General features: G+C 72.9%; 51 protein-coding genes (2 of these 51 cut by a window edge). 24 read left to right on the plus strand and 27 right to left on the minus strand.

Features of this window, described 5'->3' with window-relative positions:
• Window positions 1–15, plus strand: the 3' end of a protein-coding gene (locus SM611_RS22725; RefSeq protein WP_371951899.1) for a TetR/AcrR family transcriptional regulator. It extends 543 nt beyond the left edge of the window; 15 of the gene's 558 nt are visible here — the last part of the coding sequence; its start codon lies beyond the left edge, outside the window; the stop codon is at window positions 13–15.
• A 14-nt stretch (window positions 16–29) separates the two neighbouring features.
• Here SM611_RS22725 and qcrB read toward each other — a convergent pair whose 3' ends face one another.
• The 5 genes from qcrB to SM611_RS22750 form a co-directional block, all read right to left on the minus strand.
• Window positions 30–1,649, minus strand: a complete 1,620-nt coding sequence (qcrB, locus tag SM611_RS22730) for a cytochrome bc1 complex cytochrome b subunit (RefSeq protein ID WP_371951900.1) — start codon at window positions 1,647–1,649, stop codon at window positions 30–32.
• 218 nt (window positions 1,650–1,867) lie between these two features.
• A complete protein-coding gene (locus tag SM611_RS22735) occupies window positions 1,868–2,497 on the minus strand; it encodes a hypothetical protein (protein ID WP_371951901.1) in 630 nt (209 codons plus the stop codon).
• Window positions 2,498–2,694: 197 nt separating this feature from the next.
• A complete protein-coding gene (locus SM611_RS22740; protein ID WP_371951902.1) occupies window positions 2,695–4,575 on the minus strand; it encodes a carbohydrate-binding module family 20 domain-containing protein in 1,881 nt (626 codons plus the stop codon).
• 148 nt (window positions 4,576–4,723) lie between these two features.
• Complete coding sequence (gene nrfD / locus SM611_RS22745; protein ID WP_371951903.1) at window positions 4,724–5,824, minus strand: NrfD/PsrC family molybdoenzyme membrane anchor subunit; 1,101 nt, start codon at window positions 5,822–5,824, stop codon at window positions 4,724–4,726.
• Window positions 5,821–6,735, minus strand: coding sequence for a 4Fe-4S dicluster domain-containing protein (locus SM611_RS22750; RefSeq protein WP_371951904.1), 915 nt, complete (start codon window positions 6,733–6,735; stop codon window positions 5,821–5,823). The genes nrfD and SM611_RS22750 overlap by 4 nt, the downstream gene beginning before the upstream one ends.
• Before the next feature lie 107 nt (window positions 6,736–6,842).
• Here SM611_RS22750 and SM611_RS22755 point away from each other — a divergent pair, with 107 nt between their 5' ends.
• Window positions 6,843–7,241 (plus strand): PaaI family thioesterase, encoded by a 399-nt coding sequence (locus SM611_RS22755; protein ID WP_371951905.1) that lies wholly within the window; start codon window positions 6,843–6,845, stop codon window positions 7,239–7,241.
• Window positions 7,242–7,282: 41 nt separating this feature from the next.
• On the opposite strand, the gene SM611_RS22760 is transcribed toward SM611_RS22755, so the two are convergent.
• The gene (locus SM611_RS22760; RefSeq protein WP_371951906.1) at window positions 7,283–8,140 is read right to left on the minus strand and encodes a PaaX family transcriptional regulator; all 858 of its coding nucleotides are present in this window, start codon (window positions 8,138–8,140) and stop codon (window positions 7,283–7,285) included.
• A gap of 162 nt (window positions 8,141–8,302) precedes the next feature.
• On the opposite strand from SM611_RS22760, the gene SM611_RS22765 reads away from it, so the two are divergent.
• The 3 genes from SM611_RS22765 to boxB all read left to right on the plus strand — a co-directional run bounded on the left by SM611_RS22765 (window position 8,303) and on the right by boxB (window position 13,108).
• Window positions 8,303–9,907, plus strand: coding sequence for a benzoate-CoA ligase family protein (locus tag SM611_RS22765; RefSeq protein ID WP_371951907.1), 1,605 nt, complete (start codon window positions 8,303–8,305; stop codon window positions 9,905–9,907).
• A gap of 84 nt (window positions 9,908–9,991) precedes the next feature.
• Window positions 9,992–11,677, plus strand: coding sequence for a 2,3-epoxybenzoyl-CoA dihydrolase (gene boxC, locus SM611_RS22770; RefSeq protein WP_371951908.1), 1,686 nt, complete (start codon window positions 9,992–9,994; stop codon window positions 11,675–11,677).
• 3 nt (window positions 11,678–11,680) lie between these two features.
• On the plus strand, window positions 11,681–13,108 hold the full coding sequence (gene boxB / locus SM611_RS22775; protein ID WP_371951909.1) for a benzoyl-CoA 2,3-epoxidase subunit BoxB: 1,428 nt from the start codon (window positions 11,681–11,683) through the stop codon (window positions 13,106–13,108).
• A gap of 51 nt (window positions 13,109–13,159) precedes the next feature.
• On the opposite strand, the gene SM611_RS22780 is transcribed toward boxB, so the two are convergent.
• Both SM611_RS22780 and SM611_RS22785 read right to left on the minus strand, forming a co-directional pair.
• The gene (locus SM611_RS22780) at window positions 13,160–13,555 is read right to left on the minus strand and encodes a hypothetical protein (protein ID WP_371951910.1); all 396 of its coding nucleotides are present in this window, start codon (window positions 13,553–13,555) and stop codon (window positions 13,160–13,162) included.
• Between the two features lie 141 nt (window positions 13,556–13,696).
• Entirely contained in the window at window positions 13,697–14,839 is a 1,143-nt protein-coding gene (locus SM611_RS22785) for an acyl-CoA dehydrogenase family protein (protein ID WP_371951911.1), read from the minus strand.
• 73 nt (window positions 14,840–14,912) lie between these two features.
• Between SM611_RS22785 and SM611_RS22790 the strand changes: the two genes are divergently transcribed.
• Window positions 14,913–15,500, plus strand: coding sequence for a TetR/AcrR family transcriptional regulator (locus SM611_RS22790; protein ID WP_371951912.1), 588 nt, complete (start codon window positions 14,913–14,915; stop codon window positions 15,498–15,500).
• 18 nt (window positions 15,501–15,518) lie between these two features.
• Here SM611_RS22790 and SM611_RS22795 read toward each other — a convergent pair whose 3' ends face one another.
• The 4 genes from SM611_RS22795 to SM611_RS22810 are packed head-to-tail and all read right to left on the minus strand — an operon-like array spanning window position 15,519 to window position 19,379.
• Window positions 15,519–16,121 (minus strand): GTP-binding protein, encoded by a 603-nt coding sequence (locus SM611_RS22795; protein ID WP_371951913.1) that lies wholly within the window; start codon window positions 16,119–16,121, stop codon window positions 15,519–15,521.
• Window positions 16,102–16,479, minus strand: coding sequence for a DUF742 domain-containing protein (locus SM611_RS22800; RefSeq protein WP_371951914.1), 378 nt, complete (start codon window positions 16,477–16,479; stop codon window positions 16,102–16,104). The genes SM611_RS22795 and SM611_RS22800 overlap by 20 nt, the downstream gene beginning before the upstream one ends.
• Before the next feature lie 6 nt (window positions 16,480–16,485).
• On the minus strand, window positions 16,486–16,926 hold the full coding sequence (locus SM611_RS22805; RefSeq protein ID WP_371951915.1) for a roadblock/LC7 domain-containing protein: 441 nt from the start codon (window positions 16,924–16,926) through the stop codon (window positions 16,486–16,488).
• Window positions 16,923–19,379: a sensor histidine kinase gene (locus SM611_RS22810; RefSeq protein ID WP_371951916.1), complete on the minus strand. Its 2,457-nt coding sequence runs from the start codon at window positions 19,377–19,379 to the stop codon at window positions 16,923–16,925. The genes SM611_RS22805 and SM611_RS22810 overlap by 4 nt, the downstream gene beginning before the upstream one ends.
• A gap of 555 nt (window positions 19,380–19,934) precedes the next feature.
• On the opposite strand from SM611_RS22810, the gene SM611_RS22815 reads away from it, so the two are divergent.
• On the plus strand, window positions 19,935–21,455 hold the full coding sequence (locus tag SM611_RS22815) for a M20/M25/M40 family metallo-hydrolase (protein WP_371951917.1): 1,521 nt from the start codon (window positions 19,935–19,937) through the stop codon (window positions 21,453–21,455).
• Window positions 21,456–21,504: 49 nt separating this feature from the next.
• On the opposite strand, the gene SM611_RS22820 is transcribed toward SM611_RS22815, so the two are convergent.
• A complete protein-coding gene (locus SM611_RS22820; protein WP_371951918.1) occupies window positions 21,505–22,332 on the minus strand; it encodes an LLM class F420-dependent oxidoreductase in 828 nt (275 codons plus the stop codon).
• Between the two features lie 62 nt (window positions 22,333–22,394).
• On the opposite strand from SM611_RS22820, the gene polA reads away from it, so the two are divergent.
• Window positions 22,395–25,028: a DNA polymerase I gene (gene polA / locus SM611_RS22825; RefSeq protein WP_371951919.1), complete on the plus strand. Its 2,634-nt coding sequence runs from the start codon at window positions 22,395–22,397 to the stop codon at window positions 25,026–25,028.
• Here the strand turns inward: polA and SM611_RS22830 are convergent.
• Window positions 25,025–26,092, minus strand: a complete 1,068-nt coding sequence (locus SM611_RS22830; RefSeq protein ID WP_371951920.1) for a maleylacetate reductase — start codon at window positions 26,090–26,092, stop codon at window positions 25,025–25,027. The genes polA and SM611_RS22830 overlap by 4 nt on opposite strands.
• 61 nt (window positions 26,093–26,153) lie before the next feature.
• Between SM611_RS22830 and SM611_RS22835 the strand changes: the two genes are divergently transcribed.
• From SM611_RS22835 to SM611_RS22850, 4 genes are all read left to right on the plus strand, one after another.
• Complete coding sequence (locus SM611_RS22835; protein WP_371951921.1) at window positions 26,154–26,651, plus strand: inorganic diphosphatase; 498 nt, start codon at window positions 26,154–26,156, stop codon at window positions 26,649–26,651.
• Window positions 26,652–26,712: 61 nt separating this feature from the next.
• Window positions 26,713–28,260, plus strand: coding sequence for an FAD-dependent monooxygenase (locus SM611_RS22840; RefSeq protein WP_371951922.1), 1,548 nt, complete (start codon window positions 26,713–26,715; stop codon window positions 28,258–28,260).
• Between the two features lie 70 nt (window positions 28,261–28,330).
• A complete protein-coding gene (locus SM611_RS22845) occupies window positions 28,331–29,158 on the plus strand; it encodes an SAM-dependent methyltransferase (protein WP_371951923.1) in 828 nt (275 codons plus the stop codon).
• A gap of 62 nt (window positions 29,159–29,220) precedes the next feature.
• Window positions 29,221–29,754 carry a carboxymuconolactone decarboxylase family protein gene (locus SM611_RS22850; protein WP_371951924.1) on the plus strand — a complete coding sequence of 178 codons (534 nt, stop codon included), beginning with the start codon at window positions 29,221–29,223 and terminating at the stop codon, window positions 29,752–29,754.
• A gap of 324 nt (window positions 29,755–30,078) precedes the next feature.
• Here the strand turns inward: SM611_RS22850 and SM611_RS22855 are convergent, their stop codons facing one another.
• Both SM611_RS22855 and SM611_RS22860 read right to left on the minus strand, forming a co-directional pair.
• Window positions 30,079–31,764: a glycosyltransferase family 39 protein gene (locus tag SM611_RS22855; RefSeq protein WP_371951925.1), complete on the minus strand. Its 1,686-nt coding sequence runs from the start codon at window positions 31,762–31,764 to the stop codon at window positions 30,079–30,081.
• Window positions 31,761–33,506, minus strand: coding sequence for an alkaline phosphatase family protein (locus SM611_RS22860; RefSeq protein ID WP_371951926.1), 1,746 nt, complete (start codon window positions 33,504–33,506; stop codon window positions 31,761–31,763). The genes SM611_RS22855 and SM611_RS22860 overlap by 4 nt, the downstream gene beginning before the upstream one ends.
• A gap of 162 nt (window positions 33,507–33,668) precedes the next feature.
• Between SM611_RS22860 and SM611_RS22865 the strand changes: the two genes are divergently transcribed.
• The 5 genes from SM611_RS22865 to SM611_RS22885 all read left to right on the plus strand — a co-directional run bounded on the left by SM611_RS22865 (window position 33,669) and on the right by SM611_RS22885 (window position 37,671).
• The gene (locus SM611_RS22865; protein ID WP_371951927.1) at window positions 33,669–34,262 is read left to right on the plus strand and encodes a dihydrofolate reductase family protein; all 594 of its coding nucleotides are present in this window, start codon (window positions 33,669–33,671) and stop codon (window positions 34,260–34,262) included.
• A 473-nt stretch (window positions 34,263–34,735) separates the two neighbouring features.
• Window positions 34,736–35,872: a S1 family peptidase gene (locus tag SM611_RS22870; RefSeq protein ID WP_371951928.1), complete on the plus strand. Its 1,137-nt coding sequence runs from the start codon at window positions 34,736–34,738 to the stop codon at window positions 35,870–35,872.
• A gap of 290 nt (window positions 35,873–36,162) precedes the next feature.
• Window positions 36,163–36,732, plus strand: a complete 570-nt coding sequence (locus tag SM611_RS22875) for a COG4315 family predicted lipoprotein (protein ID WP_371951929.1) — start codon at window positions 36,163–36,165, stop codon at window positions 36,730–36,732.
• A gap of 1 nt (window position 36,733) precedes the next feature.
• On the plus strand, window positions 36,734–37,231 hold the full coding sequence (locus SM611_RS22880) for a COG4315 family predicted lipoprotein (protein WP_371951930.1): 498 nt from the start codon (window positions 36,734–36,736) through the stop codon (window positions 37,229–37,231).
• Window positions 37,232–37,245: 14 nt separating this feature from the next.
• On the plus strand, window positions 37,246–37,671 hold the full coding sequence (locus SM611_RS22885; RefSeq protein ID WP_371951931.1) for a hypothetical protein: 426 nt from the start codon (window positions 37,246–37,248) through the stop codon (window positions 37,669–37,671).
• 142 nt (window positions 37,672–37,813) lie between these two features.
• Here the strand turns inward: SM611_RS22885 and SM611_RS22890 are convergent, their stop codons facing one another.
• From SM611_RS22890 to SM611_RS22910, 5 genes are all read right to left on the minus strand, one after another.
• Complete coding sequence (locus tag SM611_RS22890; protein WP_371951932.1) at window positions 37,814–38,476, minus strand: universal stress protein; 663 nt, start codon at window positions 38,474–38,476, stop codon at window positions 37,814–37,816.
• Window positions 38,477–38,579: 103 nt separating this feature from the next.
• Window positions 38,580–38,996, minus strand: a complete 417-nt coding sequence (locus SM611_RS22895) for an Hsp20/alpha crystallin family protein (protein WP_371951933.1) — start codon at window positions 38,994–38,996, stop codon at window positions 38,580–38,582.
• Window positions 38,997–39,176: 180 nt separating this feature from the next.
• Window positions 39,177–41,594 (minus strand): glycoside hydrolase family 65 protein, encoded by a 2,418-nt coding sequence (locus tag SM611_RS22900; protein WP_371951934.1) that lies wholly within the window; start codon window positions 41,592–41,594, stop codon window positions 39,177–39,179.
• Window positions 41,595–41,752: 158 nt separating this feature from the next.
• Window positions 41,753–42,262 (minus strand): CBS domain-containing protein, encoded by a 510-nt coding sequence (locus SM611_RS22905; RefSeq protein WP_371951935.1) that lies wholly within the window; start codon window positions 42,260–42,262, stop codon window positions 41,753–41,755.
• Between the two features lie 68 nt (window positions 42,263–42,330).
• Window positions 42,331–42,645 carry an SHOCT domain-containing protein gene (locus SM611_RS22910; RefSeq protein ID WP_371951936.1) on the minus strand — a complete coding sequence of 105 codons (315 nt, stop codon included), beginning with the start codon at window positions 42,643–42,645 and terminating at the stop codon, window positions 42,331–42,333.
• Between the two features lie 211 nt (window positions 42,646–42,856).
• On the opposite strand from SM611_RS22910, the gene SM611_RS22915 reads away from it, so the two are divergent.
• From SM611_RS22915 to SM611_RS22935, 5 genes are all read left to right on the plus strand, one after another.
• Window positions 42,857–43,354, plus strand: coding sequence for a flavodoxin domain-containing protein (locus SM611_RS22915; RefSeq protein WP_371951937.1), 498 nt, complete (start codon window positions 42,857–42,859; stop codon window positions 43,352–43,354).
• A complete protein-coding gene (locus SM611_RS22920) occupies window positions 43,351–44,217 on the plus strand; it encodes a universal stress protein (RefSeq protein ID WP_371951938.1) in 867 nt (288 codons plus the stop codon). Before SM611_RS22915 ends, SM611_RS22920 begins: the two co-directional genes overlap by 4 nt.
• Window positions 44,218–44,330: 113 nt before the next feature.
• Complete coding sequence (locus SM611_RS22925) at window positions 44,331–45,362, plus strand: Acg family FMN-binding oxidoreductase (RefSeq protein ID WP_371951939.1); 1,032 nt, start codon at window positions 44,331–44,333, stop codon at window positions 45,360–45,362.
• Between the two features lie 64 nt (window positions 45,363–45,426).
• Window positions 45,427–47,154, plus strand: coding sequence for a sensor histidine kinase (locus SM611_RS22930; RefSeq protein WP_371951940.1), 1,728 nt, complete (start codon window positions 45,427–45,429; stop codon window positions 47,152–47,154).
• Between the two features lie 209 nt (window positions 47,155–47,363).
• A complete protein-coding gene (locus SM611_RS22935; protein WP_371951941.1) occupies window positions 47,364–47,927 on the plus strand; it encodes a DoxX family membrane protein in 564 nt (187 codons plus the stop codon).
• Window positions 47,928–48,402: 475 nt separating this feature from the next.
• Here the strand turns inward: SM611_RS22935 and SM611_RS22940 are convergent, their stop codons facing one another.
• The 6 genes from SM611_RS22940 to SM611_RS22965 all read right to left on the minus strand — a co-directional run bounded on the left by SM611_RS22940 (window position 48,403) and on the right by SM611_RS22965 (window position 54,765).
• Window positions 48,403–49,341 (minus strand): carbamate kinase, encoded by a 939-nt coding sequence (locus SM611_RS22940; RefSeq protein WP_371951942.1) that lies wholly within the window; start codon window positions 49,339–49,341, stop codon window positions 48,403–48,405.
• Window positions 49,338–50,273 (minus strand): ornithine carbamoyltransferase, encoded by a 936-nt coding sequence (argF, locus tag SM611_RS22945; protein WP_371951943.1) that lies wholly within the window; start codon window positions 50,271–50,273, stop codon window positions 49,338–49,340. Before argF ends, SM611_RS22940 begins: the two co-directional genes overlap by 4 nt.
• The gene (locus SM611_RS22950) at window positions 50,270–51,484 is read right to left on the minus strand and encodes an arginine deiminase (RefSeq protein ID WP_371951944.1); all 1,215 of its coding nucleotides are present in this window, start codon (window positions 51,482–51,484) and stop codon (window positions 50,270–50,272) included. The genes argF and SM611_RS22950 overlap by 4 nt, the downstream gene beginning before the upstream one ends.
• A 12-nt stretch (window positions 51,485–51,496) precedes the next feature.
• A complete protein-coding gene (locus tag SM611_RS22955; protein ID WP_371951945.1) occupies window positions 51,497–52,864 on the minus strand; it encodes an amino acid permease in 1,368 nt (455 codons plus the stop codon).
• A 229-nt stretch (window positions 52,865–53,093) separates the two neighbouring features.
• The gene (locus tag SM611_RS22960; protein WP_371951946.1) at window positions 53,094–54,449 is read right to left on the minus strand and encodes a nicotinate phosphoribosyltransferase; all 1,356 of its coding nucleotides are present in this window, start codon (window positions 54,447–54,449) and stop codon (window positions 53,094–53,096) included.
• A 178-nt stretch (window positions 54,450–54,627) separates the two neighbouring features.
• Window positions 54,628–54,765: a hypothetical protein gene (locus SM611_RS22965; protein ID WP_371951947.1), complete on the minus strand. Its 138-nt coding sequence runs from the start codon at window positions 54,763–54,765 to the stop codon at window positions 54,628–54,630.
• A gap of 215 nt (window positions 54,766–54,980) precedes the next feature.
• Here SM611_RS22965 and SM611_RS22970 point away from each other — a divergent pair, with 215 nt between their 5' ends.
• Window positions 54,981–55,475, plus strand: a complete 495-nt coding sequence (locus SM611_RS22970; RefSeq protein WP_371951948.1) for a hypothetical protein — start codon at window positions 54,981–54,983, stop codon at window positions 55,473–55,475.
• A gap of 198 nt (window positions 55,476–55,673) precedes the next feature.
• Window positions 55,674–56,100, plus strand: partial view of a universal stress protein gene (locus SM611_RS22975; protein ID WP_371951949.1) — the beginning only. The gene runs 428 nt beyond the window's last position; 427 of the gene's 855 nt are visible here — the first part of the coding sequence; it begins with the start codon at window positions 55,674–55,676; its stop codon lies off the right edge, out of view.

A 56,100-nucleotide genomic window follows, 5' to 3' on the forward strand; every position in this document is an offset into this window, starting at 1 on the left:
CTCTTCAAGGGCTGACCGCCCGCCCGGCGTCAGGTGGGGGCCTTCTCGTCGATCGCGGGGCGGTCGCCGCCGGAGTCGGGACGGGGGCGTTCGGGGACGACGGCCAGGTCCGCCCGGAACCGGCGGTTGAGCGCGGCGCGGAGCCGGCCCGCGGCGGTGCGGCCGCGCGGGCTGTCGATCCCGTCGACGGGCGGCGGGACGTCCAGGTCGACGGCGACGGCCGGGCGCGGGTCGGTGATCGCGGCGATCGCCTCGTCCGGCAGGTGCCGCTCGACCTCGCCGAACCCGCCGTCCGGCGACCGGCGGATGATCCCCGTCTCCAGCCCGTGCCGGACCAGGCCGAGGTCGCGGCGCTGCAGGCCGACGCAGATCCGGTAGGCAACGATGTAGCCGAGCACCGGCCCGAGGACGATCAGGAACCGGAAGAACCAGGTCGTCCAGAACAGCGGGACGTCGAACCGGTGCGCGAGGACGTCGTTGCCGCCCGCGAGCCACAGCGTCCCGTAGAAGACCATGCCGCCGACGCCGATGCCCGTCCGGGCGGGGACGTCGCGGGGCCGGTCCAGCAGGTGGTGGATGCGGTGGTCGCCGGTCACCCAGCGTTCCAGGAACGGGTAGGCGGCGAGGCCGGTGAACAGCACCCCGGGGACGACGAGCGCCGGGACGAGCACGCTCAGCGGCACCGAGTGGCCCCACGCGGTGACCTCCCAGGCCGGCATGATCCGCAGCGCGCCCTCCAGCCAGCCCATGTACCAGTCGGGCTGCGAGCCGGAGCTGATCGCGCCCGGGTCGTACGGGCCGAACAGCCAGACCGGGTTGATCTGGACGAACGCCGCCAGCAGCGTCGTCACGCCCAGCACCCACAGGAACAGGGACGTGGTCTTGGCGATGAACACCGGGAAGAACGGGTAGCCGCGGACGGTCGTGTTCGTGCTGCCCTTGCCGGGGAACTGCGTGTGCGTCTGCCGCCAGGTCAGCACGATGGCGTGCAGCGGGATGAGCGCCGCCAGCAGGCCGGGGATCAGCAGCACGTGGATGATGTACAGGCGCGGGATGATGGCGGTCCCCGGGTACTCCCCGCCGAACAGGAACATCACCAGGTAGGAGCCGACGAGCGGGATGCCCGCGGTGACGCCCTCCAGGATGCGCAGGCCCGTGCCGGACAGCAGGTCGTCCGGCAGCGAGTACCCGAACAGCCCGTTGAACATGACGAGGACGAACATGGCGACGCCGATCAGCCAGTTCAGCTCGCGGGGCTTGCGGAACGCGCCGCTGAAGAAGTTCCGCAGCAGGTGGACGAGGATCGCGCCCATGAAGATGAGCGTCGACCAGTGGTGGATCTGCCGGACGAGCAGCCCGCCCCGCACGTCGAAGCTGATCTTGAGTGTGGAGGCGTACGCCTCGCTCATCTCGACGCCCTTCAGCTTCGTGTAGGAGCCGTCGTAGACGACCTCGTGCATGCTCGGCGAGAAGAACAGCGTGAGGTACACCCCGGTCAGCAGGATGATCACGAAGGAGTACATCGCGATCTCGCCGACCAGGAAGCTCCACTGGTCCGGGAACGCCTTGCGCAGCGCCCTGCGGGCGAACCCGGTGGTGCCGAGCCGCTCGTCCAGCGCCCGCGCCGAGGCGTCCGTGAGTCCGGCCATCGTCTGCATCCCTTCGTCGCGAGAATCCGGCATGTCGCGCTTCTGTGGATGAGACTGAACGAGACGGGCAAATGTGACATCGCCTGCTGTGCATCGCGTCACAGCGGCGGGGGCGGCGGACACCTCAGCGGGGGTCGGCCCAGGGGCGGGCGCCTCAGCGGGCGGGCCCTTCAATGGGCGGGCCGTTCGGCAGGCGGGCCCTTCAGCAGGCGGGCCCTTCAGTAGGCGGGCACGGCCAGGTGGCTGCGGCGCCGGTAGCGCGGGCGCCAGGTGAACCGGTAGCACAGCCGGATCGGCGGCGGCAGCAGCCGCAGCACGGCGCGGCGGGTGGGCTCCGGGGCGTCGTCCAGCAGCCACGGCAGGAAGACCCCGAGCCCCCGGACGCCCAGCTCGCGGCGGAACTCCACGTCGAAGGTGCCCCACTCGTAGGGCGTCAGCGTCTCCTGGATCAGCGGCAGGACGTTCGACTCCTTGAAGTCCAGGACGGCGTCCAGGGAGGCGCGCAGCTCCCGCGCGTAGTGGGCGAACATGAGGCGGTCATGGAGCTCCAGGGCCGTGTCCACGCCGTCGATCAGCGGGACGACGCGGAGCGTCCGCACCGCGAGGGAGTCGAGGACGGCGCCGACCCGGCCCGGCGCGTCGGCGTCCTTGGCGTACATGACCGTCCACAGGGCCCGCTTCTCGGCGTTGTCCTGGAGCCGCCAGTGCGAGGTGAACAGGGACCAGCTGTTGGCGAGGGCCGCTCCCGCGGGCAGGGGCGCGGCCTCCAGCCGGGCCGCGTCGCGGCGGAACGCGTCGTACGCGGCGTAGAGCATCGTCAGGTCGTGCTTTCTGGCCACGCTTTCCATGCCGCCTCCCCGCCCTCCGCGCCGGTGCCGCCACAGAGGTAGACGCGCCGGGCACCTCTGAACGTGACGCGATCTGGAGTCTGACTTCTGTGACCTGCCCCACGTCGGTGGAAATATGCGGTGGGGTATGCGGTGGGGGAGGACGGGCGCGGAGGGCCGGCCTCCGCACACGAGGAGGCCGGCCCTGGGGGAGCGGGCTATCTCCAGGTGTCGTTGGCGGTGTGGGTGGACGTTCCGGTCGTGTAACCGCGGTTCGCGCTGTTCTCCCAGGTGACGGCGCCCGCGTCGGTCTTCTTGATGTACTTGTACTCGATCCTGGTGTTGGCGGGCAGGGTGACCGTGCCGCTCCAGGTCGGGTAGCCGGCCGAGGAGAGCTGGACGGCCTTGGACGTGTCCCACGAGCCGAGCGCCGGGATGTCGCCGACGACGTAGACGCTCGTCCCCCAGGTCGTGGCGGCGTGGACGTTGAACGCGTCCGAGACGCTCGCGGGCCTCGTGGGGGTGGTGGTGGAGGTCGGCGTCGCGCCCGCCCTGGCGTTCACGTGGATCGCGACCGCGCCGTGCGCGGGGATGGTCACGGTCGCGCTGCCGCCGGACACCGAGACCGCCGTCCCCGCGCACCCGTTCTCGCCGAGGCCGCCGGTGATGACGTCGCAGTAGACGCCGTCCGCGAGCCCGGTCCGGTAGGACGCCGTGGACGGGCCGGACGAGTCGTTCAGCCCGATCCAGCCCTTCGAGCCGCGGCTGAACCCGATGACGTCGCCGGCGGTGGCGGTGAAGTCGGACACCGTCGTGGCGGACGCGGTCGCGTTGCGCCAGCCGACCATGCCCTTCATCCCGGTCGACCGCGTGAGGCACTGCCAGCCGCTCGCGCAGTCGGCGTCCGTCACGAAGCCGCCTGCGTTCGCGGGCGGCGACTGCCCGGCGGACGACCAGGCGAACCCGTCGTAGACCGCCGGCCTCCCGTACGGGTAGGCCAGCAGGAAGTAGTTGGCCAGCACGTAGTCGGAGCCGTTCTTGTAGGTGAGCGTCGACCCGTCCCGCTCGGTGTCGTGGTTGGTGACCATCGCGTACGTCTGGCCGCTGCCCGCGTCCAGCGACCACGACGGGATGCCCGACAGGTTCGCCAGCGTCCCGTTCTGGAACTGCGCCTTCAGGCCCTGCGCGTAGGCGAAGCCGAGCACGTCGCCGTTCGCCGTGAACGCGGCCGGCCTCAACTCGGAGTTGCTCGCGCCCGGAAAGACCTCCTGCGCGATGTAGGGCGCCTTGCCCTCGGCGGTCGTGGTGCGGAGCATCCCCTTGATGGCGGCGAAGTCGCTCTGCGCGATGTGCTTGGCGGCGTCGATCCGGAACCCGTCCACGCCGAGGCCGATGAGGTCGTTGAGGTAGCCGGCGATCTTCTCGCGGACGTCGCCCGCCTGGGTCTTGAGGTCCGACAGCGCCACCAGCTCGCAGTTCTGCACCTCCGAGGTGTTGTTCCAGTCGTCGATGCCCGCGTCGTCGTCGTTGCAGTAGCCGTCATTGGCGTGGTGGAAGTCGCCGTAGGCGTACGGGACGGCCGGGTAGGAGAACCCGGGGGGATCGAACGTCGAGCCGCCGTAGGTGGTGTCGACCGTGTTGTTGCGGCCCGCCATGTGGTTGATGACGGCGTCGACGTAGACGCGGACGCCCGCGCCATGGCAGGCAGTGACCATGGCGGCGAACTGGGCGCGGGTGCCGAGCCGGCTGGTGAGGCCGTAGGAGACGGGCTGGTAGACCTCCCACCACGGGTGCGCGCCTTCGCTCGTACTGGCGAGGCTGACCGACTCGGCGGGCGGTGCGACCTGGACGGCGCCGTACCCGGCGGGCCCGAGGTGGCCGGTGCAGGCCGCCGCGACCGACGGCCAGTTCCATTCCCAGAGGTTGGCGGTGACGTCGCCGCCGTTGAGGGAGGCGGCGGCGCGGGCGGGGGAGCCGGGGAGCAGTGCGGCGGCGGGCGCCGGCCCGCCGAGCACGAGCGCGCCGGCGGCGAGCAGCGCCCGGCGGCGCGGGGGTCGTGTGCGGGGGGCGGGTGCGCGTTGCGCGTCGTTGGCTGGCATTGCGGCGAACTCCTGTCACGGGGCGCCTGGCGGGCGTCTGGAGGGGGTGGGGACGGCCGTCCGCGAGCACCGTGAGAATGCTCTCTTCTTGCAGCCTCGTCAAGAGTTTGCGCAAGATTTCAACTAACTTGCAGAAAGGCGACAGGTGTCAGGCGGTCGCCTCCGTGCCGCGCGCGTCGACGCGTTCCCGCTGGGGAACGACGGTGTACTTGGGGTCCTCGGCGGACTGGATCCCGGCGTGGAAGATGCCGAAACGCGTGCAGGCCGAGCCCGCCAGGAGCGCCGCCCCGCTGAGCGCCGCCGCCGCGCGGCCGCGCCCGGCCGGCAGCACGCTCCCGGCGGTGCCCGCGGCCGACAGGATCTCGCCCGCGCGCATGAACCGGCCGGCCTTGCCCCTCTTGTACGGCTCGGCGGCCAGTCCGGCTCGGCGCTCCAGCAGTTTGGCCGCGGCCAGCTCCAGGAGCGCCCCGGCCACGGCTGCGGTGCGCATCGGTCCCGTCTCCCGGACGGGCGCCGCGACCAGCGCCATCCCGGCCGCGGCGGTCGTGGCCGAGCCGGCGAAGACGAACGGCAGCTCGCGCCTTCCCTCGTGCCACGCGGGGACCGCGGTGTCGGCGATCAGCACGGCGGTGTAGACCGTCACGACGGGACCGAGCGCGGCGGCCGCGGCGGTGGCGGCGCCGCCGAGCCGCGGGAGGATCCCCGCCGCGTCCAGGACGGCCGCGCCGCCCGCCGCGGGCCCGTAGGCGGCCAGCACCCAGGAGCCCACGCTCATCGGCGAGGTCGGCTTCATCACCCGCAGCATGTTGGAGAACCGCTCCGGGCGCCCGAGGTCGTGGATCAGCGCGGCCGTGGAGCCCGCGATGGCGGCCAGCGAGGAGATCTTCAGCGCCCGCGCGGCGGCGGGCCGCCCGGTGAGCTGCGCGGCCGCGGCCATCGTCGAGCCGGCGCCGGCCAGCCCGCCGAGGAAGAGGTACGCCGCGACGTCGGCCGCCTTCCAGACCGGCGGCTTCAGGACGGGCAGGCCGTAGTAGGAGGTGAACTCGGCCTCCGGCACCATCGCCTTCTCGCCGCGCCCGCCGCGCCCGCCGCGCCCGCCGCGCCCGCCGCGCCCGCCGCGCCCGCCGCGCCCGCCGCGCCCGCCGCCCCGCCTGCGGCCGTCCCGTCCCCGCAGCCCCCTGCCGACCTGCGCCTCCCGGCCGGGCCGCGCGCCGCGCATGCCGTCCCTGCCCACCTCCGCCTCGCTCACCGGGCACCTCCGCCGCGGCCGTGGGCGGCGAAGACCGCGGCGAGACCGCCGGCCAGCGCGACCGCCGCCAGGCCCGCGTTCCGCCACATGGCCGGCAGGTCGCGCGTGGTGACGACCGGGTCCGGCGGGAGCCCGTACACCTCCGGCTCGTCGAGCAGCAGGAAGAACGCGCCGTCTCCGCCGACGCCGTCGTCCGGGTCGTGCCCGTAGAGGCGGGCGTCCTCGACGCCCAGCCCGTGGAGCTGCTCGACGCGCATCGCGGCCCGCTCGCGCAGCTCCTCCAGCGGCCCGAACTGGATGGAGTCGGTCGGGCACGCCTTCGCGCAGGCCGGCTCCTGCCCCGCGCCGAGCCGGTCGTAGCACAGCGTGCACTTCCAGACCCGCCCGTCGTCCTTGCGCTGGTCGATGACCCCGTACGGGCAGGCGGACACGCAGTAGCCGCAGCCGTTGCAGATGTCCTCCTGGACGACGACCGTGCCGAACTCGGTGCGAAACAGCGACCCGGTGGGGCACACGTCCAGGCAGGCGGCGTGCGTGCAGTGCTTGCACACGTCCGACGCCATCAACCAGCGGAGGTCGGTCCCGCCCCCGCCCGCCACCCCCGGTGCCTCGCCGTGGTCGACGCCGGCCTCGGCGTGCCCCATCGGCTTGCCCTGCTCGATGAAGGCGACGTGCCGCCAGGTGTCGGCGCCGAGCCCCTGCGTGTTGTCGTAGGACATGCCGGTGAACTCCAGGCCGTCCTCGGGAATGGCGTTCCACTCCTTGCAGGCCACTTCGCACGCCTTGCAGCCGATGCAGACCGACGTGTCGGTGAAGAAGCCCATCCGCGGAGGGGCGTCGGTGTGGCCGGCGTTGGCGGCGACGTCGGGCTCGGCTCCCGCGAGCAGGTTCCGTCCGACCAAGCTGCTCATCGATGGGACCTCCCGTCCGCGCTGACGAACCTTCTCCCGACTTCCCGGCGGGGCGCCTCCTACACCCGCGTTGACGGGGATTTCGGCGCCTGGATAGCTTCTGGGGCATGACCGCAGAGCGCATCGATTACGCGGGCCCGCTCGACCAGACGCTCGGACTCGTCGTGACCGAGGCGTCCGAGCGGGAGGTCGTGGCCGAACTCGAGGTCACCGACAAGCTCATGCAGGCGTACGGGATCGTCCACGGCGGCGTGTACTGCGCCATCACCGAGACGGTGTGCAGCATGGGCGCCGCCATCACCGTCGGCCTCGACAGCCAGGTCGTCGGGATCAGCAACCACACGCGGTTCATCCGCGCCGTGCGCGCCGGGCGGCTGGTGGCCCGCGCCCACCCGGTCGACCGGGTGGGCGACCATGTCACCTGGCAGTCGACGATCACCGACGACAAGGACCGCGTCGTCGCCGAGGGCACCGTCAACCTGCTGAGACTCACCCCGCCGGCCTAGGCGCGCCGACCCGGGGACGTCTCCGGCCCCGGAGGCGCCGGTCAGGCGCTCATCGCCTTCCACTGCCGGTCGGCGACGGGGCGCCAGGCGTCGTGGCGCTCGTGGAAGAGCGCGAACGCCTGCGAGCCGCTCCAGTCGTCCGGGAGCAGCTCCGCCGGGAGGCCCGGGTCGAGGAACGGGAACCGGCGCCACTCCTGGACGAGCCTCGCGTGCGCGGCGAACGTGCCGGGGTCGTCGGCGGGACGCAGCGCGCCGACGGCGTCGAGGAAGTCCTCGTAGGCGAGTTCGATCTCGTCGAGGTCCCACGCCTGCCGGGCCACGCGCCGTGCCTCGGCCAGGTCGCCGAGGCGACCGGTGAACAGGGTGGAGGTCTCGGCGACGCCGATCTCGGCGAGCACCCCGCGGACCTCCGGCTCTCGCTCGGGGTGCGGGCTGACCCACACGCCGGGGGAGAGGTTGCCGAGCCCGTTCCAGGCGAGCCGCGTCCGCAGCAGGTGGCGGAGCTTGCGGTTGGTCTCCGGGACGGTCGCGAGGACCAGCAGCCACCGCCCGTCCCAGTCGCCGACCGGGCCGCCGAAGCCGTAGATGCGGTCGGTGCCGTCGGTGAGTAGCCGCTCTCCGGCCGGGGTGAGCCGCCAGGCGGTGCGGCGGCCGTGCCGCTCCCCGGCGAGCCAGCCCTCGGCGGCGCTGCGCGCGAGCGCCTGCCGGACGGCCTTCTCCTCCACGCCGAGCAGCCCGAGCGCCCGCAGGAACGCCGCCGTCCAGACCGGCTCGCCGCCGGGCAGGACGAACTCGCCCAGCACGGTCAGCAGCAGCGACCGCGCGCTCGCCGCGCCCAGCTCGCGCCGCCGCCGGAACTGGGGCCGCGGATGCGCCGCGTCCTCGCCGGATCGGGCCATGTGCCCCTCCTCCCGAGCCCTTCTGGGGCGCGGCCGTCCATGGAACGCTGTCCAGTATCGCGCGCGGGGGCGCGCGACCGGCCATCATTCCACAGAACTATTGACTAGCGTTTTGACCATGTAGAGCATGAGTGCCTCGGTTCCCGGCGACTGGAGACCCCGATGACCGCTGAGACGGCGACCGCACCGGCCGTGCCCGACGCCTTCAACGCCTCCGCGTACCTGCTCCAGGCCGCGTCCCGGGCGGATACCGGCGGCCGGCCGGCCGTCACCGGGCCGGGGGGCGATCTCGGCTACGCCGAGCTGGCCGAGCTCTCCGAGCAGATCGCGGCAGGGCTGGAGGCGCGGGGGCTGCGCGGCGAGGAGCGGGTCGTGCTGTTCATGGCGGACGGCCCGTCCATGGCCGCCGCGATCCTGGGCGCGATGCGGCTAGGGGCCGTCCCGGTGCCGGTCTCCACGATGCTGACGGGCGCCGAGCTGGCCGCGCTGCTGAACGACGCGCGGGCCAGGGTGCTGCTGGTCAGCGACCGGTTCGCGGTGGCGGCGGAGGCCGCGCTCGCGCAGGCGCCCGGTGTCCGGCACGTGGCGGTGGAGGGGGGCGCCGTTCTGCAGGCGCCGCCCGGCGTGCGGGTGGGGCCCTTCGAGGACCTGGTCCGGGAGGGGCGGGAGCGCGGCGGCAAGCCCGTCGACCCGTACCTGACCTCGGACGACTCCAGTGCTCTGTGGCTCTACACGTCCGGGACGACCGGCAAGCCGAAGGGCGCGATGCACCGGCACGCCAACATCCGGCACGTCGTGGAGACCTACGGCCGCCAGGTCCTCGGCATCACCCCGGAGGACCGCTGCTACTCGGTCGCCAAGCTCTTCTTCGCCTACGGCATCGGCAACTCGCTGTTCTTCCCGCTCGCCGCCGGCGCCACCACGATCCTGGACCCGGACCGGCCGACGCCCGCGTCGGTGGCCGGGCGGCTGGCCGAGTACCGCCCGACGCTGTTCTTCGCGGTGCCCACCTTCTTCGCCGCGCTCCTGAACGCGGACGTGCCGGCGGAGGCATTCGCGTCCGTCCGGCTGGCGGTGTCGGCGGGCGAGCCGCTGCCGGCCGAGCTGTGCCGCCGCTTCACCGCCAGGTACGGCGTGGAGATCATCGACGGGATCGGGTCGACGGAGTGCCTGCACATCTTCCTGTCGAACCGTCCGGGCCGGGTCCGCCCCGGGACCACGGGCACCGCCGTCCCCGGCTACGAGCTGCGGATCGTGGACGGCGACGGCGCCGACGTCGAGCCCGGCACGCCGGGCTCGCTGCTGGTGAAGGGCGAGTCGATCGCGACCGGGTACTGGTGCCGCACGGACACCACCCGCAAGGTCTTCCAGGGCGAGTGGCTGCGGACCGGCGACACCTACGTGGTGGACGAGGACGGCTACTACACCTGCCTCGGCCGGACGGGCGACATGCTCAAGGCCGGCGGGATCTGGGTGTCGCCCGCCGAGGTGGAGGGGCGGCTCCTGGAGCATCCGGCGGTGTCGATGGCCGCGGTCGTCGGGCTGCCGGACGCCGACGGCCTGGACAAGCCGGTCGCCGCCGTCGTCCTCAAGGAGGGCGCGTCGGCCGCGCCGGCGGAGCTGATCGAGTTCTGCCGGGCGGGGCTCGCGTCGTTCAAGCGTCCGCGCGAGGTGCTGATCCTGGACAAGCTGCCCACGACGCCGACCGGGAAGCTGCGCCGCTTCGCCGTCCGGGAGCTGGCCGCGACGATGCTCGGCACGCCCTGACCCCGCGGAGCCGCCCTCGTCCCGGGCGGCCGCACGGACCAATATGCTACAAACTATTGACGAGTAAAACACAATCTGTGGAGCATGGTGGAGACGACCCCGGCGGAAGGACATCTCATGGGCACCGGCCCGCACGTGGAGTTCCGGGTGGAGCCGTCCGGCTACCGGCACTGGAGCCTGGACGTCGACGGCCCGGTCGCCACCCTCACAATGGCGGTGGACGAGCAGGGCGGCCTGGTCCCCGGCTACGAGCTGAAGCTCAACTCCTACGACCTGGGCGTGGACATCGAGCTGTACGACGCCGTCCAGCGGCTGCGGTTCGAGCATCCGGGGGTGCGGACCGTGGTGATCACCAGCGGCAAGGAGAAGATCTTCTGCGCGGGCGCCAACATCCGGATGCTGGCCGCGTCCCCGCACTCCTGGAAGGTCAACTTCTGCAAGTTCACCAACGAGACGCGCAACGGCATCGAGGACGCGACGGCGAACTCCGGCCAGACCTACCTGGCGGCCGTGAACGGCACCGCGTCCGGCGGCGGGTACGAGCTGGCCCTCGCCTGCGAGCACATCATGCTCGTGGACGACAGGTCCACCGCCGTGTCGCTGCCGGAGCTGCCGCTGCTCGGCGTCCTGCCCGGGACGGGCGGGCTGACCCGGGTGTCGGACAAGCGGCGCGTGCGCCGCGACCGCGCCGACTACTTCTCCACCAAGGCCGAGGGGCTCGGCGGCAGGAAGGCCGTCGCGTGGCGGCTGGTCGACGAGGCCGTCCCCCGCACGTCCTGGGACGCGACGGTCGCGGAACGCGCCGGGGAGCTGGCGGCGCGCTCGTCCCGCCCGGCCGGCGCCGAGGGCGTCGCGCTGACCCCGCTGGAGAAGGAGCGGACCGCCACGTCCGTCTCCTACCGGCACGTGTCGGCGACCCTGGACCGCGGCGCGGGCGCCGTCGAGATCACGATCGCCGGCCCGGACGCGCCCCCGGCGGACTTCCACCGCGCGGACTTCTGGACGCTCGCCATGACCCGCGAGCTCGACGACCTGATCCTCGACCTGCGCACCAACGAGCTCGAACTCGGCACCTGGGTGTTCCGCACGACCGGCGAGGCCGAGCACGTCCTCGCCCATGACCGGCTCCTGCTGGACAACGCCGGCGACTGGCTCGCCAACGAGATCGTCCACTACCTCAAGCGGACCCTGAAGCGGCTGGACGTCACCAGCCGCAGCCTCATCGCCCTGATCGAGCCGGGCGGCTGCTTCGCCGGCTCGCTGCTGGAGGTCGCGCTCGCCGCCGACCGCACCTACCAGCTCGACGGCGTCTTCGAGGACGTCGACCCGGACGCCGACCCGGCCGCGCTCACCGTGGCCGCGATGAACCTCGGCCCGCTCCCGATGGGCAACGGCCTCACCCGCCTGGAGACCCGCTTCCTCGGCGACGGCGAGGCCCTCGGCGCCGTCCGCGACGCGGCCGGCAAGCCCCTGGAGGCCGCCGACGCCGAGCGCCTCGGCCTGGTCACGTTCGCGCCCGACGACATCGACTGGGACGAGGAGGTCCGCATCGCGGTCGAGGAGCGGGGGAGCTTCAGCCCCGACGCGCTGACCGGGCTGGAGGCCAACTACCGCTTCCCCGGCCCGGAGACCCTGGAGACCAAGATCTTCGGCCGGCTCACCGCCTGGCAGAACTGGATCTTCACCCGTCCGAACGCGTCCGGCCCCGACGGCGCCCTGCGGCGCTACGGCACCGGGCGGCGCGCCGACTTCGACCGAAAGCGAGTGTGACCCGTGGGGACCGGCAGGGCGGGCGCCGCCGACTACACCGAGAAGATCCCGAACAACGTCGGCCTGCACGAGGACCGGCGCCTGCGGCGGGCGCTGGAGTCGTGGCAGCCGAACTTCCTGCACTGGTGGGAGTCGATGGGGCCGACCCTGCCGGCGCGGGACGTCTACCTGCGCACGGCCGTCAACGTCGGCCGCGAGGGCTGGGCGCACTTCGGGCACGTCGCCATGAAGGACTACCGGTGGGGCATCTTCCTCGCCGAGCGCGACGGCGACCGGCGCATCGGCTTCGGCGCGCACAAGGACGAGCCCGCCTGGCAGAAGGTGCCGGGGGAGTACCGCGCCGACCTCCAGCGGCTGATCGTGATCCAGGGCGACACCGAGCCGGCGTCCGTCGAGCAGCAGCGCAACCTCGGCGCCACCGCGCCCAGCCTGTACGACCTGCGCAACCTGTTCCAGGTGAACGTCGAAGAGGGCCGCCACCTGTGGGCGATGGTGTACCTCCTGCACGCCTACTTCGGACGCGAGGGGCGCGAGGAGGCCGAGGAGCTCCTGCACCGCAACTCCGGCAGCGAGGAGTCGCCCCGCATCCTGGGCGCGTTCAACGAGGAGACGCCCGACTGGCTCTCCTTCTTCATGTTCACCTACTTCACCGACCGGGACGGCAAGTACCAGCTCGGCACGCTGAAGGAGTCCGGCTTCGACCCCCTGTCGCGGACCTGCGAGTTCATGCTCAAGGAAGAGGCCCACCACATGATGGTCGGCACCACGGGCATCGACCGCGTGGTGGAGCGGACCGTCCAGCTCATGAAGGAGCACGACACCGACGACGTCACCCCGCACGGCGCGATCTCGCTCGACGTCATCCAGAAGTACCTGAACTTCCACTACTCGGTGTCGCTCGACCTGTTCGGCTCCGAGACGTCCAGCAACGTCGCCAACTACTACACGGCCGGGCTCAAGGGCCGGTGGATGGAGGACCGGCGCAAGGACGACCACCGCCTCACCGACGACGCCGTCATGGTGGACGCCCTGGTCGACGGCGCCATCGCCCAGCGGGAGGTCGCCGCGCTGACCGGCCTGAACACCGACCTGCGCCGCGAGTACATCTCCGACTGCCAGAGCGGCGTCAACCGGTGGAACCGCATCCTGGAGGGCGCGGGCCTGCCGCAGCGCCTCTACCTGCCGCACGTCGCCTTCAACCGGAAGGTCGGCGCGTTCGCCGGCATCGAGGCGACCCCGCGGGGCGAGATCCTGTCCGCCGGCGAGTGGGAGAGGCGCGTGGGCGCCTGGCTTCCGACGGAGGTCGACAAGACCCACGTCCGGTCGCTGATGCGGCCCGTCCACGAGCGCGGCAAGATCGCCGCGTGGATCGCCCCGCCCCGCAACGGCATCAACGGCCGCCCGTTCGACTACGAGTACGTCCGGCTCTAGCCCGGACGCCTCCGGGATCGGCATGGCCCGCGTGAGACACGGCCTCGCGGGTCATGCCCCCGTTCCCGGGCGGGGCGCCGGGTAGAGCCGGAGCCAGGCGGTGCCGGACGCGGCGTCGTCCACCTCGACGCGCTCGAACCCCTGCCCGGTGGCGCCGACCGTCCGGTGCACGGCCGAGGAGACGATCAGCCCGAGGACCGCGGAGCCGGACGCCAGCCGCCGCCGCAGCACGTCCGCGCCCAGCAGCCGGGCGGCGCGGGCGAGCGCCGCCCCGGTGACCCCGTCCGGGGCGGCGAGCACCGGGCCCGTGTCGACCGCGACTCGCACCTGGAACCGGCGGGCCTCCGCCGCGCCTCCGTCGTGCCGGCCGATGCGCTCGGCGAACGCCCGCACCAGCGGGTCCGCCGGCGCGCTCGCCGGGACCCCGGGCGGGACGACGAGCAGCACGCCGTCGCCGCGGTCCTCGTGGTGGCACGCGGCCCAGGAGACCCCGGCGACGTCGAACGACTCCTCCAGCGACCGGTACAGGATCCGCCGGATGGCGGCGCGGTCCGCCTCGGTGCGGGCCGCCGGGCCCGTCCCTCGGCCTTACCGCGCGAGGTGGCGGGAGATGACGAGGCGCTGGATCTGGTTGGTGCCCTCGAAGATCTGCATGACCTTGGCCTCGCGCATGAAGCGCTCCACCGGGAAGTCGCGGGTGTAGCCGGCGCCGCCGAGGACCTGGACGGCGTCGGTGGTGACCTTCATGGCGTTGTCGGTGGCGACCAGCTTGGCGATCGACGCCTCGCGGCCGTAGGGGCGGCCGGCGTCCTTCAGGCGGGCGGCGGACAGGTAGGTGGCGCGGGCCGACTCGATGGCGGCGGCCATGTCGGCGAGGACGAACGCGAGGCCCTGGTGGTCGATGATCGCCTTGCCGAACGCCTCGCGCTCCTTGGCGTAGGCGACCGCCGTGTCGAGGGCGCCCTGGGAGAGGCCGGTGGCGACGGCGGCGATGCCGAGGCGGCCCGCGTCCAGGCCGGCGAGGGCGATGGACAGCCCCTGGCCCTCGTCGCCGAGGAGGTTGCCGGCGGGGACGCGGGCGTCCACCAGGCGGACCGTCGCGGTGGTGGAGCCCATCAGGCCCATCTTGTCCTCGGGCTCGTCGAACTCCAGGCCCGGGGTGCCGGCGGGGACGTGGAAGCAGGAGATGCCGCGCGCCTTCTCGTCGGAGGTGCGGGCCATGACGGTGTAGAAGTCGGCCTTGCCGCCGTGGGTGGTCCACGCCTTGGCGCCGTTGAGGACGTAGGAGTCACCATCGCGGCGGGCCCTGGCACGCATCGCGGCCGGGTCGGAACCGGCGTGCGCCTCGGAGAGGCAGTACGCCCCGAGCCGCTCGCCGGAGAGCATGCCGGGGAGCCACCGCGCGCGCTGCTCGTCGGTGCCGTAGGCGAAGAGGGGGAAGCAGGAGAGGGCGTGCACGCTGACGCCGACGCCCACGCTCGCCCAGGCCGCGCCGATCTCCTCCAGGACCTGGAGGTAGACCTCGTACGGCTGGCCGCCCCCGCCGAACTCCTCCGGGTAGGGCAGCGTCAGCAGACCGGCCCGGCCCAGCGTCGTGAAGACCTCGCGGGGGAACGTCCCGGTGCGCTCGGCGTCCGCGGCGCGCGGCGCCAGCTCCTTCGCCGCGATGTCGCGGGTGAGCTCGATCAGGTCCTCGGACTCGGGGGTCGGCAGCTGCCGGGTGGCGGGCATGGGCGGTCTCCTTTCGGCCCGCCAACAGTACCAAAGGCGGTACTGGCGAACCTGTTTTGGTACTGTCCAGGTCATGACCTCGGTGGACGAGCGGGCGACGCGGGCCTCGCGGCGGCGGGACGCCCTGGTCGAGCGGCTGATGGAGGTGTTCCTCGAACGCGGGTTCGCCGACCTGGGCGTCGCCGACCTGGCCGCCGTCCTGCACTGCTCGAAGAGCACCCTCTACGCGGTGGCGGCGAGCCGCGAGCAGATCATCGCGGCCGTGGTGCGCGCGTTCTTCCGCCGCGCGACCGAGCGGGTGGAGGCCGCGCTCGACCCGGACGCCGAGCCCCGCGAGCGGGTCGGCGCCTACCTGCGGGCGATCTCCGCGGAGCTGGCCCCCGCGTCGCCCGCGTTCTTCGCCGACCTGGACGCCTTCGCCCCCGCCCGCGAGATCTACAAGCAGAACACGCGGTTCGCGGTCCGGCGCGTGCGGGGGCTCGTCCGGGAGGCCGCCGGGGACGCCGACGCGGCGTTCGTCGGCGCCGTCGCGGGCCGGGTGATGGAGTCCATCCACCGCGGCGAGATCAAGGCCGAGACCGGGATGGACGACGCCGCCGCCTACGCCGCGCTGGCGTCCCTCATCGTCGCCCGGATGGCGGCGGGCCGGCCCGCCGGCTAGGCCCGCGCTAGGTCTGCGCTAGGTCTGCGCCGCGTGGAGGGCGTGCTCGACCAGCGCGATCAGCACGCCCCTCGCCACCTCGCGGCTCCGCACGTCGCACATCAGGACGGGCACGTCCGGGTCGACGTCGAGGGCGGCGCGGATCTCGTCCACGCTGTAGCGGCGGGCGCCGTCGAACTGGTTCGCGGCCACGATGAACGGGATCTCCCGCTGCTCGAAGAAGTCGATGGACGCGAAGCTCGTGCTGAGCCTCCGGGTGTCGACCAGCACGATCGCGCCGACCGCCCCGTAGGCGATCTGGTCCCACATGAACCAGAACCGCTCCTGGCCGGGCGTCCCGAACAGGTACAGCCGGACGCCGCCGGAGAACGTCAGCCGGCCGAAGTCCATCGCCACGGTCGTGGTCGTCTTGCCCTCCACGCCGCCGAGGTCGTCCACCCCGACGGACGCGTCGGTGAGGGTCTCCTCGGTGCGCAGCGGCCGGATCTCGCTCACCGCGCCGACGAGCGTCGTCTTGCCGACGCCGAAACCGCCGGCCACCAGCACCTTCAGCGTGTGCGTGGGGATGTCGTCGTGCGGCGCGTACGGCGTCGCGGACGGGTTAGAGACGGCGAAGTTCATCGAGCACTCTCATCAGGATGCGGGGGTCGGGGCGGTCGGACGGCTCCGCCGCCTGCGGGACCTCTTCGATCAGGCCGTACTGGTGCAGGTCCTCCAGCAGGATCTGCACGACCCGGTACGGGAGGTCGGTCTCCGAGGCCAGGTCGGCGGGCGTGGACGGCTGGCGGCACAGCTCGAGCAGCCGCCGCTGCTCGCGGGACAGCCACACCCGGTCGCCCGGGGTGCGGCCGGTCGAGACCAGGATCGTCACCAGGTCGACGACGAGCCCGCGGGGGCGGGTGCGCCCGCGGGTCACCGCGTACGGCCGCACGACCGGGCCGGCGTCCCGCCCGATCCAGCGCTCTCTCGGAGTCTCCACGACCGGTCAGCCCGAGGCACCCGGCCGCAGCGACGCGTCCTCGGGCGCCGGGGTGCGCGGCGACGCCGCCAGCGCCCGCCGCACCCGCTTGATCAGCATGGTGGTCTCGTAGGCGACGAGCCCGGCGTTGCCGTCGGCGTCGCTGAGCACCGCCAGGCAGCTCCCGTTGCCCGCCGGCATGACGAAGAACAGCCGGTCGTCCAGCTCCACCACGGTCTGCCGCACCTGCTTGGCCTGGAAGTGCTCGCGGGCGCCGTTGGCGAGGCTGTGGAAGCCCGACGACAGCGCCGCGAGGAACTCGGCGTCCTTGCGGGTGACGTTCCCCGAGGCGCCCATGACCAGCCCGTCCCGGGATAGCAGGACGGCCTGGCGGACCTCGCCGACCCGTTGCACCAGATCCTCGAGCAGCCAGTCGAGCTCGCCGGTGGCGTGGCCCTGCCGGGTCATGATTCCCCCCATTCGTCGCGTGGATCGAGATCGCCCGGTTCGTCGTCGGCGACCCTGCCCCGCAGCCATCCCGACTGTAGCGAGGCCATCAGGTCGCGGCTGAGCTCCGGACTCGGCTCCTCGAAGTCGTCGTCCGGCCGCTCGGCCGGTTCCGAGTGCCGGGTCACCGAACGTTTGCGCAGCTGAGGTGCGAGGTTGCGCTGCCGCACCCGGCGCGGCAGCCGGCCGGTGACCTCGCTGTCCTCTGCCTGCCCCGGTTCCGGCTCCTGCTCCGGCGGCCGGGACCGGCCATCGGTGCGACCGGGCGCCTCGGCGGGCGCCGCCGGATCGAAGGCGGCGGTCGCGTCGAACACGGCGGGCGCGTCGAACGCCCGGGCGTCGAAGGAGCCCCGCGTCTCGAAGGAGCCGGGTTCCTCGAAGGCGCCTGGAGCGTCGAAGGAGTCCGGCTGGTCGAAGGAGCCCGCTGCGTTGAAGGAGACGGGCGGCGGCTCCGCCGGCGGGGCGCCCGGCTGCCGCGGCGGGCCGGCCGGGCCGGGCAGCGCGGGGCGGATCGGGCGGCCGAGCCGGGGCGCGTCCGCGCCGGACAAGCCGGGCTGCGTCACCGCGGGATCGCCGATCGCCTGCTGCCAGTGCTCGTCCAGCCTCACCAGGGCGTGCGGGACCAGGACGATCGCGGTCGTGCCCCCGTACGCCGACGGCTGCAGCGAGACCTTGATGTCGTGCCGGGCGGCCAGCCGGGCGACGACGAACAGGCCGAGCCGCTCGGTGTCGACGAGGTCGAACTCGACGGCGCTGGCGAGCCGCCGGTTGAGCTCGTCCAGCTCGTCGGGGTGCAGGCCGATGCCGCGGTCGACGACCTCCACCGCGAGCCCGTTGGCGACCGTCTCGACCTTGACGGTGACCTCGGTGGTCGGCGGGGAGTAGGCGGTGGCGTTCTCGATCAGCTCGGCGAGCAGGTGGATGACGTCGGCGACCACGTCGCCGGTGACGGCGGCCGACGACGCGCCGGTCACCTCGATGCGGGTGTAGTCCTCCACCTCGGCGATCGCGGCGCGCACCACGTCCTCGGCGGCGACGGGCCGGTCCCAGGCGCGCACGGTCGGCGAGCCGGACAGGATGACCAGGCCCTCGGCGTGCCGCCGCATGCGGGTGGTCAGGTGGTCGAGGCGGAACAGGTCGTCCAGCTCCTCGGAGCTGGAGGCGCGCCGCTCCATCTGGTCCAGCAGCCGCAGCTGCCGGTGCAGCAGCGACTGGCTGCGCCACGACAGGTTGACGAAGACCCGGTTGATGCTCGCGCGCAGTTCCGCCTCGCCGATCGCGGTGCTGATCGCCGTCCGCTGGACGCTCTCGAACGCCTCGCCGACCAGCGCGACCTCCGTGGTCCGCCCGCTCGGCGGGCGGGGCGTCTCGGCCTCCAGGTCGACCCGCTCGCCGCGCCGCAGCCGCGCGACGACGCGGGGCAGCCGCTCGTTCGCCAGCTCCTGCGCCGACCGCTGCAGGCGCCGCAGCTCGTCGGCGTGCCGGCGGGCGAACAGCAGCGACAGCACGATGGACGCGATGACGGCGAGCAGCCCGACGCCGCCCGCCAGGTAGACCCGCAGCATGATCCGGTCGCTGGCGGGCGCGACCTCGTCGTTCTGGAACTGCTCGCCGGTCTTGGCGACGGTGCCGAGCCACACCTGCCCGGCCGCGTTGACGGCGGCCCGCCACTGCTGCGGGTCGGGGGCCTTGCCGTGCTGGACGACGGCGTTCTCCAGCGCGACGTAGCCGGTGTAGGCGGGGGAGTTCACCAGCCCGCTCATGGTCCTGGCGATGTCCCCGCTGAGCCCGATCGAGCCGAGTTCGATCAGCTCGGCGCGGACGCCCGCCCAGCGGGCGAACGCGGCGCGGGCGCCGGCCGTCAGCCGGCCGCCGCGCAGCGCGGTCAGCAGCGCGTCCTCGCGCAGCATGTAGTCGCGCGCCCAGAACACGTACAGCAGGCCGTTGCTGTGCTGGTAGACGCCGACGTCGTTGAGGGTCACCAGCGTGGTCAGCAGCCGGACGGTGTTGTCGAGGGCCGTGCTGTAGGCGTTGATGGCCTCCAGCGGCGGCACGTTCCGCGCGGTGATCTGCGACCGGATGCTGGCCAGCTGGTCGAGCTGGTTGACGGCGTTCCGGGTCCGCTGCAGCTCGGCCTCGGTCAGGCGCCTCGTGGCGTCGGGGGCCAGCATCACCTTGCGGAAGGCGGCCACCGCCTGCTGGGTCCTGCCGGTGGCCTCCTGGAACTTCTGCGAGGCCGCCGCGGACGGCGACGTGAGCGCGTCGACCGCGGCGGCGCGCTCCTGCTGCACCGACTGCATGGCGAAGGCGGCCGGCTCGGTGGACTGGTCGCGGCTCGCGGCGTACTCGTTGCGCTGGAGCGCGTCGTCCAGCGCGGGGACGGCCGCGTACGTCCACACGGCCACGAGCGACACCAGCGGCACCGCCAGGAGGAGGACGATCCGGCGCCCGATCGGACGCGTGTGCGGACGCCCGTGCGTTCGGCGCGCCTGATCCGGACGAGCCTGATCCGGACGCGCCTGTTCGGGACTCGACAACGGCCCACTCCTGATCGTCGGCGGCCACCTGCAAGGTTGACGAAGCATACTCACGCCGATTTGTCCGGTGCCAGCGGCCTCACCTGCTGGAACTCGAATCCGGGGAAGCACGGAGAGGGACCGCGGGCGGAATCGGCGGGCGATCCGGGGCCGTGCCGGGCCCGCCGCCGTTTCCGCAGGTCAGCGCGTTCACCCGAACACCATTCTGTCCCTGACCTTGGAAAACGCGTTCGCTCGCCGGTCGTGGTGATCGACACGAGCGGTACAGCGGGTCGAGACGGACGGTAATCGCGCGAAGTGTGTCGATCTTGTTAACCAAGCGCAAAAAGAGGCCAATATTGGCCGTTTTGATGCTGAGTCGTGTCTTGTTGCGTGATTTGACGCGTGTCAGGCTTCGGGTTGCTTCGTCCCCCCACAAACGGAGACCTAGTCATGCGCAGAGCCGCGCTCGCGACCCTGGCCGGGCTGTCGCTCGCAGCCGCCGCCCTGGCGGCGGTGCCCGCCGAGGCCGCTCCCCCCGCCCCCGCCGAGCTGGCCAAGCTGGTCACGCTGAAGAACGTCCGCCACCACCAGCTGAACCTGCAGAAGATCGCCGACGCCAACGGCGGCAACCGGGCCGCCGGGCTCCCCGGCAACAAGATCACCGTCAAGTACATCGCGGACCAGCTCAAGCGGGCCGGATACACGCCCACCGTCCAGAACTTCACCTTCGACTTCTGGCAGGAGACCGCCGAGCCGGTCTTCGCCGAGACCGCGCCCGAGGCGAAGACGTTCGCTCCCGGCACCGACTACGCGACCCTGCAGTACTCCGGGTCGGGCGACGTCACCGCCGCCGCGACCCCGGTCGACTCCGGCGCCACCGGGGACGGCAGCGGCTGCGAGGCCGACGACTTCGCCGGCTTCCCCGCGGGCCACATCGCGCTGATCCAGCGCGGCGGCTGCTTCTTCTCCGTCAAGACCGACAACGCCATCGCCGCGGGCGCGTCCGCCGTGGTCATCTACCAGCTCCCCGACCAGCCGGGGCCCGTCGCGGGCACGCTGACCACCCCGTACGACATCCCGGTCATCGGCCCGACCAACGCGGTCGGCAAGGCCCTGGTCGAGCAGGCGAACAACGGCGGCGTGACACTGCGCGTGACGACCGCCGTGCTCAACGAGAAGCGCGAGGCGGCCAACGTCGTCGCCGACACGAAGCGCGGACGCGCCGACAACGTCGTGGTCGTCGGCGCGCACAACGACAGCGTCACCGAGGGCCCCGGCATCAACGACGACGGCTCGGGCACCGCGACGCTGCTGGAGATGGCGAAGCAGATCCGCAAGCTCGGCCCCGAGGTCCGCAACAAGGTGCGGTTCGCGTTCTGGGGCGCGGAGGAGGAGGGCCTGCTCGGCTCCCAATACTACGTCGACAACCTCCCGCAGGCCGAGCGCGACAAGGTCGCGCTGATGCTGGACTTCGACATGCTCGCTTCGCCCAACTACGTGAACTTCGTCTACGACGGCGACGACAGCGCGGGCGAGAACAACGTCGAGCCGCCCGCCGGGTCCGGTGCGATCGAGAAGGCGTTCAACGACTACTTCGCCGGCCGGGGCCTCGCCACCGACCCGACGCCGTTCAACGGGCGGTCCGACTACAACGCCTTCATCACCGCGGGCATCCCCGCGGGCGGCGTCTTCACCGGCGCCGAAGGCATCAAGACGCCCGAGCAGGCACAGGCCTACGGCGGCACGGCCGGAGTGGCCTACGACCCGTGCTACCACTCGGCCTGCGACCGCTACGACAACGTCGACCTGACGGGCTTCGACCACATGATCGACGCCACCGCCGCCGTCACACAGCTGTTCGCGCACAGCACGCTGACGGTCAACGGCAACGAACTGGCCAGGCGCGCCGCGCCGGCGCGGCCCGCGAAGCGGACCGTGCCGGACGAGATCGGGATCTACGCGACCCGATAGCCCGTCCAGGGGAGGGACGCGCCCGGCTCCGGGCGCGTCCCTCACCCGTTCAGCCCAGCGCCTCGGCGATCGCGCGCAGCGCGGGCCGCGGGTCGCCGTCGCCCAGCACCTGGACGGCCACCTGGTCGGCGCCCGCGTCCAGGTGCCCCCGCACCCGCGCGGCCAGCGCCGCCGCGTCGCCCTGCGCGATCAGCGCGTCGATCAGCGCGTCACCGCCCCCGTCCGCCACGTCCGCGTCGGTGAAGCCGAGCCGCTTGAAGTTCCCCACGTAGTTGCGCAGGCCCAGGTACATGCGGGCCGCCTCCCGCGCTGTCGCGCCGGCCCGCGCGACGTCGGTGTCGAGCACGACCTTCTGCTCCGGGACGAGGAGCGGCCCGGCGCCGAGCGTCTCCCGCGCCTCGCGGGTGTGCTCGGGCGTGGTGAAGTACGGGTGCGCGCCCGCGGTGCGCTCCGCCGCCAGCCGCAGCACTTTCGGGCCGAGGGCGGCCAGTACCCGCCACTCCGCCGGGACGCCCGCCGCGTCCAGCGCGTCCAGGTAGCCGACGATCGTCTCGTACGGGCTGCGGTACTCCCGCGTCGCCTCCGGGTGGCCGATCCCGACGCCGAGCAGGAACCGGTCGCCGTACGCCTCCCGCAGCCGGCGGGTGGACGCCGCGACCTCCTCGGCCGGCGTCGCCCACATGTTCACGATGCCGGTCGCGATGACGATCCGGTCGGTGCCGGCCAGCAGCCGCTCGGCGATCCTCAGGTCGCCGCGCGGCGAGCCGCCGATCCAGATCGTGCCGTAGCCCAGGTCCTCGACGTCCTTGGCCAGCTCCGGATCCAGCGCGTTCCACGGCCGCCAGATCCCCAGCCGGCCCAGTTCGATCTTCGTCATGTCGCTCCCAACACCCCGTCCGGCCGTTTCATGCCCCTTTCCCGGGTGCCAGGATGTGAGACATGACCGACCGGCCCCGCCTGCTGCTCCTGGACGGCCACTCGCTGGCCTACCGGGCGTTCTACGCGCTGCCGGTGGAGAACTTCAGCACCACGGCGGGGCAGCCGACGAACGTCGTCTACGGGTTCGCGAACATGCTGGCCAACGTGCTGCGGGACGAGCGCCCGACGCACGCGGCCGTCGCGTTCGACGTGTCGCGCCGGACGTTCCGCACCGAGGCGTTCCCCGAGTACAAGGCGACCCGGGCGCGGTCGCCGGAGGAGTTCGGCAGCCAGCTCGCCGTCCTGGACCGGCTGCTCGCCGCGATGGGCGTGCCCGTCCTGCGGGCGCCCGGCTACGAGGCCGACGACGTCATCGCGACGCTCGCCGCGGCGGCGGAGGCCGACGGCATGGACGTGCTGATCGTCACCGGCGACCGGGACGTCCTCCAGCTCGTCGGCGACGGCGTCACCGTCCTGTACTTCTACCGGACGGCGTCGGAGATGATCCGCTACACGCCGGAGGCGGTGCGGGAGAAGTACGGCCTGACCCCGGCGCAGTACCCCGACTTCGCGGCGCTGCGCGGCGACCCGTCCGACAACCTGCCGGGCATCCCGGGGATCGGGGAGAAGACCGCCGCCAAATGGATCCGCGAGTTCGGGTCGCTCGACGCCCTGCTGGAGCGCGCCGGCGAGGTGAAGGGCAAGGCGGGGGAGCGGCTGCGCGCCGCGCTGGACTCGGTGCGGCTCAACCGGCGGCTGACCGAGCTGGTCCGCGACGTGGACCTGCCGGTGGCCCCCGCCGACCTGCGGCGCGGCCCCTACGACCTGCCGGCGTTCACGGCCCTGCTGGACGAGCTGGAGTTCCGCAACGCGAGCCTCCGGCAGCGCCTCTTCGCCGCCGACCCCGGCGGCGGCCGCGCGGCGGAGGCGGCGCGGCCCGAGCCGGTGAAGGGCCGCGAGCTGGGCCCGGACGAGCTGGCCGGCTGGCTCCGGTCCCACGCCGCCGGGCTGACGGGGCTGGCCGCCGACTGCACCTGGGAGCGCGGCGCGGGCGGCGTCGCGCGGATCGCGCTCGCGGCCGGCGACGGGCACGCGGCCTCCTTCGAGCCGTCCGGCCTCACCGGGGACGACGAGCGCGCCTTCGCGGACTGGCTGGCCGACCCCGCCCGTCCCAAGGCCCTGCACGACGCGAAGTCGCTGCTGCGCGCGTCCGGCGAGCGCGGATGGCGGCTCGGCGGCGTCGCCACCGACATCGCGCTGGCCGCCTACCTGCTGCTGCCCGGCCTGGCCGCCTACGGGATCGCCGACCTCGCGGGCCGCCACCTCGGCCGCCGCCCGCCCGCCGACGGGGCGGCCGGGCTGATGCTGAGCGCCCGCGCCGTCCTCGACCTCGCCGGGACGTTCGCCGCCGACCTCGCGTCCACCGGCATGGACGAGGTCCTCCGCGACGTCGAACTGCCGCTGTCGCACCTGCTCGCCCGCGCCGAGCGCGCCGGGATCCACGTCGACGCCGGCCTCCTGGACGAGCTGGAGCGGCACTTCGCGGACGCGATGGAGCGCGCCGCCGACGAGGCCGCCGGCATCGCCGGCCGCCGCTTCAACCCCGGCTCGACCAAGCAGCTCCAGGAGGTGCTGTTCGGCGAGCTCGGGCTGCCGAAGACCAAGAAGATCAAGTCCGGCTACTCCACCGACCTGGACGCGCTGACCTGGCTCGCCGCCCAGACCGACAACGGCCTCCCGCAGGTGCTGCTGCGCCACCGCGACCAGGCGCGGCTGCGCACGACCGTCGCCGGGCTGATCCGCGAGACCGGCGCGGACGGCCGCATCCACACGACGTTCCAGCAGACCGTCGCCGCGACCGGGCGGCTCACCTCGACCGAGCCGAACCTGCAGGTCATCCCCGTCCGGACGGAGGAGGGCCGGCGCATCCGCCGCGCGTTCACGCCCGGCGCCGGATACGAGTCGCTGCTGACGGCCGACTACGGCCAGCTCGAACTGCGCGTCATGGCGCACCTGTCGCAGGACCCGACGCTCCTCGCCGCGTTCGAGTCCGGCGAGGACCTGCACGCGACGATGGCCGCGCGGGTGTTCCAGGTCGCCCCCGGCGCCGTCGCCCCCGACATGCGGCGCAAGATCAAGGCGATGTCGTACGGGCTGGCGTACGGGCTCTCGGCGTTCGGGCTGGCCAAGCAGCTCGGTATCCCGGTGGCGGAGGCGCGCCCGCTGATGGACGCCTACTTCGCCCGGCTCGGCGGCGTCCGCGACTACCTCGACCACGTCGTCGCCGAGGCCCGCGCCACCGGCTACACCCGCACGGTCCTCGGCCGCCGCCGCTACCTGCCGCATCTCACCAGCGACGACCGGCAGCGCCGCGAGACCGCCGAGCGGATGGCGCTGAACGCGCCGATCCAGGGCTCCGCCGCCGACATCGTCAAGATCGCGATGCTGCGGGTGGACGAGGCGCTCACCGCCGCCGGGCTGCGCAGCAGGCTGCTGCTCCAGGTGCACGACGAGATCGTGCTGGAGGTGGCGCCGGGGGAGCGGGGCGCCGCGGAGGAGATCGTCCGCGACCGGATGACGACCGCCTACCCGCTCACGGTCGGCCTGGAGGTCGCCGTCGGCGCCGGCGCCGACTGGAACGCCGCCGCCCACTAGGCGGCCGGAGGACGTCCCTCCCAGGCGTCGCCGAGCAGCGCACGCAGGCCCGCCTCCTCCACCGGACGCGGGTTCGCGAACCCGCCGCCGACGGCGCGCGCGACGACGCCGTCCAGGTGGGCGGGGTCGGCGCCGAGATCCCTGAGCGAGCGCGGCGACCCCAGCGAACCGGCCAGGTCCCACAGCGCGCGGGCCGGATCGTCGCGCCCGAGCGCCCGGCGCAGCGCCCGCACGGCGTCCGGCGCGGCGGGGGCGTTGTAGGCGAGCGCGTGCGGCAGCAGGACGGTGTGGGTCTCGGCGTGCGGCAGGTTCAGCGACCCGCCGAGGATGTGGCACAGCTTGTGGTGCAGGCCCATCGTCGCGGCGCCCAGGCACGTCCCGCAGAGCCACGCCCCGTACAGGGCCTCGGTGCGCGCGGTCAGGCCGCCGGGGTCGCGGACGACCTCCGGCAGCGCCGCGGCCAGCGCGCGCACGGCCTCCTCCGCCATCAGCGAGACGACCGGCGCGCCGTCGGGCGCGTACAGGGCCTCCACGGCGTGGGCCATCGCGTTCATCCCGGACGCCGCCGACACCGCCGGCGGCAGCCCCAGCGTCAGGGACGGGTCGTACAGAACCGTCCGGGCCAGGACCCGCGGGTCGCGCCCGGTCCGCTTGACGCCGTCCTCGGTCATGCCCCACACCGGCGTCATCTCCGACCCGGCGTACGTCGTCGGGACGGCCACGGCCGGCAGCCCCGTCTCCCTGGCGACCGCCTTGGCCAGGCCGACCGCCGACCCGCCGCCGAAGGAGACCAGCCCGTCCGCCTCGGCGTCCGCGGCGGCCCGGCACGCCTCCGCCGCGACGCCCGCCGGCACGTGCGTCACGGCCCCGGCGTGGACGCCCGCCGCCCGGCCGCCGAGCAGCGCGGCGACGCGCCCGGCGTCCGCCCGCCGGCCCGGCGTCGACAGCACGAGGACCCGCGACAGGCCGAGCGCGTCCACCTCGGCGGGCAGGTCCTCGAGCACGCCCGCGCCGAAGACGACCCGGACGGGAAGCGGCTGGTAGGCGAATCGCGGCGCGTCCATGCCCCGACTCTACGATCACCCGTTCGCAGTGCGGGTAGGGTCCGCTGGAGGGGAGGTACTCATGGAGATCGAGATGGTCGTCGAGATCCCCGGGGGATCGCGCAACAAGTACGAGATGGACCACGCGATCGGCCGCATCCGCCTCGACCGGATGCTGTTCACCGCGACCCGCTACCCGCACGACTACGGGTACATCATCGACACCCGCGCGGAGGACGGCGACCCGCTGGACGCGATGGTGCTGCTGGAGGAGCCCACGTTCCCCGGCTGCCAGGTCACCGTCCGCAGCGTCGGCGTGTTCTGGATGCACGACGAGAAGGGGCCCGACGCCAAGATCCTCACCGTCCCGTCGCGGGACGTCCGGTACGCCGGGATCGGCGGCCTGGCCGACGTGCACGAGCACATCCTCGACGAGATCGCGCACTTCTTCGACATCTACAAGAGCCTCGAACCGGGCAAGTCCGCCGACGTCCGCGGCTGGCAGGACCGGGACGTCGCCGACCGGACGATCGCCGAGGCCGTCGAGCGCGCCCGGACGACGGAGAGCCCCACCGCCTGACCCCCCGGGCGACCGGCGCGGGCGCTTTACCCGGGCCGGTCCGCGGCGCACCATTTCAGGAGTGGGCGCTCTCACGGAACCGGTCGTGGTCGTCGGCGCCGGGCCGGTCGGGCTGGTCACGGCGCTGCTGCTGGCGCGGCACGGGGTGCCGAGCGTGGTGCTGGAGGCCGCCGCCGCCCGCGACCCGGCCGGGTCGCGGGCGATCTGCTTCCAGCGGGACGTGCTGGACGTCCTCGACCGCGCCGGCTGCGCCGCGCGCATGATCGCCCGCGGCGTGACCTGGACGACCGGCCGCACCTACCACCGCGGGGACGAGCTGTTCGCCGTCACCTTCCCCGACGCGGGGCGCGGCGAGGTGCCGCCCTGGATCAACATCTCCCAGGCGGAGGTGGAGGCGCACCTGCGGGACCTCGCCGCCGCCGAGCCGCTGGTGGACGTCCGGTACGGCCATCCGGTCCGCGGCCTCCGCCAGGACGCGCGCGGCGTCGAGGCCGACGCCGGTGCCACCGTGCGCGGGACGCACGCCGTCGGCGCCGACGGAGGGCGGAGCGCCGTCCGGGACCTGCTCGGCATCGGCTTCCCCGGGCGCACGTTCGACGACCGGTTCCTCATCTGCGACATCCGCGCCGACCTGCCGTTCCCGAGTGAGCGCCGGTTCTACTTCGACCCCGAGTGGAACCCGGGCCGGCAGGTCCTCCTCCACCCGTGCCCGGACGGGACGTGGCGCATCGACTGGCAGGTCCCCGCCGACCTCGACCTCGACGCCGAGCGGCGGTCCGGCGCGCTCGACGCCCGCATCCGCGAGATCGCCGGGGACGTCCCGTACGAGATCGTGTGGGCCACCGTGTACCGGTTCCACGAGCGGTGCGCCGAGCGGTTCGCGTCCGGCCGCGCGTTCCTGGCCGGCGACGCCGCGCACCTGTACGCGCCGTTCGGCGCCCGCGGGCTGAACTCCGGCGTCCAGGACGCGGAGAACCTCGCGTGGAAGCTCGCCTTCGTCCGGCACGGCTGGGCCCCGCCGGACCTGCTGCGCAGCTACGACGCCGAGCGCCGCGCGGCCGCCGCCGAGAACCTCCGCGTGACCACGCGGACGATGGAGTTCCTCGTCCCGCGGACGCCGGCGCAGCGGGCGCGCCGCCTGGACGCGCTGGCGGCGGCTCGCACCCACCCCGACCCGCGGGCGATCGTCGACTCCGGCAGGCTCGCCGAGCCGTTCTGGTACCTGGACTCGCCGCTGACCACCCCGTCCGGCCCGGTGGACGGCTTCCCGCGCGAGGCCGGGGCCGCCCGCCCGCCGCTGCCCGGCGTGCTCTGCCCGGACGGCCCGTGCGCCGCCGACGGGCGGGCGACCCGGCTGCGCCGCCTGTTCGGCACGCGGTTCGTGGTCCTGACCGGCGGGCGGCCCGGCGCGCCGCCGCCCGCCCGCGTCCCGTACGAGATCCGCGCGCTGGACGACATCGACACCGACGGGGTGCTCCGGACGGCGCTGCGGGCGGGCCCGGACACGGTCCACGTCGTCCGCCCGGACGGGCACCTGGCGGCGGTCCTCCCGGCCTACGACCCCGTCGAGGTGGCCGGGGCCCTGCATCGGGCCTGCGGCCGGACGTGATCGACCTCACCCGCCGCGGCCGTGCCCGGCCGTGTACGGTCAAGATCTTCCGAGCCGGAGGTGGGAGCTCATGGGCGCCGTCGGTGGAGAGGGCGCGGACGGCGGCATCCGCGCGGACCGGCCCGTGTCGGCGCGCGTCTGGGACTACTGGCTGGGCGGCAAGGACCACTACGAGGTGGACCGGCGGGCCGGTGAGGCGGTCGCGCGCCAGGTCCCCGGGATCGTCAGCGCCGCCCGCACCGACCGGCTGTTCCTCGGACGAGCCGTCCGGTACCTGGCGGGCGAGCAGGGCGTGCGGCAGTTCCTCGACATCGGCACCGGGCTGCCCACCGCCGACAACACCCACGAGATCGCGCAGCGGGTCGCGCCGGAGTCGCGCATCGTCTACGTCGACAACGATCCGCTCGTCCTCGTCCACGCGCGGGCGCTCCTCACCAGTTCCCCGGAGGGCGCGACCAGTTACATCGACGCCGACGTCCGCGATCCCGAGCACATTCTCGACGAGGCCGCCGCGACGCTCGACCTCGGCGAGCCCGTCGCGCTGATGATGCTCGCCCTGCTGCACCTCGTCACCGACGACGACGAGGTGCGGCGCATCCTGGACCGGCTCGTCGGGGCGCTCGCCCCGGGCAGTTTCGTGGCGCTGTCGCACGCCTGCCTGGACGTGGACGTGACGCACACCGCGGTGAAGGCGTGGAACGAGAGCGGCACGCCGCACCCGCTCAAGGCCCGGACGAGCGCGGAGATCGAGGCGCTGTTCGACGGCCTGGAATTGGTCGAGCCGGGAATCGTGTCGTGTTCCCGGTGGCGCCCCGAACCCAATCCGTGGGGCGAGCCGCAGGAGACCATGACCTTTTGTGGAGTGGCGAGAAAACTACCCGCCCGAGGACGTTCGTAAGAGGATCGGATGGCATTGCCCGACCCCCTTTCTTCCGGAGGCAGTCCTTGGCCCATATCGAATTGGACGAGAATGTTCCCGGGCTGCCGTCCCTGCTCCGCTTCCGGCCGGAGACGGCGGGGCCGCTGAGCGCGCTCGCGGAGGCCCTGCTGCGCGGGCCGAGCCCCCTCGGCCGCGGTGAGCGGGAGCTGATCGCCGCCTACGTGTCCGAGCTGAACGGCTGCCGGTTCTGCGCGTCGTCGCACGGCGCGTGCGCCGCCGCCCAGCTGCCCGGCGGGTCGTCGCTCGTCCGGCAGGTGCACGCCGACCCGGCCGCCGCGCCGGTGTCGGACAAGCTCAGGGCCCTGCTCGCCGTCGCCGCCGCCGTGCGGCGCGGCGGCCGCGAGGTCGGCGCCGAGCACATCGCCGCCGCCCGCGACGCCGGCGCCACGGACGTCGAGATCCACGACACCGTGCTCATCGCCGCCGCGTTCTGCATGTTCAACCGGTATGTCGACGGCCTCGGCACCAGCGCCCCGGAGGACCCGGCCGCGTACGCGCAGATGGCCGAGCGGCTCATCGTCCACGGCTACGGGAGCGCCGCGGCCCCGCGCTGAAACCCGGTGGCCCGGACGGGGCGTCCGGCGCGGACGTGGAGCACGCCGTCCGCGAGCTGACGCGGCTGGTTGCGGGCGGCGTGCCCTACGCCTCGACGTGGCCGCGCTGCCCGCCACCGCGCCGCCGGGGCCGGCGTCCGGGCGGCCCCCGTCGGTGGCCGACCTCGACCGCTACCTGGCCTCCCACGAGCCGTTCCCCGGGACGTGGAGCGTCCGGATCTTACAGCGGCACCTGCGACTCGCAGACCTGCGCCGGCCCTCCGGCGCCGCGCTCGCGAAGATGATGAAGGGCGCCGAGCCCGGCGGGACGTGGACGCTGGAGGTCTACGGCCGCCGGGCGGGCCGGCGGAAGATCGTGATCGAGTGGCCGACGTCGCCGACCGCCTCGCTGGAGGCGATCAGCGGGGTCAGCCGCGGGTCGTCCTTGGCGATCCAGCTGTCGGACACCACCAGCAGCCCGCGCACCCGGTCCGGGGGCACGGCGAGCGGGTCGGACGCCCGGATGCCGTAGTGGGACGGCACTCCGCTCCCTTTGTAGGCGAGCCAGACCCGCTCTCCGGGGTGGCGTTCGCGGAGGCGGTCGGCGAGCCGGCCCAGATCCTGGCCCCAGTCGACGTTGGAGTCGTGCAGGTGCAGGTGCGTCCTGGACGGCCCGCCGAACGCCTCGTTCGAGTACGGCAGGTAGTACGGGTAGGCGCGCAGGGAGCTGACCGCGACGAAGAGGACCGGCACGCAGGCGGCGGCCTTCGCCCATCGCCACCGGACGGCCGTCACCCCGGCGACCGCGACCGCCAGGAACATCGGGATGAAGATTGCATACCGGACGCCGAGGTCGCGGGCGCCGGTCATCGCGACCGCCAGCAGCGCCGCGGCGGGCGCGAGGACGTAGGGCGCGGCGGGGCGCAGCCGGGGCGCCGCCGCCATCGCGGCCACGCCCGCCGCCCACAGGGCGAGCATCCCGAGCGGCGTCTTCACCAGCAGCGCGGCCGGCAGGTAGTACCAGCGCGAGCCCTGGTAGGTGTGGCCGAACAGGAAGCTCGTCCACCTCAGGTCCTCGAAGCCGAACTGGACGCGCATGCCGTCCCGGAACGGCTCGGGGAACGGCAGCCCGCCGGCGGCGAGCCCGCGCCACCCGCCGATCGCCGGGACGCCGGCGGGCGCCGTCCACCGCAGCCGCGGATCGACGGCCAGGTAGGCCGCCCACACCACCCCGACCGCCAGGACGGCGACGCCGGCCGCCGACAGCAGCCCGGCGGCCACGGGCCGCCCGGCGCCCCGGGACCGCCGCGACGTCCCGACCGACAGCGCGGCCAGCGCCAGCAGCACCGGCACGGCGGGCAGCGCGCTCATCTTGGTCGCCACCGCCGCGCCGAGCGCCGCGCCGGCGAGCGGGACGTAGAGCCGGGGCCGCCGCCGCGCCCGCCACAGCAGCCACACCGAGGTCAGCAGGAGGCCGGCCACCGGCACGTCGAGCGTCGCCAGGGACCCGTGCGCGATGACGTCGGGGGAGAAGGAGTAGAGGGCGAGCGCCGCCACCCCGCCGGCCGGGCCGGTGACGTCGCGGGCGAACGCGAAGACGACCAGCCCGAACAGCACGGTCAGCGCCATGACCGGCAGCCGCGCGGCCAGCAGGACCCGCTGCGCGTCGGTCCCCGACTCGTACAGCAGATGCCGCCCGGCGTCGCTCTGGGTGCCGGTGAAGGACGGGTCGGCGCGGGCGCCGCCGACCAGCGCCCCCGCCCCGATGAGGATCTTGCCGAGCGGCGGATGCTCGGGGTTGTAGCGCAGATCGTGTTCGCGCAGGTAGGTCACGCCCGCGGCGATGTAGACGGGCTCGTCGATCGTCGGGGACTGCGGCACGGCCGTGGAGACCATCGCGAACGCCAGCTGCGCCAGCAGCGCCGCCACGACCGCCGCGATCGGCCATCGCCGGTGCCGGCGCAGCGCCGCCCGGAACCGGCCCTCCGGCGCCTCGCCGGGGGCCGCCGCGGGCACCCCGACCGCGGTCATCCGCCGAACGCGGTGAGGAAGCGGTCGCGGAACGCGCTCATCGGCCACACCGGCGTGTCCTCGCCGGGGCGCAGCCCGTCCTGCCAGTTCCATCCCGAGATCTTGTCGAGGACGGCCTCGTCCTTTGCCACGATCGTGATCGGCACGTCGCGGCCCGCCCCCGCGCCGGTGATGAGCGGCGCGGGCTGGTGGTCGCCGAGGAAGATGAGCACGGTCCTGTCATTCCCGTACGTCTCCACGTACGACACCAGCGTGTTCAGCGTGTACTCGATCGATTTGCGGTACTCGCCGCGGATCCGGCCGCCGGCCGGCCACGGGGCGTCATAGCCCTTCCCCATCCCGGTGAAGACCGAGCCGTCCCCGACCTGGTCCCACGGGACGAGCCGCGGGATGGACGCCCATGGCGCGTGGCTCGACACGAGCGCCGTCTCCGCCATGACCGGCGGGCGGTCCTTCTTCTCCAGCTCGGTGTGCTGGAGCGTCGACAGCGTGTACTGGTCGGGCATGGTGGCGAAGCTGAACCGGGGCCCGCGGTACCCGAGGTTCCGGTCGTCGTACACCTTGTCGTACCCGTAGAACCTCCCCTCCGGCCAGGCGCGCGTGATCGCCGGCATCAGCGCGACCGTCCGCGCGTCCGCCCGGCGGAACGCGGTGTTCAGCGTCAGCCGGTCGCTGTGCACGAGCGTCCGGTACCGCTGCTGGTTGTCGATCCACAGGCCGGACAGCAGGGTCGCGTGCGCGAGCCAGCTGCCGCCGCCCGCCGTGGACGAGGTGAGCCAGCCGCTGCGCGAGGCGAACCCGGCGTCCCGCAGCCGCTGCGACCCCCGGTCCAGGACGGCGCCGACCTGCGGCGCGTACTGCGGGCTCTCCACCGCCGACCGTCCGTAGCTCTCCACGAACGCGAGCACGACGTCCTTGCCGCGCAGCCCGGTCAGCAGCTTGTCGCCGGGCGTGTCGCGGAACCTGTCGACGGCGGCGGCCTTCGCGAACTCCTCCCGGTCGTTCAGGCCGGCCCGCACCGCCCGCGCGTGGTCGTAGGCGAGCACCGCCGCGCTCCGCGACGCGACCGGGACGCCGTCGACGAGCTGCGCGCCGAGCACGGCGCACACGAGCCAGACCACCCCGAGCACGGCCGCCGCGCGCGCCGCCGTCCGGTCGTGCCGGGCGGCCACCCGGCTGAGGCGCAGCACCGACAGCGACATCAGCGCGATCACGCCGACCGTCAGCAGGACGGTCACGGCCACGGCGGCGACGGCCCCCGCGCGCCCGGCCGACTCGCTCACGAACTCGACGGCCGGCGCCAGCAGCGGCCAGTCGAGCACCAGGTCGAACGGCCGGACGAGCACCGCGTCGAACCCGATGTCCAACGCCTTCAGCACGAACAGGAGGCCGAGGACGGCACCCGCCGCGCCCGCCGCCCAGCGCCGCGCCCGGTCCGGGACCACGAGCACCAGGGCCACGCCGAGCACGCCCTCGATCGGGACGCGCACGAACGCCTCCGGCGTGAGCAGTGCGTACTCGGCCGGCGTGATCAGCGCGGCCAGCACCAGCAGGAACGCGGCGCCGGTCACCGCCCGCGCCGCGACCCGCCTGCCCCGGCCCGTCCGCCCGGTGCCCGTGTCCGGCCCGGTGCCCGGCTCCGGACCGGCGGCCGCCGCCTCCTCTTCCGTTTCCCGCTCGACGCGGCTATCGGTGGTCAGCTCGTCCTCCCAGGCTCGGTTCCCCCGCCGCGAACGCGACACCCACAGCACGCGCGCCCCGCGCCTGGCGGTTCAAAGCCTGCCTGATCCGGCGGCGGCCTGGTCCGGCTGGGAAGATGTCCGCGGGGATGTCGAGAGGGCGGGGGCGGCTCCGACCTTCTCGTGAGCGGCGCCGGAAGGGCGCCCGGATGGGGAGGCAGTGAGATGGGCAAGGTCACCTGTGACATCGGGATCTCCGTGGACGGGTTCGTCGCCGGCCCGAACCAGCGGCCGGACGAGCCGCTCGGCGACGGCGGCGAGCGGCTGCACCGGTGGATGTTCGAGCAGCCCGAGGAGAACGCCGAGGTCCTCGAGAAGATCACGTCCGCCGGCGCCTACATCATGGGCCGCAACATGTTCGCCTCCGGGCGCGGCGACTGGGACCTCGACTGGAAGGGCTGGTGGGGCGACGAGCCGCCCTACCACGCGCCCGTGTTCGTGCTGACCCACTACGAGCGCGAGCCGGTGCCGATGAAGGGCGGGACGACGTTCTCGTTCGTCACCGACGGCATCGACTCGGCGATGGCGCAGGCGCGGCGGGCCGCGGGGGACGGGGACGTGGCGGTCGCGGGCGGCGCGCAGACGGTGAACCAGTACCTCGCGGCGGGCCTGATCGACGAGCTGCGGCTGCACATCGCGCCGCTCGTCCTCGGCGCGGGAGAGCGGCTGTTCGAGGGCGTCGGCGAACTCGCGCTCGAACCGGTCGAGGTCTCCCGCACCGACCTGGTCACGCACGTGACCTACCGGATCGGCCGGTGACGAGCGGGGACCCGGCCGTCCGCCCCGATGACCGCCGGCAGGCGGGCGACCTCGGCGGCGACCGCGTCCCGCGGGGTCCAGGCCCGCCGCCTCGCGCATCTTCAGCGCGGCCTCCCGCGCGATCCCGACCGTCCAGCCGCGGCCGAGGAACGTGATCCGCCCGGCGCCGAGCGGCTCCGCGGGGAGCGAGGCGGCGACGGCGGCCTCCGCGTCGGCGATGGCGGCCGAAAGGTCCTCGCCGAGGTGGGCGCGCAGCAGCGCCGGCTGAGTGGTGGCGAGCGACGACGTGGTTCGCAACTCGATGTTCGCTCCTGCTCGAAAGCGAGTGCTAATAAGCAGAAAACGTCATGCCTCGCCGACCTTGCGCCGTACCGCCGCGGCGGGCTCCCTCCGATCCGCGGCCGGACGTGATTGAACTCGGGCGCGCCCGGACGCGTACCCCCACGCGATGATCGACGCCCCCGGGAGGGTTCATGAGCGTGAGGAACAGCCGGCTGCGGACCGCGGTCACGACGACCGCGGCGGTCGCCGGATCCGCCGGGCTCCTGGCCGGCGCGCTGTACGCGGTGCACGCCGAGTCCGGGCCGGGCGACCGCGAGGCCGGCCTCGCCGGCGACGCGCGGACGGGCCGCCAGGCCGCCGGATCGGTCACCGCGCAGGCCGACGGGCAGGCCGCCGCCACCGCCACCAGGCTCGCCGGGCGGCTCGGCGACCGGACGGCCGGCGCCTACATCGACTCCGCCGGACGGCCCGTCGTGACGGTGACCAACGCCGACGACGCCGCCGCCGTCCGGGCGGCGGGAGCCGTCCCCAAGACGACGCGGCGCAGCCCCGCCGAGCTGCGGAAGGTCACCGCCGCCCTGCGCAGCTCCTTCGCCGACATACCCGGCACCGGCTGGGCCGTCGACCCCGCCGCCGCGAAGGTCACCGTCTGGACGGACGCCTCGGTCACCGGCGCCCGGATGGCCGCCGTCCAGCGCACCGCCCGGGAGATGGGCACGGCGATCAAGCTGGTGCGCTTCCCGGGGCGGCTGCACACCCTCGCCCTCGGCGGTGACGCCATCTTCGGCCAGGGCTCCCGCTGCTCCCTCGGCTTCAACGTCACGCGCGGCGAGCAGGACTTCTTCCTCACCGCCGGGCACTGCGGCAACGCCGTCCAGAACTGGACCGCCGACGGCCAGGGCGACCAGCCGCTCGGCACCACCGTGCAGAGCAGCTTCCCCGGCAACGACTTCGCACTCGTCCAGGCCGAGGAGGGCGCGGCGGGCGCGGGCGCGGTCAACCTCTACAACGGCCAGGCGCAGGACATCACGCAGGCGGCCGAGGCCGTCGTCGGCCAGCGCGTCGCCCGCAGCGGCAGCACCACCGGCGTCCACACCGGCCGCGTCCTCGCCACCAACGCCACCGTCAACTTCGCCGAGGGCACCGTCAGCGGGATGATCCAGACGAACGTGTGCGCGGAGCCCGGCGACAGCGGCGGCCCGCTCTTCGCCGGCGACACCGCCCTCGGCCTCACCTCGGGCGGCTCCGGCGACTGCCAGAGCGGCGGCGTCACGTTCTTCCAGCCGGTGACCGAGGCCCTCCAGGCCTTCGGCGCCGACGTCACCTGACGGACGCGGGGAGCCCGGGCCGCGCCGGCCCGGGCCGCACGCCCGCCGCAGGCGCTCGCCCATCGGCGCGCCCACGCCGGTGGACAGAGGATGACAGGTTTCCGAGCTCCGACGCCTTCGCGGTGCGGTGCTGCTCCCCGTTCCCGCAAAATCGCGGCTAGACCATCGTGGGTGCGTGGAAAAGAACAGGTCAGAGGTGGGCTCCCACAGTTCGCCGGCCGGTCGGACGGGTATGCGGTGGCGGAAGCACGAGACATCAGCCAACCGGTAGCGGATTCCGAGGTCGACGAATGTCCAAGACACAGAAGGCCGGCGCGGCCGTTCCGGTACGGCGGGCACCGCGGCGCGGGCCGCGAGCATCGGCGGCCGTCGTCGCGGTGGCCGCGCTGGCGGTCGCCGGGTGCGGCGGCGGATCGTCGAACAAGGCGGCCAGCACCTCGCCGGCACCCGCGTCATCGACTCCGTCCGGTGCCGCCGGAGCCCAATCGATCAAGACCGCGACCGTGGGCAACCTGGGGCCGGTCCTGGTCGACGGTCAGGGACGGACCCTTTACCTGTTCGAGAAGGACAAGAACGGCATGTCGTCCTGCACCGGATCGTGCGCGGCGGTGTGGCCGCCGGTGGACACCTCGGCTAAGCCCACGGCCAGGCCGGGGGCGGACGCGGCGAAGCTGAGCACCACCAAGCGGCCGGACGGCTCGATGCAGGTCACCTATGCCGGACATCCCGTCTACTACTACGCGCCTGACGGCACCACTCCCGGCAATGCCCAGGGGGAGGGCCTGAATCAGTTCGGCGCCGCGTGGTACGTGCTGTCGGCGTCCGGCGGCAAGGTCGTGCCGAAGGGCGGCGGTTACTGAGATGCGCGGCCGGCGGACGGTCCGGCTCCGGGCCGCGTTCTTCGCGATCCCGGTCATGGCGGTCGCCGGCTGCGCGATGGCGACGAACACGCTCCACCCCGGCCGGGCGGTGATCCGCACGGCGCAGGTGCCGCCGCTCGGGCAGATCCTGGTCGACGGGAGGGGCCGCACCCTGTACCTGTTCGTCGCCGACCTGCCCGACCAGTCGAGCTGCGACGGCGCGTGCGCCGCGATCTGGCCACCGGCGACCACGCAGGGCCCGCCGAGGGCAGGCGGCGGCGCCCAGCAGTCGCAGATCACCACGATCGCCCGTCCCCAGGGTCCTCGCCAGCTCGTCTACGCGGGCCATCCGTTGTACTACTACCAAGCCGATACGGGACGCGGTGACATCCGAGGGCAGGCGCTCAGCCAGTTCGGCGCCGAATGGTACGCCGTCTCCCCCCAGGGCCGGCAGGTCCAGGACGGAGTGAGCGGCGGCTCGCCGCTCACGGACGGGTGATCGCATTGCGTCATGTGCTGCGTTACGCGGGCGTGCTGCTGCTGTTCGGCATCGGCGCCGTCCATCTGTACGAGTACCTCGCCGACCACTACCGGGTCATCCCGACCATAGGCGGCCTGTTCGTGCTGAACGTCGTCGCGGCGGTGGTGCTGGGGTTCGTCCTGGCGAGCCCGCTGCGGTCCCCGGCGGCCGTCCGGTCGGTGCCGGTGCTCGGGCGCGCGCCGCACGCGTTCGTGGCGCTCGGAGCGGCGGTGTTCGCGCTGGGCACGATCATCGGCCTGCTCATCAGCGAGCAGGCCAGCCTGTTCGGGTTCCACGAGTACGGCTACCGGACGGGCATCGTGCTCGCGCTCGCCCTGGAAGGCGCCGCCGTCGTGGTGCTCCTCGGCTTCGCGACGCTCGAGCTGCGCCGGGCGCGTCCGTCCGTTGACGGGAGATGAGCCCTTCCGGCGCGGCTCGTGCTCGGCGGGCCGATGCCGCAGCGGGCCGCCCGGCCGGACGCTGCTGCCCGAGAAGCTGCCGCTGCCGGACTCCGCCTCCATCGGCCCGGTGAGGCCGACGGTCGGCGCTGGATGGGCCTGTTCAGAGAAGACGAATCTCCCGACCAGCGCTGGAGCCGTGCTCGTCAAGCCGTGGCCGCGGGCTCGCGGGCGGCTCGTCCCCGTCCTGGTGTCCTTCACGGCCCTGTGCTCCGCCTTCGCCCGTACTGGCGGCGGAGGCCGGCGCGAGGGGGCCGGACGCCGCCCGTCCCTCATGCGGGTGGTGCGCGATCCGCGGCCGGGCGCGCTCCTGGCCGGTGCCGGGCGCGACGAACACGACCGGGCACGGCGCATGGCGCAGGCAGGCGGCCCGGACCGGCCCGATGACGTCATCCGCGGTGGAGTCCCAGCGTCGTCCGCCCAGGACGAGCAGGTCCGCCCCCGCGGCGCGATCCAGGAGGACGCGTGCGGGCTCACCGAGGACCAGTTCTCGACGAACCGGCACCGAAGGCGCGTGCGTGAGAACGGCGGCGACGTCGGCCGCGAGGGCGCGCCGCGCCTGTTCGCATTCCCGGTCGGGTGAAGGCAGCCGGCCCGCCCCCGCGTAAGGCGCCACCCGGTCGCGCCGTGCACGCCAGCAGCGGACGGCCACTATCCCGGTATGGCGGAGTTCCGCCTCGGCGGCGGCCCAGCGCAACGCCTGCAGTGACGCCGCCGATCCGTCCACGCCGACCAGGATCCGGTGGGAGCCGGAGAAATCCGTCATCGTCCTCATCCCCCTTCGGGTGCGACCGAGACGGGAGGGCGCCGCATCGAACCGGGTACTCGATGCGGCGCCCTCCGCTCGCCAGGCCGTCACTTCCGGGTCGTCAGTTCTCGACGGTGATCCGCTTGGCCTCCGCCTTGGCGGCCTTGGGCATGGGCACGCGGACGGTGAGGATGCCCTTGTCGTAGGAGGCCTTGATGTCGTCGATCTCGGTGGCGGCCGGGAGGGTGAAGGACCGTGTGAAGGAGCCGTAGTGGAACTCGGTCCGGTGGGCCTCCTTCTTCTCCTCGTGGCGTTCGGCGTGGATGCGCAGGACGTCTCCGGTGACGGTGATCTCGACGTCCTTGTCGGGGTCGATACCGGGCAGTTCGGCGCGGATGACGTGGTCGCCCTCGTCGACGTAGTTCTCGACCCGCATCGTGTGGCCGGTCCCGCTGCGGAACACGGTGAACGGCGACTCGATCCAGTCGAACAGTTCGGGGAAGATGCCGCGCGTCTCGCGCCGCTCCAGTGCGCTCATGATGCCTCCCTCGGCTCGGATCTGAGCGACGCCCACGGGTGAGGATCTGGTCAGCGTCCGTATGCTCCCGCTCCTCATCGATGGGTGCACCTTCATGCTTCCTCGGGACGCGGATCGTCCGCACGGCCATGAGTCACACGCGGCGAGGACCAAAGTCACCCTTGCCCGGCCCTGTCGGGGTCAGTCGTCGGACGGTGCCGTCCTGCCGTGCTGGAGCGGGCTCTCCCAGGACGCGCCCGGCTGGATCTCGACGACCTCGGACGCGTAGCAGATGCGGATGGGCGAGGCGGCGCATGGCCGGAGTGCCACGCGGATCAGGTCCTGCCGGCAGGTCAGGTCGATGCCCCAGTGGCCCTGGTAGCGGAGCCCGAGCCGGAGCCGGCCGATCGCCGAGGGCAGCCGCGGCTCCAGGTGCAGGATGCCGCCGCGGGTGGTGATCCCGGCGTGGCAGCGCTGGACGAGATCGACGGTGCCGGCCATCGCGCCCAGGTGGACGCCCTCGGGGGTGGTGCCGTGCTGGGCGTCGGTGATGTCGCTGAACAGCGAGTTCAGGAAGATGCTCCAGGCGGGGTCCCCGTCGGTGTGGGCGAGGATCCAGGCGTGGACCAGTGAGCTGAGCGTGGAGCCGTCGCAGGTGCGCGGCAGGTAGTAGTCGATGGTCCGGGCGGCCAGGGCGGGGCCGTGCTCGTAGCCGAGTTCCCGCAGGATGTCGTCGAGCTCGCCGGGGGACAGGACGTAGAGGAGCATCAGCACGTCGGCCTGCTTGGAGGCCTTGTAGCGGTTGGTGGAGTCGCCCTCGGCCTCGAGGATGCGGTCCAGCCTGCGGATGTCGCCGTACCGCCGCCGGTAGCCGGCCCAGTCGAGTTCCTCCAGTTCCGCGTAGCCGTCGAACTGGCTGAGCACGCCGTCGTGGAAGGGGACGTACATCTTGCGCGCCACGTCCTCGAAACGGGTGATCTCCTCGCGGGTCAGGGCGAGCCGTTCCCGCAGCTCCGCCCGCCGGTCCTCGGGCAGCAGGGCGAGCGCGTCCAGCGCCCGGCGCAGCACCCACACGGTGAGGACGTTGGTGTAGGCGTTGTCGTCCAGACCCGGCTCGTCTCGTCCGGGGTAGGCGTCGTGGTACTCGTCCGGACCCATGACGCCGCGGATCCCGTACCGGTCGGTGGAGCGGTCGTAGGCGGCGAGATCGGCGAAGAACCGGGCGATCTCCAGCATGATCTCCGTGCCGTACTCGGCGAGGAACCCGGTGTCCCCGGTCGCCTCGTAGTAGCGCCACACGTTGTGGGCGATGGTCAGCCCGACATGGCGCTGCAGGTGCGAATGGTCGGACAGCCACCGGCCGGAGCGCGGGTTGAGGTGGATGCGCTGGGTCTCCTCGCGGCCGTCGGCCGCGCTCTGCCACGGGTACATCGCGCCGCGCCGCCCGGCCCCGCGGGCCGCGCGGCGCGCCGCGGGCAGGCGCCGCCACCGGTACATCAGCAGCGCGCGGGCGATCTCGGGGAACCGCATGGTCAGGAAGGGCAGGATGAACAGCTCGTCCCAGAAGACGTGGCCGCGGTAGGCCTCCCCGTGCAGCCCGCGGGCGGGGACGCCCACGTCCAGGTCCACGCTGTGCTCCGACACCGTCTGCAGCAGATGGAAGATGTGGAGGTTGAGGACCCGCTGGACGTCGACGTGGTCGACGCTGAGCTGGCACCGCCGCCAGAGCCGGGACCAGGCCAGCGTGTGCCTCTCCAGCAGGGCGTCGAAGCCGCCTGCGCCGCCGGCGGACGCCAGGGCCGCTTGCGCGGGTTCTTCGATGGCGCGGTCGCGCGAGGTGAACACGGCGGCGACCTTCTCGATCGTCACCGGCGTCCCTTCGCGGACGTCCACGGTCAGCTCCTGGCCCGTCCAGCCGTCCTCGGCGCGGTGGGCGCGCTCGGCGGGGACGGAGACCCGGGTACGGGCCGCCACCGCGATACCGATCTTCGAGGACACCGTCGACGACCGCAGCAGGAGCAGCTCCGGATCGTTCGGCCGCGGGCTCTCCTCGTGGGCCAGATGTTCCTTGGGCAGGTTCCGGTACCGCTCGACCCCGTCGTTGGCGACGCGCCCGTCCACCGCCGACACGATCTCGATCGGGCCGCTCCAGTCCTCGGCCACGATGGTGGTCTCCAGTGCGGCCAGGTGGGGATCGTCCATGGACACGATCCGGCGCTGCGCCACCCGCGACGTGCGTCCCCGCGCGTCGCGCACGCGGATCAGCCGGGTCAGGACGCCGCGCCGCAGATCGAGCTCCTGCCGGTACGACAGCAGCCGGCCCTCGCGCTGCGCACGGTCCGGCTCGAACCAGTCGCCGCCGACGGGGCGGAAGGTCAGGCAAAGCCAGTTCGGCATGTTGACCAGGTCGGCGTTGTCGGTCTGCCGACCGTCCATCTCCGCCGGCAGCCGGTCGTAGCAGCCCGCGACATAGGTCCCCGGGTAGTGGACGCCGTCGGCCGACGACTCGGGTGCGGCTCCCCGGGAGGCGAAATAGCCGTTGCCCAGCGTGCACAGGGCTTCCCGCAGCCCTACGGTGCCGGGGTCGTAATCGTCATAGGACAGGATCCACCGGTCCATGGTGTCTCCTCACGCCGTCGTCCAGGACCGTCCGCAGGGCATTCCCGGCCCTGCCGCGTTCTCACCGGCCGGCCGGCGCGGGCATGCCCGACGGCGTCTTCGCTCCGCCCGACGACGCGGACCGGCCCCTGCGGCCCCGTGCCGGGACCGCGTCCGCCTCAGTCGGGCGCCATGCCGCCGTGGCCCGGATGAGCCGGCAGCACCGGTTCGATCCGGTAGAGGGACGGCATGCCTCCGCTGCGCGGAGCGGCGTCACGTTCCACACCGGCCAGCGCGCCGATCAGGTCTCGTGCGGTGACCAGGCCGACCAGCACGCCGTGGTCGTCGGTCACCGGCACGTAGTCGGTGCCGGATTCGAGCATGGCACCGGCCGCGTCCCGGACGGTGGCCGACGGCCGCACAGCGGCGGGCGGCCGGGACGGCAGGAGAGTCGTGACGGGCCGGCGGGCCTGCTGCGGGGCGGCTGCGTTCCACGTCGAGGTCAAGGTCTGCGCGTCCACGACGCCCAGGAAGCCGCCCTCGTCGTCGGTGACGGGCAGATGGTGCACCTCGGCCTTGCACATCAGCTCCCAGGCCATCAGCGCGGACTCGCTCGCGGCGATGGTGAGCAGGTCCAGGGTCATCAGCTCGGCGACGGGCCGCTGCTCCAGCGGCGGCTGTGCGGTCATCTTCCCTCCCGGCGGTTCGCCCTCCACAGGGCCGGCATGTCCGGCGTCTCGGACCGCGGCGGCGCGGATCAGGCGCGGACGTTCCCTCCACGCAGCTTGGCCAGCCGCTCGTCGTACTCCTCGCTGCTGATCTCGCCGCGTGCGTAACGCTCCGCGAGGATCTCCCGCGCGTGCTCCAGCCCGGGTGTCTCCGAGCTCGTGGTGCGCGTGCGGTGCGGAGTCGCGGCACGGAAGGCCAGCCATGCGGCCGCGCCGATCACGGCGACCCAGAACAGCACCATCGCCGTCCCCCACAGCCACATCCAGCCGGACCAACCGCCGTTTCCCATGTGTCCCCAGCCGTCGCCGGGAGCGGCGACCACGAGGGCATATCCGATGCTCATGGTCACACCTCCGTTCTCTCTCCAGCGTGCGTTCCCGGCCCGCGCGCGCCCAGGGCCGAAGGTCCCCCGCATCGCCGGACCGACGCCCCTGAACAGGACGGCCCCGATCGGTGAGGCTGAGAAGCCAGGAGGCGATCTCGATGGACCGCCGAGTTGTACCGAGCCCGGTCGCGGTCGGTCATGAGCGCGACCCGAACCCGAAGGAGCCGTCATGATCCGAGTGCTGGTGGCGCACGCCTCCGAGCGCGGAGGAACCGCCGAGATCGCCGACTGGATCGGCGCCGCACTGCGCCGGGCGGGTGTGGAGGCCGAGGTGCGTCCGGCCGGGGAGGTCTCCGAGCTGGAGGGGTACGACGCCGTCGTCGTCGGCGGCGCGCTGTACGAGGGGCGCTGGCACCGGGAGGCCCGGCGCTTCGTCCGGCATCACGCCGGCGACCTGGCGCGGCGGCCCGTGTGGCTGTTCAGCAGCGGTCCGCTGGACCGCACCGCGCAGGAACGCGCGATCGACCCCGTCCCGGGCGTGGCCAAGATCGCCGAGCGGCTGCACGCCCGCGGCCACGCCACCTTCGGCGGACGCCTGGCCCCGGACGCCAAGGGGTTCCTGGCGTCGAAGATCGCCAAGCGGAGCGGCGGCGACTACCGGGACCGCGACCAGGTGGCCGAGTGGGCCGCCGGCATCGCCCGCGAACTGCGGAGCGTCACCGTATGAACAAGATCATCGTGGGCACGGACGGGTCGGAGCCGAGCCTGCTCGCGGTCGACTGGGCCGCCGGCGAGGCCGCCCGCAGAGGAGCGTCGCTGCACGTGGTGTACGTCGTCACGCCCTGGCTGTTCGACGTCCCGGACGACCCGGGGGCCGCGCAGGTCCGGGAGCGGATGCTGCACGACGGCCGGGGCATCGTCGACGTCGGAGCGGCGCGCGCCGCCGAGCGGGCGCCCGGCCTGAGGGTGACGGGGGAGCAGGCCGGCGGACAGCCCGCCAAGGTGCTCATCGAGCGGGCCCGGGACGCGATCATGCTCGTGACCGGCGCGCGCGGCAGGGGCGGACTCGCCGGCCTGGTCCTGGGATCGACGGCGATGCAGGTCACCGCGCACGCGCCCGGCCCCGCGGTGGTCGTCCGCGCCCACGAGCCGTCCGAGCACGGCGAGATCGTGCTCGGCGTCGACGGCTCGCCCGCCGGAGCGGGCGCGATCGGGTTCGCCTTCGAGGAGGCGTCCGTGCGCGGGGCCCGGCTGCGGGCACTGCTGGCCTGGACGCATCCCGTCTCCACCGGCCCCGGCGACATGCTCCCGCTGGTCTACGACCGCGAGATCCTCGCCGGGGACGCGCGGCGCCTGCTGGCCGAGTCGCTCGCCGGATGGCGGAGCAAGTACCCCGAAGTGGAGGTGGTCGCCGAGGCCGTCCGCGGCAGGCCGGGCTCGGTCCTGACCGAGGCGTCCGCCCGCGCCGATCTGCTGGTCGTCGGATCGCGCGGGCACGGCGGCTTCGCCGGTCTGCTGCTGGGGTCGGTCGGCCAAGCGATGCTGCACCGCGCCCACTCGCCCGTCGCCATCGTGCATGGAAGCCCCTGAACGCGTGTGGGGCCCGCCAGCACGGACGTCCCGGCGACGGCAGACCTTCGTCCCTGCAGGTTGCCTCGCTTTCCGGGCATGAGTGGGGAGAGCAGACCTGGGAGGGAGTAGCCATGGGGTACAGCGACGGGGTGGGTCCGTCCGATCAGGTTTCGGTGGATGCCCGCAGGGCCGTCGAGGATGCGGTGTGGGCGCCTTCGGTGCACAACACCCAGCCGTGGCGGTTCGGCCTGCACGGGGCCCGGATCAGCTTGAGCGCGGATGCCGACCGGCGTCTGGACGTGGCGGATCCGGACGGCCGGGAGATGCTGATCAGCTGCGGTGCGGCGCTGTACAACCTGAGGTGCTCGCTGCGCGCGCTCGGTTATGCGCCGCGGGTGCGGATGCTGCCCGATCCTGATCGTCCGCACCTTCTGGCGGACGTCGACCTGGAGCCGGGGGAGCCCGCGGATCAGCAGGCCCTGCGTGAGCGTGCCCAGATCCGGCGCCGCCGCACCCATCGGGGCGGATTCCGCCCGGATCCGGTGCCCGCGGGTGTCCTCACCGCCATGCGGTATGACGCCGAGCGTGAGGGCGCCCGGCTGGTCGAGGCGGTGGACGCACACGTCAAGGGGGCCTTGGCGGCCCTGACCGAGGCGGCCGAGCACGTCCAGCAGCGGATTCCGGCGCACACGGCGGAGATGGCCCGGTGGGCGCCTTCGCCCCGGACGGGTCGGGCGGACGGCGTCCAGGAGGGCGCGTACCCGCAGCGGAGTCCGCAGGCCGTCCCGCAGACCGTGCCGCACTTCGCGGACCGCGATTTCGCGCGGGGTCATGGGTGGGGTGTGCAGGTCGCACCGGATGCGCCGGGTGTGGGTGCGGGGGTGGTGGGGTTGGCGCTGCTGCTGGTGTCGGGAGGTGATGCGCCCGCCGACTGGCTGCGTTCGGGGCAGGCGATGCAGCGTCTGCTGCTGAGGGCCGCGGAAGGTGACCTGGCGGTGGCCTTCCACACCCAGGCCCTCGAGGTGCCGGAGTTGCGGGCGTTCATCAGTGCTCGTTTTTGTGGTGGCGGGCATCCGCAGATGCTGCTGCGTCTGGGTGTCGCGGAGGGGGAGGGGCTGGAGTCGGTTCGTCGGCCGGTGGAGGAGGTGATCGAGGCGACATGAGCGGGCGCCTGGTGCGGGTGGCCGGGGGCAGACATCGCGCGCGGGTGCCGGGGATACTGGGGGCATGATCGAGGATTCGGGGTCTGGTGTCGATCGGGCCAGGCTGGTTCTGCCGCAGTTGCAGTTGGATGATCTTCTGTCGGAGTTGCAGGCGCGGTTGGAGGCGGCGCGGGCGACGCGTGATCGTGTGCACGCGTTGCTGGAGGCCGTGGTCTCGATCGGGGGTGAGTTGGATCTGGAGTCGGTGCTGCGGCGTATCACCGAGGCGGCGACCACCCTGGTCGACGCGCGGTATGGGGCATTGGGTGTGATCGGGGAGGAGGGGGAGCGGCTTGTCCAGTTCATCACCGTCGGGGTGGGGGACGGGGGGATCGAGGCGATCGGGCATTGGCCGCATGGGCACGGCATTCTGGGGTTGCTGATCCGTGAGCCGCGCGGGATCCGGCTTCCCGACCTCGGCGAGCATCCCGACTCGGTGGGCTTCCCGGCGAATCATCCGCCGATGCGTACGTTCCTCGGGGTGCCGATCCGGGTGCGCGACGAGGTGTTCGGGAACCTGTACCTGACCGAGAAGGCCGGCGGCGGGGAGTTCGAGGACGACGATGAGGTGGTGGTGACCGCGCTGGCCACGGCCGCGGGCGTGGCGATCGAGAACGCCCGGCTGTACGAGGAGACGCGGCGCCGCGAACGCTGGTTGCAGGCGTCAACGGAGATTTCCACGGCGTTGTTGTCGGGCACCGATCCGCAGGAGGTGACGGCGCTGGTGGCGCAGCGGGCCGGTGAGATCACCGACGCGGGGCTGGCGACGGTGGCGTTGCTGGAGGAGGGCGGCGCGGAGTTCGTGGTGGAGGCCGCGCATGGTGAGGGTGCGGAGCGGGTGGCGGGGTTGAGGGTGCCGCGGGGTCATCCGGTGGCGGGGGTGGTGTTTGAGGAGGGGGTCGCGCGGCGGTTGGCCGATGGGAGTCAGGCGGTCGGGGCGGTGGAGTCTCCGGCGGGGGCGTCGGGGGTGCCGGTCGGGCCGCTGCTGGTGGTGCCGTTGGGGCTCGGCTCCTCGGCGCAGGGCGTGCTGGCGGTGATCAACCCGCCGGGCGGGTCTGTTTTCTCGGAGGCTTCGCAGCGGTTGCTGGAGGCGTTTTCGGGGCAGGCGGCGGTGGCGCTGGAGCTGGCTCGTCGGCGTCGTGATACCGAGCGGCTGGCGCTGCTGGAGGATCGTGACCGTATCGCCAAGGATCTGCATGACACCGTCATCCAGCGGTTGTTCGCGACGGCGATGACGTTGATGGCCGCGATCAAGATCACGCAGAAGCGGGAGGTGGCGGTCCGGATCCAGCGGGCGGTGGATGATCTGGACGACACCATGCGGCAGATCCGTTCGACGATTTTCGCGTTGCAGGCGCCGGTGGACGCCGAATCGCTGCGTAGCCGGGTGCATGCGCTGGTGGACGCCGCCGCCGAGCAGTTGGGGTTTGCTCCGTCGGTGCGGTTGGACGGCCTGCTGGACACCGCCGTCGACGACGACATCGGCGAGCACCTGCAGGCGGTCGTCCGCGAGGCCCTGTCGAATGTGGCCCGCCATGCCCGCGCCTCAAAGGTCACCGTGGCCATCGATGTCGACGACGAACTGCTGCTGCGCGTCGAGGACGACGGTGTCGGCATCACCGAAGGGGGCCGCCGCAGCGGCCTGCGCAACATGGGTGAGCGGGCCGAGAAACTCGGTGGTTCTTTCGCTGCCCGACCGCGTCCAGAGCGCGGGACGGTCCTCACCTGGCAGGTCCCCCTCAACGAGGCCTGAGCAGCGTCACAGACCCGTGAGCCGCCTGTCCGCTGTGCCGGCCGGCTCGATCCATGCCACGGCGAAGGGACGTTCCGGCCCCGCATAGGCCCGTACGCCAGGGACCTTGGTCCCTTCGATCTTGCGCCGAACGGATCTACGGCGCCGGTGGCGGGTGGCGTTGAGTTGGGGGTGGAAGAACCGGCGATGTGATGGAGGGTGAGACGGCGATGGCAGTCTCCGAGCACAAGACGAGTGTGGGGCGGGGCTCTTTGATCCGGGTGGTGAAGCCTGAGCCGCTGACCGAGTCGCCCGCCGCGCGTTATGTGTGGGCCGTGGCGCGGCTGGCGCTGGGCTGGGTGTTCGCGTGGGCGTTCGTGGACAAGCTGTTCGGGCTGGGGCACGCGACCCCGTCGGGTAAGGGCTGGCTGGATGGCGGGAGCCCGACCGAGGGGTTCTTGGCGCACGCTCCCAAGGGCCCGTTCGCGGGGTTCTACAACGATCTGGCCGGTGCGGCGTGGGCCGACTGGTTGTTCATGGTCGGGCTGGCGGGGGTCGGTGCGGCGCTGATCCTGGGCATCGGGATGCGGATCGCGGCGGTCGGCGGCGCGGCGCTGCTGGTCATGATGTGGTCGGCGGTGCTGCCTCCGGAGAACAACGTCTTCATGGACGACCACCTGATCTACGCGCTGCTGATCGTCGGGCTGGCCCTGGTCAGCGCCGGCGACACCCTGGGCCTTGGCCGCTGGTGGGGCAAGACCCCGCTGGTCGAACGGCTCCCCTTCCTGAAGTAGCCGATGGCGATCACCAAGGACGCCCGCCCCCGCGGCGGGCGTCCTGCTGTGCGTCAGCGCGCGGCATCGCCGCCGACGCAAGGCCGGCCATCGGCGACGGGGGGTCAGGTCAGAGCCGACCGTCCCCGCGAGGTGGGTCCTTCGGACGCTCTGCGCCGTCGACCCCTCCTTGGGCTACGAACTGACACGTCGCTTCGCCCGTGTCCTCGTAGAGCGGCTCGAGACGACTCAGTCGCGGATGATGGAACTCTCCGAAGCGATCGCGGATGGCCGTGCCGGCGTTCTCCTCGCCACCCGCGACCAGGTCGACCAAGGACCCTGAGGCGTGACGATCGCGGCCCACGGAGAACACGGATCAGCCCGTCTGGTGCTGTGGATCACGATGTTGCCGCGGCTGCGGCGGGCGGCATCAGGGATGAGGGTCACTGCGCCGTATCGCTGCCGGGGGTGAACATTCCTCCATTTGGAGGCGAGATTACGAGGGTTCGGCTGCGGGATCTCTGTGTCCGTCGTGACCCCGCTTCTCGATTCGAGTGCCCGCGGCGCCGGACAGAAGCGCGGGGATGTCGGTGAGGGAGCCGATGACCGCGACGGCGCCGCGGCGGTGCTCAGCGAAGCGGCACGCGGCCTCGGCCTTGGGACCCATGGACCCGCTCGGCAGATCCATCGCCCGCAACGCCCGGGGGGTGATCTGACCGATGGGTCCGGCGTTCGGGGTCCCATGGTCGTGCATGACGGCCGGCACGTCGGTGAGGAGCAGCAGCATGTCGGCTTTGAGCTGTTCGGCGAGGAGCGCCGCCGTCAGGTCCTTGTCCACCACGGCCTCGACTCCCTGATGCTCCGGGTCCACCGGGATGCCGCCTCCGCCGGCGGCGATGACCAGGCAGCCGTCGTCGACGAGCCGGGCGATGGTGGGAAGCTCCACGATGTCGCGGGGCTCGGGTGACGGGACGACCCTGCGCCAGGCGGCTCCGTCCTGGCGCACGGCCCAGCCGTGCTCGGCCCGCAGCCGCTGCGCCTCGGCGGCCGGGTAGGTGCGGCCGACGAACTTCGTCGGGCGCGCGAACGCGGGGTCGTCCGGGGCGACGACGGTCTCGGTGAGCAGGGCGACGACGTCGCGTCCGGGCAGGGCCCGGCGCAGTTCCCGGGCGAGCCAGTAGCCGATCATGCCCTGGGTCTGGGCGCCGAGGACGTCGAGGGGGTAGGGCGCCGACAGCGCCGGGTCGCCGGCGCTTTCCACGGCCAGCAGCCCGACCTGGGGACCGTTGCCGTGGGTGATGACCAGTTCGTTCCCGGGCGCTGCGGCGGCCAGGCCGCGCACGGCCTCCCGGATGCGCCCGATCTGGACGGACGCGTCGAGCGGGTCGCCCCGGCGGAGCAGCGCGTTGCCTCCCAGGGCCGCGACGATCCTCATCGTTGTCCCTTCAATCGGTCGGTGAGCAGCGCGTACAGGACGGCCTGCGTGGCGGGCAGCCGGTTGGCGGCCTGCCGGAAGGCGAGGGAACGGCCGCCGTCGATGACGCCGGCGGTGACCTCTTGGCCGCGGTGTGCGGGCAGGCAGTGCATGAAGACGGCGTCGTCGCGGGCGAGCGCCATGAGGTGCTCGTCGACCCGGTACGGCGTGAGCGCCTTCCGGCGCCGCGCCTTGTCGTCCTCGGCGTCGCCCATGGACAGCCAGACGTCGGTGTAGACGACGGAGGCGCCCTTGACGGCCTCCGCGGGGTCGCTGGTGAGGACGAAGCCGCCGCCGTTCCGGTCGGCCTCGGTGGCGGTGAAGGCGATGGCCTCCTCCGGCGGCTCGTATCCGGGCGGCGACGCGACGGCGACGTCCATTCCGGCGAGTGCCGCGGCCTCCATCAGGCTGCGGGCGACGTTGCCGCCGTCGCCCACGTAGGCGACGCGATGGCCGCGCAGGTGGCCGAAATGCTCCTGGACGGTGAGGAGGTCGGCGACGGCCTGGAGCGGATGGTGGCCGTCGGTCAGCGCGTTGACCACGGGGATCGGCGCCGCCGCGGCGAGTTCGGCGACGTCGGCGTCGGCGAACGTGCGGATCACGATCGCGGCGGCGTAGGAGCCCATCACCCGTGCGGTGTCGCCGATGGTCTCGCCGCGGCGGAGCTGGAGCTCGTCCGGTCCGACGGCGATGGGGGTGCCGCCGAGCCGGGTCACCGCCGCCGCCGTGGACAGCCTGGTGCGCGTGGAGGGTTTGGCGAAGTACATCGGCACGATGCGGTGGGTGAGCGGGTGACCGGCCGATCCGGGGTCGTCCTGGAAGCCGGTGGCCAGCTCCAGCAGCAGGGTCAGGTCGCCGGCGGTCAGGTCCGTGATCTGCAGGAGGTCCTTCACGGGGTCACCTCGTCACGCTGGAGGGGGCAGCTCATGCAGCGGGGGCCGCCGCGTCCTCGGCCGAGTTCGCCGCCGGGGATGGTGATGACCTCGATGCCGTTGCGGCGGAGCATGGTGTTGGTGGTGACGTTGCGTTCGTAGGCGATGACGACGCCGGGTGCGATGGCCAGGACGTTGTTGCCGTCGTCCCACTGCTCGCGTTCGGCGGCCCGCACGTCCTGCTGCGCGGTCAGCACATGGACGCGGGGCAGGCCCAGCGCACGCGCGATCGCCGGGAACAGCGCCTCGTTCTCGTGGACGAGCACCTCGCGGCCTTGGTCGTGGCCGGGCGACAGGGTGTAGGACCGCAGCGGCGGCAGCTCCGGGTAGACGGTGAAGGTGTCGGGGCCGACCATGGTCAGGACGGTGTCCAGGTGCATGAACGCGCGCCGCTTGGGCAGCTGCGCGGCGATGACGTGGCGTGCCCGGCCGGCGGTGAACAGCCGCTGGGCGAGCAGTTCGATGGCCTGCGGGGTGGTGCGCTCGCTCATGCCGACCAGGAGCAGACCGTCGCCGAGGACGTGGATGTCGCCGCCTTCCAGTGAGGGCAGCGCGAAGTCGGTGCCGGGATACCAGATGGGGGCTTTCTGCTCGGCGAACAGCGGGTGGTGGAGGTAGATCGCGGCGAGGTGGACGGTCTCGCGGCGCCGAGCGGCCTTGGCCATGGGGTGCAGGGTGACGCCGTCGTAGAGCCAGGCGGACGGGTCGCGGGTGAACAGGTGGTTGGGCAGCGGCGGCAGGACGAAGTCGCCGTCGTCGAGTGATGACAGCAGGAGGCTGTGGGAGGGAAGGTCGAGTTCGGCCTTGGTGAGCCCGCCGATCAGGTGGCGCGTCAGGGTCTGCGGGTCCATGCCGTCCAGCGCGTCTCGTACCGGGTGGGCGAGGGTTGGGCCGAGTGTGGTGTCGGATGCGGTCTGGTCGAGGACATGGGTGCGGGCCTGGTCGATCTTGAGGGTCTCGGCGAGCAGGTCGGCGAGGTAGTGGACGTGGATGTCGCGTTCGCGCAGGGTGTCGGCGAACACGTCGTGTTCCTGGCGGGCGCGTTTGGCCCAGAGGACCTCGTCGAAGAGCAGGTCGTCCTTGTTGGCCGGGGTGAGGCGGAGCAGTTCCAGGTCGGGGCGGTGCAGCAGTACCTGCCGCAGCCGCCCGACCTCGGAGGAGACGGTGAACACGGGTTGCCTTTCTCAAGCGGCCTGTGCGGGGGGTTCGGTTTCGCCGGCTTCGACGGCTTGGACGGTGGTGCGCTGGTCGCGGTATTTCAGCCAGGCGTAGACGGGCATGCCGGCGAAGATGAGGAGGGTGCCTTTGTAGACGACTTCGTAGCCGGAGCCGGCGATGGCCCAGATGGTGTAGCCGAAGGCCAGTAGTGCGATGAGGGTGTCGCGGGTGAGGCGGCGGGTGGAGAAGGCGGTGTGGTCGGTGGCCAGCAGGACCAGTTCGGCGAGGGAGGCGTAGGCGTAGGGGATGACGGTGGTGAGGGTGGCCAGCAGGATGATGAAGGTGAATTGGTCGACGAGGCTGGCGTTGTAGTTCATCAGCATGAGTGCGGTGACCAGGATGCTGGAGACGACCAGTCCGACGGTGGGGGTGCCGCGGCGGGTGGTGCGGGCGAATATGCGGGGGAACAGTCCGTCGCGTGCGGCGGCGTAGGGGATTTGTCCTTGGAGCAGGATCCAGCCGTTGAGGGCGCCGAAGGCGCTGGTGGCGGCGCCGATGGCGACCAGGTCGGCGGCCCAGCCGCCGAAGGCGGCGTCGGCGGCGTCGGCGAAGGGGGCGGTGGAGGTGGCCAGTGCGGCGGCGGGGACCAGGCCCAGGACGGCGAGGGTGCCCAGGATGTAGATCAGGGCGGTGACGGTGGTGCCGGCGAGGGTGGCGCGGGGGACGGTTTTGTGGGGGTCTTTGACGTCCTCGGCGGGGACGGTCGCCGATTCCAGGCCGATGAAGGCCCATAGTGTCAGGGCGGCGGCCGCGGTGACCGCGCCGAATGCGCTGTCGCCGCTGGCGTTGAATTCTCCGAAGTTGGCGGATTTGATGAAGAACAGTCCGCCGATGGCGATGAGGAGTAGTGGTGCCAGTTTGATGATGGTGGTGGCGACTTGGACGGCGCCGCCTCCGCGGATTCCGTAGGCGTTGATCGCTGTCAGTAGCCAGATGGCGGTCAGGCCGACGCCGGCGGCCAGGATCTTGTTGTCGCCCAGTTCGGGCCAGAAGTGGGCGAGGTAGCCGACGAACGCGACCGCGATCGCCGCGTTTCCGGCCCAGACCGCGATCCAGTAGCCCCAGGCGGTCTGGAATCCGACGAAGTCGCCGAAGGTGCGGCGTGCGTAGGCGTAGGGGCCGCCGGTCTTGGGGTGGGCGCGGGCGAGGCGGGCGAACACCAGGGCCAGCAGCATCGCCCCGGTCGCGGTGAATCCCCAGGCGACCAGGCTGATCGGGCCGTACTCGGCCAGCGAACTGGGCAGCAGGAACACACCAGAACCGATCATGTTGCCCACCACCAGGGCCGTGGCCATCCACAACCCCAGTTTCCGGCGGGCCGGTTGCGCTTGCATCAGCGCCTCCTCTCATCGGCGGCGTGAGGGCCGCGATCTCAGCTGATCACTGCGTCGCCATGCCGGGCGCCGGGCGTCCGTCCCAAGATCGGCGGACCAAAGTCCTGCCTGGCCAGCCGGACCCACGGCAACCAGCTGCCGACGTTCCCGAACCCCTGGCCGTCCTGGACGTCTGCCTGGAGGGGGCGATCACCATCGCCTGAACGGGCGTCCCGCGAGGCCACGGTGTTCAGGACACCACGCCCCGCCGGGACCGTGCCGCCTCCTCCGTACGGGAGGCGAGTTCCGAGCGGAGGCGGTCCCGGCAGCGCTGGAGCTCCGGGCTGAGGGTGACGGTAACGGTCTCGGGATGGCGGAGCCGGGTGACCTGGTCGGGCAGGGCGGCGACATCTGCGGCGCGCCGGTCGTGGGCGGCCGTCAGCGACTCCGTGCGGGCGATCCGGCGCCCGGCCTTCATGACGGGGAGGAGCAGGGGCTCCATGCCCGCGGGGGCGTCCTCGTCCCGGAGCGTGACGAGGTCGCCCGACGGTCCCCGGTACACCTGCTTCGCACCGGGGGCGTTGACCTTCCCGGCGGAGAGTTTCATCACCGGCCTGTCCGCGTAGGACACGAGCTTGTAGGCGCTGTCGAGATAGGGGGCGTCTGCGGACACGCCCATCCTCGTGCCCACCCCGTAGACGTCGATCGGTGCCCCGGAGGCGGCGAGTTCGGCGATCCCGTACTCGTCCAGCCCGCCGCTGGCCACGATGCGCGTCCGCGTCATGCCCGCCTGGTCCAGCAGGCGCCGAGCCTGGAAGGCCAGGGCGCCCAGGTCCCCCGAGTCGAGGCGGATTCCCGCGAGATGCGCCTGCCCCGCTCGGCGGGCCGCGCGGATGGCCGCTTCGACGCCGCCGAGGGTGTCGTAGGTGTCGACCAGCAGGGTGGTGCGGTCGGGGAAGTCGGTGGTGAAGGCCGCGAAGGCCGCGGCTTCGTCGGGGAACGCCTCGACGTAGGAGTGGGCCATGGTGCCCGCGGCCGGAATGCCGTATCGGCGGGCGGCCTCGACGTTGCTGGTGCCGGCGAAGCCGGCGATGCGGGAGGCGCGGGCGACGGCGATCGCGGCGTCGATTCCCTGGGTCCGGCGGAAGGAGAAGTCGATGACCTGCGCGCCGCCCGCCGCCCGCACACATCGTTCGGCCTTGGTGGCGATGGTGGTCTGGAAGGTGATGTGGTTCAGCAGGACGGTCTCGACCAGCTGCGCTTCGGCGATCGGTGCCGTGACCTCGAGCAGGGGCTCGCCTGCGAACACCACCCGTCCTTCGGGGATCGCCCGGACGTCACCGGTGAAGCGCAGTCGCTCCAGCGCCCGGAGCGCCGTGTCGTCGAAACGCTGCTCCGTCGCGAGGTAGTCCAGATCTTCCTGAGTGAAGCGGTAGTTCTCCAGGAACGACAGGCAGTCGGCCAGCCCGCTCGCGATCAGGAAGCCGCGGCCGGGCGGAAGGTCGCGGACGAAGAGGCTGAACGTCGCCGGCCCGGTCATGCCGCGGCGCAGGTAGCTCGCCGCCATCGTCACTTCGTACAGGTCCGTCAGGAGTCCACCGGCCATCAGACTCAATCCTCACTCTTCGAGTGGGCTTCTCTGCCGCCCCGTCCTCAGGGGTACGCCTCCGAACCGGATACCCGTCGGTGCTCGCACCGCGACGACGCGGCCGGACATGATCCTGATCCGTCCCCCAAATGGTTCCACCGTCCACAGTGCCCACAGAGGGACCTTTGTCCCGTAGTCACTGCTCGCCGGCCGGGCACTCCAGCATGTCCTCCTGCATGCGGCGACGCTGGAGGTGAGCGCGGGCTTCCACACCCAGCCGCTGGAACCGCCCTACCTGCGGGCGGCGGTACGCCGCGACCTGGTCTGCGGGCACCCTCAGATGGTGGTGCGCCTCGGCCACGCGGCCTGCCGCGCCGGCCCCAATTCTCTGGATCATGAACTGCGGGCCCTTCGTCCCTCAAATCAGGACCTCCATCCCTATTCGCGTGCGGCTCCAGCCGCGACGCTGGATGTACGCGACGGCAACGGCCCGCGCGATGGGGCTGACCGCACGACGACCGGGGCGTCGGCAGGGAAGGTTGAACAACCATGACCGGCACAGGTGTTGGCACAGTCGATGCAGCCCCGTTGGAGGGGCGGTTGCGAGAGCATCACCGGCGTTGCCTGCCGGCGTTGGGCAGGCTTCGCCTTCTGGCGAAGGACGGCTGGGAGGCGGACGTCGATGTCCACGCCGCCACCGGGGAGGTCATGGTCGAGTTGGGCGCCGCCGGGGCGATTCTGCTCGATGCCCTGTCGGGAAGCGTCCGCCGTGATGCCCTCGAGCATTTTCTGGGCTGCCGCGTCAACCGGCTCAAGGTCGTTGCCGAACATGCCGCCGCAACAGCCGAAACCGGAAACCTGCCGATGCTGCGACGTCTGCTCTATCAGTTCCATGCGCTCGCCGAAGCGATGTGGAAAGTTCAGCTGGGACTGCAAACGCATAAATCGCGTCCCATGATCGAAATCGGGTCGGCTTTCAGGGCGCCGGTGCGCGGGCGACCTCATACGGCGGCGCGTTCGCTCACGCGGTCGAACGCCGGCTGATGCAGGCCCGAGGGGGCTGAGGCTCAGTGCCGCCGCGAGCACGGGCGCGACGGTCGGTCGGTGAACGCGACGCTCAATCCGGCCCTGCGGTGTCACCGGGGGCTCCACACCATGCTGGACCTTGGTCCCTTGCGACCGGCTGCCGGCGCTCATCAGTGTGGAAGTGGCTGTGGAACATGCCTGATCGTTGGAGGAGCCATGTCCGCACCGATCGTTGTGGGAACGGACGGATCCGGCGCTGCGGAGCGTGCCGTGGAATGGGCGGCCGCCGATGCGGCGCAGCGCCACCGGCCGCTGCATATCGTTCACGCGGCGCAGATCTGGCCGTATCAGGTCCGCCGGTTCGTCCCGCCCGATGAGTCGGAACGCGTGTCACGTGCGGGCCGCTCCGTCCTGCGGAAGGCCGAAGAACACGTGCGGACGCACTGGCCCGAGCTGCGGGTGACGACGGCGCTGCTGGTCAACGCGGCGCCGGACGCACTGCGGGACGAGTCGAAGAACGCGTTCGAGCTGGTCGTCGGCCAGCGCGGCCACGGCGGCTTCGCCAGCCTCCTTCTCGGTTCCGTGAGCCTTCGCGTGGCCGGGCATTCGTCCGTGCCGGTCGTGGTCGTTCGCGGGGAAACGC

Source organism: Actinomadura monticuli, assembly GCF_041463655.1.
Classification (GTDB): Bacteria; Actinomycetota; Actinomycetes; order Streptosporangiales; family Streptosporangiaceae; genus Spirillospora; species Spirillospora monticuli.

Coding starts and splice junctions, on each gene's coding strand:
- qcrB (WP_371951900.1), bottom strand. CDS start 1,649: ATGGCCGGACTCACGGACGCCTCGGCGCGGGCGCTGGACGAGCGGCTC.
- SM611_RS22735 (WP_371951901.1), bottom strand. CDS start 2,497: ATGGAAAGCGTGGCCAGAAAGCACGACCTGACGATGCTCTACGCCGCG.
- SM611_RS22740 (WP_371951902.1), bottom strand. CDS start 4,575: ATGCCAGCCAACGACGCGCAACGCGCACCCGCCCCCCGCACACGACCC.
- SM611_RS22750 (WP_371951904.1), bottom strand. CDS start 6,735: ATGAGCAGCTTGGTCGGACGGAACCTGCTCGCGGGAGCCGAGCCCGAC.
- SM611_RS22755 (WP_371951905.1), top strand. CDS start 6,843: ATGACCGCAGAGCGCATCGATTACGCGGGCCCGCTCGACCAGACGCTC.
- SM611_RS22760 (WP_371951906.1), bottom strand. CDS start 8,140: ATGGCCCGATCCGGCGAGGACGCGGCGCATCCGCGGCCCCAGTTCCGG.
- SM611_RS22765 (WP_371951907.1), top strand. CDS start 8,303: ATGACCGCTGAGACGGCGACCGCACCGGCCGTGCCCGACGCCTTCAAC.
- boxC (WP_371951908.1), top strand. CDS start 9,992: ATGGTGGAGACGACCCCGGCGGAAGGACATCTCATGGGCACCGGCCCG.
- SM611_RS22785 (WP_371951911.1), bottom strand. CDS start 14,839: ATGCCCGCCACCCGGCAGCTGCCGACCCCCGAGTCCGAGGACCTGATC.
- SM611_RS22790 (WP_371951912.1), top strand. CDS start 14,913: ATGACCTCGGTGGACGAGCGGGCGACGCGGGCCTCGCGGCGGCGGGAC.
- SM611_RS22795 (WP_371951913.1), bottom strand. CDS start 16,121: ATGAACTTCGCCGTCTCTAACCCGTCCGCGACGCCGTACGCGCCGCAC.
- SM611_RS22805 (WP_371951915.1), bottom strand. CDS start 16,926: ATGACCCGGCAGGGCCACGCCACCGGCGAGCTCGACTGGCTGCTCGAG.
- SM611_RS22815 (WP_371951917.1), top strand. CDS start 19,935: ATGCGCAGAGCCGCGCTCGCGACCCTGGCCGGGCTGTCGCTCGCAGCC.
- SM611_RS22820 (WP_371951918.1), bottom strand. CDS start 22,332: ATGACGAAGATCGAACTGGGCCGGCTGGGGATCTGGCGGCCGTGGAAC.
- polA (WP_371951919.1), top strand. CDS start 22,395: ATGACCGACCGGCCCCGCCTGCTGCTCCTGGACGGCCACTCGCTGGCC.
- SM611_RS22830 (WP_371951920.1), bottom strand. CDS start 26,092: ATGGACGCGCCGCGATTCGCCTACCAGCCGCTTCCCGTCCGGGTCGTC.
- SM611_RS22835 (WP_371951921.1), top strand. CDS start 26,154: ATGGAGATCGAGATGGTCGTCGAGATCCCCGGGGGATCGCGCAACAAG.
- SM611_RS22845 (WP_371951923.1), top strand. CDS start 28,331: ATGGGCGCCGTCGGTGGAGAGGGCGCGGACGGCGGCATCCGCGCGGAC.
- SM611_RS22855 (WP_371951925.1), bottom strand. CDS start 31,764: ATGACCGCGGTCGGGGTGCCCGCGGCGGCCCCCGGCGAGGCGCCGGAG.
- SM611_RS22865 (WP_371951927.1), top strand. CDS start 33,669: ATGGGCAAGGTCACCTGTGACATCGGGATCTCCGTGGACGGGTTCGTC.
- SM611_RS22870 (WP_371951928.1), top strand. CDS start 34,736: ATGAGCGTGAGGAACAGCCGGCTGCGGACCGCGGTCACGACGACCGCG.
- SM611_RS22875 (WP_371951929.1), top strand. CDS start 36,163: ATGTCCAAGACACAGAAGGCCGGCGCGGCCGTTCCGGTACGGCGGGCA.
- SM611_RS22880 (WP_371951930.1), top strand. CDS start 36,734: ATGCGCGGCCGGCGGACGGTCCGGCTCCGGGCCGCGTTCTTCGCGATC.
- SM611_RS22890 (WP_371951932.1), bottom strand. CDS start 38,476: ATGACGGATTTCTCCGGCTCCCACCGGATCCTGGTCGGCGTGGACGGA.
- SM611_RS22895 (WP_371951933.1), bottom strand. CDS start 38,996: ATGAGCGCACTGGAGCGGCGCGAGACGCGCGGCATCTTCCCCGAACTG.
- SM611_RS22900 (WP_371951934.1), bottom strand. CDS start 41,594: ATGGACCGGTGGATCCTGTCCTATGACGATTACGACCCCGGCACCGTA.
- SM611_RS22905 (WP_371951935.1), bottom strand. CDS start 42,262: ATGACCGCACAGCCGCCGCTGGAGCAGCGGCCCGTCGCCGAGCTGATG.
- SM611_RS22910 (WP_371951936.1), bottom strand. CDS start 42,645: ATGAGCATCGGATATGCCCTCGTGGTCGCCGCTCCCGGCGACGGCTGG.
- SM611_RS22915 (WP_371951937.1), top strand. CDS start 42,857: ATGATCCGAGTGCTGGTGGCGCACGCCTCCGAGCGCGGAGGAACCGCC.
- SM611_RS22920 (WP_371951938.1), top strand. CDS start 43,351: ATGAACAAGATCATCGTGGGCACGGACGGGTCGGAGCCGAGCCTGCTC.
- SM611_RS22925 (WP_371951939.1), top strand. CDS start 44,331: ATGGGGTACAGCGACGGGGTGGGTCCGTCCGATCAGGTTTCGGTGGAT.
- SM611_RS22930 (WP_371951940.1), top strand. CDS start 45,427: ATGATCGAGGATTCGGGGTCTGGTGTCGATCGGGCCAGGCTGGTTCTG.
- SM611_RS22935 (WP_371951941.1), top strand. CDS start 47,364: ATGGCAGTCTCCGAGCACAAGACGAGTGTGGGGCGGGGCTCTTTGATC.
- SM611_RS22940 (WP_371951942.1), bottom strand. CDS start 49,341: ATGAGGATCGTCGCGGCCCTGGGAGGCAACGCGCTGCTCCGCCGGGGC.
- SM611_RS22955 (WP_371951945.1), bottom strand. CDS start 52,864: ATGCAAGCGCAACCGGCCCGCCGGAAACTGGGGTTGTGGATGGCCACG.
- SM611_RS22960 (WP_371951946.1), bottom strand. CDS start 54,449: ATGGCCGGTGGACTCCTGACGGACCTGTACGAAGTGACGATGGCGGCG.
- SM611_RS22970 (WP_371951948.1), top strand. CDS start 54,981: ATGACCGGCACAGGTGTTGGCACAGTCGATGCAGCCCCGTTGGAGGGG.